Annotated in this window: 54 protein-coding genes, 2 tRNA genes and 1 pseudogene; 23 read left to right on the top strand and 34 right to left on the bottom strand. The window is 56.7% G+C overall.

From position 1 onward, the window contains the following. Positions 1-314: 314 nt before the first annotated feature. The 9 genes and pseudogenes from BOW53_RS02615 (at position 315) to BOW53_RS13795 (ending at position 8,184) form a co-directional block, all read left to right on the top strand. Positions 315-935: a hypothetical protein gene (locus BOW53_RS02615; protein ID WP_078485966.1), complete on the top strand. Its 621-nt coding sequence runs from the start codon at positions 315-317 to the stop codon at positions 933-935. Continuing rightward, the gene (locus BOW53_RS02610) at positions 868-2,394 is read left to right on the top strand and encodes a tape measure protein (RefSeq protein ID WP_172838737.1); all 1,527 of its coding nucleotides are present in this window, start codon (positions 868-870) and stop codon (positions 2,392-2,394) included. The genes BOW53_RS02615 and BOW53_RS02610 overlap by 68 nt, the downstream gene beginning before the upstream one ends. Beyond that, positions 2,391-2,768: a hypothetical protein gene (locus BOW53_RS02605; protein WP_078485964.1), complete on the top strand. Its 378-nt coding sequence runs from the start codon at positions 2,391-2,393 to the stop codon at positions 2,766-2,768. Before BOW53_RS02610 ends, BOW53_RS02605 begins: the two co-directional genes overlap by 4 nt. Next, entirely contained in the window at positions 2,768-4,711 is a 1,944-nt protein-coding gene (locus BOW53_RS02600) for a phage tail protein (RefSeq protein WP_078485963.1), read from the top strand. Before BOW53_RS02605 ends, BOW53_RS02600 begins: the two co-directional genes overlap by 1 nt. A gap of 15 nt (positions 4,712-4,726) precedes the next feature. After that, a complete protein-coding gene (locus tag BOW53_RS02595) occupies positions 4,727-6,154 on the top strand; it encodes a phage head spike fiber domain-containing protein (RefSeq protein WP_078485962.1) in 1,428 nt (475 codons plus the stop codon). After that, positions 6,154-6,564 carry a hypothetical protein gene (locus BOW53_RS02590; protein ID WP_078485961.1) on the top strand — a complete coding sequence of 137 codons (411 nt, stop codon included), beginning with the start codon at positions 6,154-6,156 and terminating at the stop codon, positions 6,562-6,564. The genes BOW53_RS02595 and BOW53_RS02590 overlap by 1 nt, the downstream gene beginning before the upstream one ends. Continuing rightward, a pseudogene (locus tag BOW53_RS02585) lies at positions 6,561-7,362 on the top strand (DNA adenine methylase). Before BOW53_RS02590 ends, BOW53_RS02585 begins: the two are co-directional and overlap by 4 nt. A gap of 18 nt (positions 7,363-7,380) precedes the next feature. Then, positions 7,381-7,935, top strand: coding sequence for a carbon storage regulator (locus tag BOW53_RS02580; protein ID WP_135606968.1), 555 nt, complete (start codon positions 7,381-7,383; stop codon positions 7,933-7,935). Between the two features lie 21 nt (positions 7,936-7,956). Then, entirely contained in the window at positions 7,957-8,184 is a 228-nt protein-coding gene (locus BOW53_RS13795) for a helix-turn-helix domain-containing protein (RefSeq protein ID WP_078485959.1), read from the top strand. Positions 8,185-8,332: 148 nt separating this feature from the next. Here the strand turns inward: BOW53_RS13795 and BOW53_RS02570 are convergent. The 3 genes from BOW53_RS02570 to mutY all read right to left on the bottom strand — a co-directional run bounded on the left by BOW53_RS02570 (position 8,333) and on the right by mutY (position 9,814). Then, positions 8,333-8,408, bottom strand: a tRNA-Phe gene (locus BOW53_RS02570). 67 nt (positions 8,409-8,475) lie between these two features. Further along, positions 8,476-8,745, bottom strand: a complete 270-nt coding sequence (locus BOW53_RS02565; protein ID WP_078485958.1) for an oxidative damage protection protein — start codon at positions 8,743-8,745, stop codon at positions 8,476-8,478. Further along, positions 8,711-9,814: an A/G-specific adenine glycosylase gene (mutY, locus tag BOW53_RS02560; RefSeq protein WP_425442885.1), complete on the bottom strand. Its 1,104-nt coding sequence runs from the start codon at positions 9,812-9,814 to the stop codon at positions 8,711-8,713. Before mutY ends, BOW53_RS02565 begins: the two co-directional genes overlap by 35 nt. 122 nt (positions 9,815-9,936) lie before the next feature. Between mutY and BOW53_RS02555 the strand changes: the two genes are divergently transcribed. Next, positions 9,937-10,854, top strand: a complete 918-nt coding sequence (locus BOW53_RS02555) for a L,D-transpeptidase family protein (RefSeq protein WP_078485956.1) — start codon at positions 9,937-9,939, stop codon at positions 10,852-10,854. A gap of 87 nt (positions 10,855-10,941) precedes the next feature. Here the strand turns inward: BOW53_RS02555 and BOW53_RS02550 are convergent, their stop codons facing one another. From BOW53_RS02550 to BOW53_RS02530, 5 genes are all read right to left on the bottom strand, one after another. After that, positions 10,942-11,217: an Lpp/OprI family alanine-zipper lipoprotein gene (locus BOW53_RS02550; RefSeq protein WP_078485955.1), complete on the bottom strand. Its 276-nt coding sequence runs from the start codon at positions 11,215-11,217 to the stop codon at positions 10,942-10,944. A 151-nt stretch (positions 11,218-11,368) separates the two neighbouring features. Continuing rightward, positions 11,369-13,336, bottom strand: coding sequence for an AsmA family protein (locus tag BOW53_RS02545; RefSeq protein ID WP_078485954.1), 1,968 nt, complete (start codon positions 13,334-13,336; stop codon positions 11,369-11,371). Between the two features lie 102 nt (positions 13,337-13,438). Beyond that, positions 13,439-13,786 (bottom strand): putative signal transducing protein, encoded by a 348-nt coding sequence (locus tag BOW53_RS02540; RefSeq protein ID WP_078485953.1) that lies wholly within the window; start codon positions 13,784-13,786, stop codon positions 13,439-13,441. 112 nt (positions 13,787-13,898) lie between these two features. Continuing rightward, positions 13,899-13,972 (bottom strand) — tRNA-Gly (locus BOW53_RS02535). A 15-nt stretch (positions 13,973-13,987) separates the two neighbouring features. Next, a complete protein-coding gene (locus BOW53_RS02530) occupies positions 13,988-15,862 on the bottom strand; it encodes an AMP-dependent synthetase/ligase (RefSeq protein WP_078485952.1) in 1,875 nt (624 codons plus the stop codon). Between the two features lie 149 nt (positions 15,863-16,011). Here BOW53_RS02530 and thiS point away from each other — a divergent pair, with 149 nt between their 5' ends. The 5 genes from thiS (at position 16,012) to BOW53_RS02505 (ending at position 19,237) form a co-directional block, all read left to right on the top strand. Further along, positions 16,012-16,212: a sulfur carrier protein ThiS gene (thiS, locus tag BOW53_RS02525; RefSeq protein ID WP_078485951.1), complete on the top strand. Its 201-nt coding sequence runs from the start codon at positions 16,012-16,014 to the stop codon at positions 16,210-16,212. A gap of 64 nt (positions 16,213-16,276) precedes the next feature. Next, a complete protein-coding gene (locus BOW53_RS02520; RefSeq protein WP_078485950.1) occupies positions 16,277-17,068 on the top strand; it encodes a thiazole synthase in 792 nt (263 codons plus the stop codon). Between the two features lie 72 nt (positions 17,069-17,140). Beyond that, positions 17,141-17,836, top strand: coding sequence for a tRNA (guanosine(46)-N7)-methyltransferase TrmB (gene trmB, locus BOW53_RS02515; RefSeq protein WP_078485949.1), 696 nt, complete (start codon positions 17,141-17,143; stop codon positions 17,834-17,836). Between the two features lie 13 nt (positions 17,837-17,849). Next, the gene (locus tag BOW53_RS02510) at positions 17,850-18,452 is read left to right on the top strand and encodes an ABC transporter ATP-binding protein (protein WP_078485948.1); all 603 of its coding nucleotides are present in this window, start codon (positions 17,850-17,852) and stop codon (positions 18,450-18,452) included. Beyond that, a complete protein-coding gene (locus BOW53_RS02505; RefSeq protein ID WP_078485947.1) occupies positions 18,443-19,237 on the top strand; it encodes an ABC transporter permease in 795 nt (264 codons plus the stop codon). The genes BOW53_RS02510 and BOW53_RS02505 overlap by 10 nt, the downstream gene beginning before the upstream one ends. Before the next feature lie 19 nt (positions 19,238-19,256). On the opposite strand, the gene BOW53_RS02500 is transcribed toward BOW53_RS02505, so the two are convergent. Both BOW53_RS02500 and BOW53_RS02495 read right to left on the bottom strand, forming a co-directional pair. Further along, a complete protein-coding gene (locus BOW53_RS02500) occupies positions 19,257-19,475 on the bottom strand; it encodes an RND transporter (RefSeq protein WP_078485946.1) in 219 nt (72 codons plus the stop codon). 25 nt (positions 19,476-19,500) lie between these two features. Further along, on the bottom strand, positions 19,501-19,842 hold the full coding sequence (locus BOW53_RS02495) for a macro domain-containing protein (RefSeq protein WP_078485945.1): 342 nt from the start codon (positions 19,840-19,842) through the stop codon (positions 19,501-19,503). A gap of 85 nt (positions 19,843-19,927) precedes the next feature. Here BOW53_RS02495 and BOW53_RS02490 point away from each other — a divergent pair, with 85 nt between their 5' ends. Next, complete coding sequence (locus BOW53_RS02490) at positions 19,928-20,278, top strand: DUF3301 domain-containing protein (RefSeq protein WP_078485944.1); 351 nt, start codon at positions 19,928-19,930, stop codon at positions 20,276-20,278. An 11-nt stretch (positions 20,279-20,289) separates the two neighbouring features. Here BOW53_RS02490 and BOW53_RS02485 read toward each other — a convergent pair whose 3' ends face one another. The 6 genes from BOW53_RS02485 to BOW53_RS02460 all read right to left on the bottom strand — a co-directional run bounded on the left by BOW53_RS02485 (position 20,290) and on the right by BOW53_RS02460 (position 24,953). After that, positions 20,290-20,691 carry a ClpXP protease specificity-enhancing factor gene (locus BOW53_RS02485; protein ID WP_078485943.1) on the bottom strand — a complete coding sequence of 134 codons (402 nt, stop codon included), beginning with the start codon at positions 20,689-20,691 and terminating at the stop codon, positions 20,290-20,292. Between the two features lie 18 nt (positions 20,692-20,709). Continuing rightward, entirely contained in the window at positions 20,710-21,333 is a 624-nt protein-coding gene (locus BOW53_RS02480) for a glutathione S-transferase N-terminal domain-containing protein (protein WP_078485942.1), read from the bottom strand. 163 nt (positions 21,334-21,496) lie between these two features. After that, positions 21,497-22,156 (bottom strand): cytochrome c1, encoded by a 660-nt coding sequence (locus BOW53_RS02475; RefSeq protein ID WP_078485941.1) that lies wholly within the window; start codon positions 22,154-22,156, stop codon positions 21,497-21,499. Further along, positions 22,153-23,394 (bottom strand): cytochrome b, encoded by a 1,242-nt coding sequence (locus BOW53_RS02470; protein ID WP_078485940.1) that lies wholly within the window; start codon positions 23,392-23,394, stop codon positions 22,153-22,155. The genes BOW53_RS02475 and BOW53_RS02470 overlap by 4 nt, the downstream gene beginning before the upstream one ends. Continuing rightward, positions 23,394-23,990 carry a ubiquinol-cytochrome c reductase iron-sulfur subunit gene (petA, locus tag BOW53_RS02465; protein WP_078485939.1) on the bottom strand — a complete coding sequence of 199 codons (597 nt, stop codon included), beginning with the start codon at positions 23,988-23,990 and terminating at the stop codon, positions 23,394-23,396. Before petA ends, BOW53_RS02470 begins: the two co-directional genes overlap by 1 nt. A gap of 210 nt (positions 23,991-24,200) precedes the next feature. After that, on the bottom strand, positions 24,201-24,953 hold the full coding sequence (locus BOW53_RS02460; RefSeq protein ID WP_078485938.1) for a Nif3-like dinuclear metal center hexameric protein: 753 nt from the start codon (positions 24,951-24,953) through the stop codon (positions 24,201-24,203). Between the two features lie 93 nt (positions 24,954-25,046). Here BOW53_RS02460 and BOW53_RS02455 point away from each other — a divergent pair, with 93 nt between their 5' ends. Next, positions 25,047-26,207, top strand: a complete 1,161-nt coding sequence (locus BOW53_RS02455) for a Do family serine endopeptidase (RefSeq protein ID WP_078485937.1) — start codon at positions 25,047-25,049, stop codon at positions 26,205-26,207. A gap of 27 nt (positions 26,208-26,234) precedes the next feature. On the opposite strand, the gene hisD is transcribed toward BOW53_RS02455, so the two are convergent. The 11 genes from hisD to BOW53_RS02400 form a co-directional block, all read right to left on the bottom strand. Then, positions 26,235-27,536: a histidinol dehydrogenase gene (gene hisD, locus BOW53_RS02450; protein WP_078485936.1), complete on the bottom strand. Its 1,302-nt coding sequence runs from the start codon at positions 27,534-27,536 to the stop codon at positions 26,235-26,237. A 61-nt stretch (positions 27,537-27,597) separates the two neighbouring features. Next, a complete protein-coding gene (hisG, locus tag BOW53_RS02445) occupies positions 27,598-28,239 on the bottom strand; it encodes an ATP phosphoribosyltransferase (protein ID WP_078485935.1) in 642 nt (213 codons plus the stop codon). Positions 28,240-28,243: 4 nt separating this feature from the next. Further along, positions 28,244-29,503 carry a UDP-N-acetylglucosamine 1-carboxyvinyltransferase gene (gene murA / locus BOW53_RS02440; protein WP_078485934.1) on the bottom strand — a complete coding sequence of 420 codons (1,260 nt, stop codon included), beginning with the start codon at positions 29,501-29,503 and terminating at the stop codon, positions 28,244-28,246. A 147-nt stretch (positions 29,504-29,650) separates the two neighbouring features. Beyond that, complete coding sequence (locus BOW53_RS02435; RefSeq protein WP_078485933.1) at positions 29,651-29,941, bottom strand: STAS domain-containing protein; 291 nt, start codon at positions 29,939-29,941, stop codon at positions 29,651-29,653. After that, positions 29,942-30,550, bottom strand: a complete 609-nt coding sequence (locus BOW53_RS02430; RefSeq protein WP_135606967.1) for an MlaC/ttg2D family ABC transporter substrate-binding protein — start codon at positions 30,548-30,550, stop codon at positions 29,942-29,944. Next, positions 30,547-31,017 carry an outer membrane lipid asymmetry maintenance protein MlaD gene (gene mlaD, locus BOW53_RS02425; RefSeq protein ID WP_078485932.1) on the bottom strand — a complete coding sequence of 157 codons (471 nt, stop codon included), beginning with the start codon at positions 31,015-31,017 and terminating at the stop codon, positions 30,547-30,549. Before mlaD ends, BOW53_RS02430 begins: the two co-directional genes overlap by 4 nt. Positions 31,018-31,022: 5 nt before the next feature. Beyond that, positions 31,023-31,802, bottom strand: coding sequence for a lipid asymmetry maintenance ABC transporter permease subunit MlaE (gene mlaE / locus BOW53_RS02420; protein WP_078485931.1), 780 nt, complete (start codon positions 31,800-31,802; stop codon positions 31,023-31,025). Continuing rightward, positions 31,796-32,611 (bottom strand): ABC transporter ATP-binding protein, encoded by an 816-nt coding sequence (locus BOW53_RS02415; RefSeq protein WP_078485930.1) that lies wholly within the window; start codon positions 32,609-32,611, stop codon positions 31,796-31,798. The genes mlaE and BOW53_RS02415 overlap by 7 nt, the downstream gene beginning before the upstream one ends. 266 nt (positions 32,612-32,877) lie before the next feature. Next, positions 32,878-33,357, bottom strand: a complete 480-nt coding sequence (locus BOW53_RS02410; protein ID WP_135606966.1) for a DUF72 domain-containing protein — start codon at positions 33,355-33,357, stop codon at positions 32,878-32,880. Positions 33,358-33,368: 11 nt separating this feature from the next. Beyond that, complete coding sequence (locus BOW53_RS02405; RefSeq protein ID WP_245831971.1) at positions 33,369-34,037, bottom strand: sulfite exporter TauE/SafE family protein; 669 nt, start codon at positions 34,035-34,037, stop codon at positions 33,369-33,371. Positions 34,038-34,041: 4 nt separating this feature from the next. Beyond that, positions 34,042-35,607 carry an AmpG family muropeptide MFS transporter gene (locus tag BOW53_RS02400; RefSeq protein WP_078485927.1) on the bottom strand — a complete coding sequence of 522 codons (1,566 nt, stop codon included), beginning with the start codon at positions 35,605-35,607 and terminating at the stop codon, positions 34,042-34,044. A gap of 132 nt (positions 35,608-35,739) precedes the next feature. Between BOW53_RS02400 and pyrE the strand changes: the two genes are divergently transcribed. Together pyrE and BOW53_RS02390 are read left to right on the top strand one after the other, a co-directional pair. After that, a complete protein-coding gene (gene pyrE, locus BOW53_RS02395; RefSeq protein ID WP_078485926.1) occupies positions 35,740-36,381 on the top strand; it encodes an orotate phosphoribosyltransferase in 642 nt (213 codons plus the stop codon). Positions 36,382-36,433: 52 nt separating this feature from the next. Further along, the gene (locus BOW53_RS02390; protein ID WP_078485925.1) at positions 36,434-37,468 is read left to right on the top strand and encodes a DUF4124 domain-containing protein; all 1,035 of its coding nucleotides are present in this window, start codon (positions 36,434-36,436) and stop codon (positions 37,466-37,468) included. Here the strand turns inward: BOW53_RS02390 and slmA are convergent. The 5 genes from slmA to coaBC all read right to left on the bottom strand — a co-directional run bounded on the left by slmA (position 37,454) and on the right by coaBC (position 43,222). Then, positions 37,454-38,041, bottom strand: a complete 588-nt coding sequence (gene slmA, locus BOW53_RS02385; RefSeq protein WP_078485924.1) for a nucleoid occlusion factor SlmA — start codon at positions 38,039-38,041, stop codon at positions 37,454-37,456. The genes BOW53_RS02390 and slmA overlap by 15 nt on opposite strands. 11 nt (positions 38,042-38,052) lie before the next feature. Then, complete coding sequence (gene argB / locus BOW53_RS02380; RefSeq protein ID WP_078485923.1) at positions 38,053-38,949, bottom strand: acetylglutamate kinase; 897 nt, start codon at positions 38,947-38,949, stop codon at positions 38,053-38,055. Positions 38,950-39,028: 79 nt separating this feature from the next. Then, positions 39,029-41,539 (bottom strand): phosphomannomutase/phosphoglucomutase, encoded by a 2,511-nt coding sequence (locus BOW53_RS13030; RefSeq protein WP_172838736.1) that lies wholly within the window; start codon positions 41,537-41,539, stop codon positions 39,029-39,031. A 38-nt stretch (positions 41,540-41,577) separates the two neighbouring features. Then, a complete protein-coding gene (gene dut / locus BOW53_RS02370) occupies positions 41,578-42,036 on the bottom strand; it encodes a dUTP diphosphatase (RefSeq protein WP_078485967.1) in 459 nt (152 codons plus the stop codon). Next, positions 42,005-43,222 carry a bifunctional phosphopantothenoylcysteine decarboxylase/phosphopantothenate--cysteine ligase CoaBC gene (gene coaBC / locus BOW53_RS02365; protein ID WP_078485921.1) on the bottom strand — a complete coding sequence of 406 codons (1,218 nt, stop codon included), beginning with the start codon at positions 43,220-43,222 and terminating at the stop codon, positions 42,005-42,007. Before coaBC ends, dut begins: the two co-directional genes overlap by 32 nt. Before the next feature lie 239 nt (positions 43,223-43,461). Between coaBC and radC the strand changes: the two genes are divergently transcribed. The 4 genes from radC (at position 43,462) to BOW53_RS02345 (ending at position 46,225) form a co-directional block, all read left to right on the top strand. Beyond that, on the top strand, positions 43,462-44,136 hold the full coding sequence (gene radC, locus BOW53_RS02360) for a RadC family protein (protein ID WP_078485920.1): 675 nt from the start codon (positions 43,462-43,464) through the stop codon (positions 44,134-44,136). Positions 44,137-44,270: 134 nt separating this feature from the next. Beyond that, entirely contained in the window at positions 44,271-44,507 is a 237-nt protein-coding gene (gene rpmB, locus BOW53_RS02355; RefSeq protein WP_078485919.1) for a 50S ribosomal protein L28, read from the top strand. A 14-nt stretch (positions 44,508-44,521) separates the two neighbouring features. After that, positions 44,522-44,677: a 50S ribosomal protein L33 gene (gene rpmG / locus BOW53_RS02350; protein WP_078485918.1), complete on the top strand. Its 156-nt coding sequence runs from the start codon at positions 44,522-44,524 to the stop codon at positions 44,675-44,677. Positions 44,678-44,899: 222 nt separating this feature from the next. Then, positions 44,900-46,225, top strand: coding sequence for an EAL and HDOD domain-containing protein (locus BOW53_RS02345; RefSeq protein WP_078485917.1), 1,326 nt, complete (start codon positions 44,900-44,902; stop codon positions 46,223-46,225). 24 nt (positions 46,226-46,249) lie between these two features. Here the strand turns inward: BOW53_RS02345 and BOW53_RS02340 are convergent, their stop codons facing one another. Both BOW53_RS02340 and BOW53_RS02335 read right to left on the bottom strand, forming a co-directional pair. Beyond that, complete coding sequence (locus tag BOW53_RS02340; protein ID WP_078485916.1) at positions 46,250-46,771, bottom strand: zinc ribbon-containing protein; 522 nt, start codon at positions 46,769-46,771, stop codon at positions 46,250-46,252. A gap of 92 nt (positions 46,772-46,863) precedes the next feature. Beyond that, on the bottom strand, positions 46,864-47,673 hold the full coding sequence (locus BOW53_RS02335) for a DUF302 domain-containing protein (protein WP_135606965.1): 810 nt from the start codon (positions 47,671-47,673) through the stop codon (positions 46,864-46,866). Positions 47,674-47,953: the final 280 nt, after the last annotated feature.

Genomic DNA, 47,953 nt, shown 5'->3' with positions numbered 1-47,953 from the left:
CGCCTGGGTGGCCGGTAAGGACTGCTCCGCTTGCCCGCGATCGGACGCGGGGGAGATGCCGCTGGATCCGGAGCGCTGCCGCAGCGAGCAGCCGGAGCTTTGGGTTAACGGCATCAAGCCGTGCCACGAATGCCCGGCCAGATTGGTGCCTGCCCTGCCCTGGCCTGGCTGTTTCGTACCTGGAACTGGGCCGATCGCGGCTAGCTACCCAAACCGGGCGGCAGCCTCGATCAGCCCGCCTGGCTTATGGACGCCCTGGAGCTGATCACTGCAGCCGCAATCAAACAGAATGAACTGCAACGCGAGCAACCCTAATGCCTCTGCAGCTTAACAATGACAACCTGACCGTCGCCCTGGTGCTCAAGGCAAAAAACCTGGTATCCAAAGGAGTGAACGAGGCCAAAGGCGACATCAAAGATCTGGGCAAGACAGCAAAAAAGTCTGCCAAGGATATTGAGGCTGCCTATAAGAACCTCGGCATCCGCAGCCGCCGCGAGATCGATCGAGAGATCCGCAAGATGGAGGCCAGCTATAAACGCCTCCAGCGCTCTGGCAAGCTCTCGGCCGATGAACAGAAGCGTGCGTATAAGGCTCTTAAAGGTCAGATAAAAGCACTGCGTGACGAATCGCGTGGGGCCAGCAAAGAGATCAAGGGCATGGCCGGTGAGGTCAACGCCCTGGGCGGCCTGCTCACCGGCGCTGCCATCGTCGCCGGTGTGCGCAGTATTGTCGATGCCGGCCTGGAGATGGAGCGCATCAAGCAATCCCTAAAGGCCGCCGTGGGCAACGACCGCTTTGCCGAAGAGATGAAATTCGTGAGGGCCGAGGCCGATCGAGGGGCAGAAGACCCGCGACATCTTCAAGGCCGTGACCGAGGCCAGTGCGGTAATGGGCCTCAGCGCTGCGGATACCTCCGGTGCCATCCGCGCCGTTAACCAGATGATCAGCAAAGGCACCGTCTCGGCCGAAGAGCTGCGTGGTCAACTGGGCGAGCGCTTGCCCGGCGCCTTCCAGATCGCAGCCCGCGCCATGAAGGTCTCAACCGAGGACTTGGGCAAGATGCTGGAGCAGGGCGAGCTGATGGCCGACGAGTTCCTCCCCCGCTTCGGCCGCCAGATCCGCCAGGAGCTGGGCGGCCAGGTGGAGAGCGCAACAAAGCGTGCCGCCGCCTCGTTCCAGCGCATGGGCAATGCCTGGTTCGACGTAAAGGTGAACCTCGCCAAATCAGGACTACTGGAAAGCTTGGCCTATGTGGCCGAAGTGGGCTCCGAGTTTCTAAAGAACACAATGGCTGCGTTTGAGGGTTTGGGCTTGGGTATTGCCCATGCCAGCGAAAGCCTCTTCGCCTTTGGTAAGGACCAGGAGCGGCTTGATCGTGTATTTGAGAATCAGCGCCGACGCATCCAGGAGAAATACGGCCTTATCAAGAAAGAAGCTGAAGAGGCAGGCACAGCCGGTGCCGTTGCGGGCGAAAAGACCGCTGCCGGACTTGATAAGGCCACTCAATCAGCCGAAGGACTGGCCACGGAACTTCAGCGCATGGGCGATACAACAGCCAAGGCTCTCGACCCGGCACTGAAAGCACTTGGCGATCTCGACAAAGCCCTGGAGAGCCAGCACCAGAAACAAGCCAAGCTGCGCGAGAAGATCTTCAAAACCGTGGGCGGTGCTGCCGGTGGCTACTTCCGTGATCAGCTGCAGACCATCCGCAAAGAGGCCAAAGAGATGCTGGGCGCCAGCATCGCCGAGGCCGATGTCAGCGCCTATGTGGAACAGCAGCTAAACAAGTTGCGCCAGCAACTCGACCGGGCTGGGGCATGGAGCCAGTCATCCGAACTCGGCGGCATCCAGGCAGGCTCCATCGTCTCAGAGCTGTCGGCTGACTTGGATCAATCAAGCACCGAGGCCGACAAGCTCAAGCAACAGATGACCGAAGTCGCCCAGGCCATCAGCAAGGCGGCAGGTAACCTGCGCGAGATGCTGCCAGATGGTGAGGCTCAGCAAGTCATGGCCCGTTTGGATCTATTGCTCGAGCAGCTCCAGGCTGTCTCCAGCGAAGCTGACATCCAGGCCAATGTGGATACCCTGCAAGCCATGATGGCCGTGAAACGCATCCAGCATGAACTGGCCGGCATCCCCCGCGAGATCGTCACCATACATCGCATCGTCAGAATGGGCTCAGGCCCGGTGCCAGCACCACCCAAAGGCAGCCGCGCCGTGGGCGGCCTGATCCCCGACGACGGCTACTACCTCATGCACAAGGGCGAGCGTGTGGTTAGCAACAGCTACGGCGATTTCAACTTCAACTTCCCCTCCGGATCCATGTCTCAGGCCGAAGCCCGCGCCTTCGTGCGCGGCGTGGTGATCCCCGAACTGCAGGCGGCTGGCCGATGAGCATCGTTCTGGCGTATCCCACCTTGGTGGCACCCACCACCGAGATCACCCTGCCCGACATCGAGCAGCTGCCAAGCAGCCGCCCGGTGTGTAAATTTCAGAGCGTCTTCGAGACCGATGCAGGCGAAACAGTGGTCTATGACCTGGGCGACAATCGCAGCGTTTTCTCTCTCAATCTTTACCCGCTGAGCCAAAGCCAAGCCGATGCGATCAAAGCGTTCTACGAGACCATCGTCAACGGTCAGGCCATCAGCTGGCAACTGCGTGACAGCCTGGGCCGGGAGTACACCGTTCGCTTTGCGCAGGATGTGATCGAGCCGGTGCAGCAGGGTGTCAACGCCTATGCGCTATCCATCACCGTGAGAGTGATCTAATGCGTACATTGAGTGCGTCACTCAGCGCCGAGCTGGCCCGCAACGACGGCCCGCGCTTCCGTCTGCTGTTGCATATCGATGCACCGGACCTGGCCACCCGGCGGCTCTGCACCGACACGCGCACAATTGGCATCCATGACTACACCGGCAAACTGCTCAACGTATCACCGATCTATGAGGGCATCGACCAGGTGGGTGACCTCTCCATCGAGCTGGCCGATACCTGGCACAATCGCAACAGCGCGATGCTGGCCGCAACGGTTTGGCTGGGACTCTGGGCCGTGGGCTCCGATCTGGCCGATGCATCCACCGTATTCAAAGGTGAGATCTCCGACCCCGTCGACAGGTCCGGCGGTCGCATCCGCTTCGATGTCATCAGCCACGCCAACCGTCACGATCGCCGAATTGGCGCACCCCTCTCCGAAGCCGACTACCCAGGGGCCGACCCCGATGTGCTGGGTAAAATCATGCCCGAGTACTACGGCAGCCATACCGACGTGCCCTGCCTGCCGATTGATGCCGGCGCCCTCGACACTCTGGCCCTGGATATAGACGATATCGTCGACACCCTGCCGTTATCGGATGCCGTGCGCTTTCCCTCCTCTGGCACAATACAGATCGGTTACGAACAGATAACTTATGCAGGAATAGCCGACAACAACCTCACCGGCTGTACTCGTGGCGCCAACAGCACCACTGCAGCAGCTCACCAGAAAGGGGCTCAGGTGGGTGAGGTCAAAACCCAATACGACTATCTGGTCGCCAACCACCCGGCAACGGCGTTATCCAACGTCAAGGTCAACGGTGTGCTGCAGGAGGGGACAGATTTCACCCTGCTCACCGACGACAACGGCCAGGCCAAGATCCGCTTCACCACGCTGCCCAAGCTTGAGCGCTCGGTGGATATTGAAATCAGCGACGATATCGAATTCTCAGCATCTCAGGGGCCCCACGCGCACGCACTGTTTAATGCCACCTCAAACACCACGCAGTACACCACCGAGGTGAACCATGTCATTGATGACGGGCAGACTGGCAACTACCTCTGGCAGATCCCCTGGCCGGCAATGCCGGGCGGTGTGGTCGGGGGCAATACGACGCTGTCGATCTCATCCGATGCGTCGTTCGGCGCATGGGAGGTGCGTCACTACACCGGGCCGGGGCAATACCAGGTGGTGGCCAGCGGGTCAATCAGTGATACGGTTACATTCGGTGTCGTGAGTGACGATATCTGGATTGCTAACCTCTCCAACTACCACCGCGACATCACCATCACCGACGCCTACCGCGACATCGAATACAACGTGGACATGGACGACACCACCCCCGGCATCACCACCAACAAGACCAGCGGCGTCTCGGCCAACTCAGCTGCCGACATCGTCATCGGCGGCCTGGTCACCTGCGATATCGACGGCCACCTGGACGACGCCAGCGGCACCATTACCGGCACGGCCGACGCCCTCATCGAGCGGCCCGATCACATCGCCCGCCACCTGCTGCGCCACTACGGCCAGGCCACCGACGCCGAGACCGACGCGTCCGACTTCGACGTATTCACCGGCGACCGCCTCGCCATCCGCATCGCCAGCCAGACCAGCGTCCGCCCGCTGCTGCGGGAGATCGCCCGCCAGAGCAGGGGCATCGCCAACTACAGCGCCGGACGCTGGCGCTTCATCCGCCGACCGGATCCCGATGCAGCGCCTGCCATCACACTCAATGGCAGTGACCTCGTCCGTAACGAAGAGGGTGCCCCAACGGCACAAGAGGGTCGGGCTGGGGTGCGCTCGATCTACAACCGCCACACCTGGCGTGCCGGACTCCAGGCCGGAGGCGGCTGGGCTCACAACGCCACCCAGGACGACACCACCAGCCAGGACCGCTACGGCCTGCGCGACACCACCGTCGACCTGCCGTTCGTGCCCGACGCCGCCCAGGCCTAGGCGCTGATCGACTGGATGGCCACCCGCGATACCGACCCAGAGCGCAAGATCGTCAGCGTAACCGCCAAGCTCACCGCCCACGTTCTCGAGGTTGGCGACCTGGTCCGCCTCGACACCCTCAGAGCCAACATCGACATCAACGCCGAAGTGGTGGCCATCGGCCCGCGCATCCTCTCCGGCCAGGGCGCCGGCCGCCTGCAACTCACCCTGGAGACCATAAGAGACAACAACGCCCCCTTGGTCGACATGCCACTGCAGACCTCCCTGGTCATGCGCAAGGGCACCGGTGTAGCCACCTTCACCAACGCATCCACCACCCGCACCTACATCCAGGACGGCATACTCAAATATGCTGCTGTTAATGAGCCTCGGTTTGAAAAAAATGGCCTGCTGATGGAGGGTCCACGCACCAATTATCTGACATCCTCAAGCGATTTTGTCAATCCAGGATGGTCCAAAGTTGCTGGCGTCAATGTCACGCCATCTGATGCACTCGCCCCTGACGGAACGTTGTCAGCATCAAAAGTTGAAGACCTGAACTCAACCGATTGGTCATACATACAGAGAGTCGGCGCTGTCGTAGATGATACAGCACCCCGCACCGCATCTTTGTTTATAGAGAAGGATGATAACGAGGCCCGCTTCCCTCTTCTGCGCCTTGGATATTATGGTGGGGACATCACTTATGGAGATTTATCAGTCAACACAAAAACCGGGGAGATTTTTTCTAAACATAATACGATAAGAGCTAACATTAGTGATGAGAACCCAAACTATTGGCGGGTAGAATTCACGGTAGTCAACAATGGAACCGGCAACAACGGCTGCTATTTAGGCGTATTCCCCGCCGCCAGCGCAACACTGGGTGGAGCATACAGTACGACCATCAATGGATCGATTCACGCATGGGGTTCACAGGTGGAAGATGGAGACTTCGCCTCATCTTATATCCCAACGGACACAGCCCCTGCTACCCGATCCCAAGACCAGCTATGGATTCCACACACCGACAACATCTCTGAAACCGTAAACGGCCACTTCTCAATACTGGCCGATGTCAATCTATTGGGTTATGACGATGTCGCTCAGGCAGTTTACTGGGTGGAAGGTGAGCAATGGCGAGTCCTCTATGCCTCTGTAGCAGCAAGCGGATCTGGTGATGAGCCAACCATGTTCAAACAAAACGGTTTCCCAATTTCCGGCGAAGAGCGCATACCACTACACGAGGTACACCGGCTGGCCCATGTCTTCGATGGCACACAACAGCAAATGTACCTCGACGGAAGACTACTGATCTCCAATAACAACGTGGCCACCACAGGCACACCAAACAAGATCAGCATAGGTTGCGCCAATATCGGTAACAGAGAGCTGTTCGGACACCTGAAGAATTTTCGAATCTATGGCGAAGCACTGAGTCCCGAACAGATGAAGGTCTCCTGATGAGTGACTACATAACCTACTGCGCCGACACCCAGGCACTCATTACTGAGCTGCAGAGCAAGGCCCCTAAGCTGGTTCATAATGATGAACAGACCGGAGAGATTGCCTTTCTGATGCCCAAGACACCCACGCTCAGAAACGGGGCTGAAACCCTCGCCCTGGTCCGCGACATCGACGGCACCCTGCTCCAACTGGCCGCCCAGCTAGACCACCTGGAAGTGCTCGGCACCTACGAGGAAGTCTTCGCCGATCCGGCCAAAAAGAAGATCTACGACCGCGTCTACGACCAGTCACCCAGAACTGTCCACGGCCTCAAGGGTGAAACATTGACCTATACCCCACCCCAAGGCTTCCCCTACTCTGTACAGAGCAGGGACAGCCTATCACAACAACAAGAGAGGCTCGCATGAACCCGATCATTCCATGGATAGGAGGGAAGCGCCGGCTGGCAGGCGAACTGCTACCGATGTTTCCCGAGCACAGCTGCTACGTCGAGGCATTCGCCGGCGCAGCCGCCCTGTTCTTTAACAAGCAACCATCGGAAGTCGAGGTGCTCAACGACATCAACGGCGATCTGGTCAATCTTTATCGTGTGGTTAAACACTATTTGGAGGTGCTTTATAAGCAGTTCAAATGGGCGTTGACCAGTCGCCAGAATTGGGACTGGCTCCAGGCCACTCCCGTTGAAACCCTCACCGACGTCCAGCGTGCCGCCCGTTTTCTCTACCTGCAGAAGCTCTGCCTTCGGCGGTAAGGTCGAGGGCCAGAGCTTCGGTACCGCCACCACATCCCGCCCCAGGTTCAACATCTACACCCTGGAGCAGGATCTTGCCGACGCCCACTTTCGCTTGGCCAACACCTACATCGAGCACCTCTCCTGGGAGAAAGTCATCCGTAAATACGACCGCCCCCATACCCTCCATTATCTCGACCCGCCGTACTGGCAAACCGAGGGGTATGGGGTTGAATTCGGCTTCGAACACTACGAGCTTATGAGCCGGCTGGCCAGGGAGGTCCAGGGTGCGCTGATCATCAGCATCAACGACCACCCCGACATCCGCTGGGCGTTTGACGGACTTCACATTAAAGAGGTCGGGATCACATATACCGTCGGAGGTGGCTGCGGAAGCGAGGCCAAGGAGTTGATTATCTGGAACGAAAAATGCCAGAATCGGCAGATACCGAGTAGGAATTTATCTCTGTTTTGACAATGCAAGGACTGCATCATGCCCAAAAAGGAATCCAAAAACGAGTTTATAGGCACAAGCTCATTCATCCAGCTTGCAGGCGTAGTCGTCTGCTTTCTCTTCTTCCCCTTCGGCCTGATCAGCGGAATCATCCTCCTGATTATCGGTAGCCGGATGTCCCAAAAAAAACCGTCTGCAGCGAATGCAGGGCAGGTGTCGATAAAAAGGCCAAGCTCTGCCCTCACTGCAACGCCCAATTCGAGAGCTAATATGGCCAAAACCATCAGTGTCGATCAAGGCACCATAATCACCATAGCCAACCTCATCAAAATGACGGTTGAAGAAGTTAAAGACGGTCAAGTCCGCCTAACCTTCGATGCCCCCGAAGGAGTCAGCCACACCACCGATCTCGACGGTTCCATCCAGATTTACATCGACAGCGTCAGCTATACCTTCACTGACGGTTACCGTACCTCACAGCACCAATCTTTGGGTGAAGTATTGGGAGAAATCATCGACAACCTCCAGCTTGCCCCGGATCGCCCTATTTCAGTGGTCTCAAATGCCGCTAAATCACCCCGAGAAGACGCCTAAACCACTAATACGGACTATGAAATGGAAATGGAATCCCTCGGAACTCGGCTCAGGGCCTGCCGAACGGCGAAAAACATCACCCGAAAACAACTGGGTCAGCTATCAGGAACGGACCAGTCGGTAATCCAGAAAATCGAGAATGGAAGAACACAGATGCCCCGCCAAATCGAAGCGATCGCCGCAGCCGTAGACGTCAACCCCGCCTGGCTGCTATTCGGAGAGCCCTGGGCAAACCGAGAAAGACCCTAATTCCCCCTCTCCCTAACAATTCGCGAATCGCAGTTTAAGTGTCGGCGCATCGCAAACCAAGCGTCGCGCTACACGCATCGAGGGCACAATTTTGACACAGCCCACAACGAAAAACGGCCTACGAGTGATCGTAAGCCGTTGAGAAATATGGTGGCCAGGGACAGAATCGAACTGCCGACACGGGGATTTTCAGTCCCCTGCTCTACCGACTGAGCTACCTGGCCTCAGTTGGGAGGGCGTATTAAACCTGTAGCAGCGGCCGGAGTCAAGCCTGTGCGGTAAACCAGCCGTTCATGTCTCCGGGGTAAAGCCTTCAGGAGCATCAGATCCGTCGCCGAAGAAAAATTTCTCCATCTGCTCTTCCAGGAACTGCCGGGACTTCGGGTCCACCGGGGTGAGGCGGTATTCGTTGATCAGCATGGTCTGTTGCTGCATCCACATCTGCCAGGCTTCCTTGCTCACATTGTCATAGATGCGTTGACCCAGCTCACCAGGATAAGGGACACGATCGAGACCCTCGCCCTCCTTATTCAGCTTCACACAATTTACTACCCGGCTCATCAGCCACTCCTTTTAAATACGCTTGGAATTCATCTATCAGGCGAGAGACCGGCGCTGCCAGCCCCCGCGCATCGGGATTGGCTGTGTTATACCAGACACGTCTGTCATCATCCATCACACAATTTGCGCTGTTATTGTGCTTCAGCATGACCGGTGAGATGTCCAGGTGAAAGTGAGAAAAAGTGTGCCTGCGTGCCTCCAGGAGTCCGAGCTGACGACACCCAATGCCGAGACTGGACTCGACCCAGATCGCAGGATCCTGCTCCACCGGACACTCCGGCAACCCCCATAGACCTCCCCAAATACCACTTGGCGGGCGCTGTTCAAGCAGCAGTTCACCGGAGTCGCCGACAATCAGCAGCATCTGTATCTGCCTTACCGGCAGACTCCGACGGGGCTTGGCGTGGGAATAAGCCTCGGGGTTCGACTGATCCAGCGCGATGCAGCATTCACTCAACGGGCACTCCCCACACCGTGGTTTGCGTCGTGTACAGATACCCGCCCCAAGATCCATCATCGCCTGGTTATAGGGACCTACCCGGTGTTTGGGCGTGAGTTCCTCCGCCAGATGCCATAACCGCTTTTGTACCGCCGCACGTCCTGGCCAGCCCTCCACCGCGAAACAGCGACTGAGCACCCGTTTGACGTTTCCGTCCAGTATGGCATAGCGCTGCCCAAGAGAGAGGGAGAGGATGGCACCTGCTGTTGAACGCCCGATACCCGGCAGCGCCACCACCTGGTCATAATCCCGGGGAAAATCACCACCAAAATCAGCGCTGATCACCCCGGCAGCCCGGTGCAGATTACGGGCACGGGCGTAATAGCCCAATCCGGACCAATGGTGCAGCACCTCATCCAGAGGCGCATCAGCAAGGGCCTTGATGTCCTGAAAACGTGCCATGAACCGCTCAAAATAGGGAATGACGGTACTTACCTGGGTCTGCTGAAGCATGATCTCGGATACCCATACCCGGTAGGGCGTAGGTTTCTGCTGCCAGGGCAGGTGTTTGCGACCGTGCCGATCAAACCAACTCAAAACACGATTTGAGAACCCGTGCCTACCCATTATCCAGACAGCCCCCTCCCATTGTGAGACAATGCGGGCACTGTAAACGATTTTCTATTCTCATTGTGATCCATCGGCTGACACCTCTACTCACCCTATTGCTTTGGCTGCCTGCATTCAAGGTTATGGCCCTGAGCTTCCCGTTGCCCGAAAACGGTAATGACCTGGTGGGTGAAACCCGCACCGTAAAGACCGTTTACGAGGACACCTTCTCCGATATCGCCCGGCTTCATGACCTGGGCTATTTGGACCTCACCGATGCCAACCCCGAGGTTGACCCCTGGCTGCCCGGCGAAGGCACCGAGATCATACTGCCCACCCGCTTCATCCTGCCTCCAGAGCCCAGAGAGGGAATCGTCATCAACCTGGCCGAACTGCGGCTCTATTACTACCCCAAAGGCGAAAGCCGGGTCATCACACATCCCCTGGGCATTGGCCGGGAAGGCTGGAGTACCCCCACCGGCACAGGCCGGGTAATTCGCAAGCAGGCCAATCCCACCTGGTATCCCCCGGAATCCATCCGGGCAGAGCATGCCACAGACGGAGACCCTTTGCCGGCCGCTGTTAAGCCCGGGCCGGATAACCCCCTTGGGAAGTACGCCCTTTACCTGAGCCTGACAGGCTACCTGATCCATGGCACCCACAAGCCTTATGGCGTGGGCATGCGCGTCAGTCACGGCTGCATCCGACTCTACCCGGAAGACATCGACCGGCTCTTCAGCCAGGTTCCCGTAGGAACGCCGGTGCGCATCATCAACGAACCTTACAAGGCAGGCTGGAAAGATGGGCAGCTATACGTGGAAGCACACCCGCCCTTGAGCGAGCAACTCAAAGAGAAAGGCATCAACTTCACCCCAATGGTGCAGGCAATCATCAAGGCCCTTGGTGACAGCCCCATGAAACCCGACTGGGCAGGCATGAAAAACGCCGCCCTGAATCAGCGAGGTGTTCCGGTTCCGATCACCGCCATCCAGGCAGAGCCCAACCCATCCCAACAGGATAACATCGCACTCTCGGACGAAGCAGACTCGCCCGGTCGTTAACGCTCAACAACAAGCGCCAAAAGCACAAACTAAAAAGCCCGAAACCTTCCGGCATCGGGCTCTTCAATCTGCTTTGAAAAAACAGACTTACTTGGCCATCGCCTTGCCCATCATGCGATCGCAACGCTCAGCACACTCATCGGCGGAAGCCTGTGCAGCGTTGGCAGCATTCATGGCAGCGGTAGCCTTGTTGTTTGCGTCGTCAGCAGACAGCTGGGCTGCCTTGGCAGCGGACATGGCTGCATTTGCAGCATCCTGGGCTGCAGCGATATCAGCCTTCAGCGCATCAGTAGAGGCGCAACCGGTCACCAGACCCAGGGTCAGGGCCATAGCGGACAGCTTGATCATGGCGTTCTTAGTCATTATTACTTACTCCTGTCTTGGTGTGTTCTTGGCTTGAGGTGCTGTCCGGCATTTCCTGACAGGCCGCTCAATCCCTTAATAGTAGAAAATACCCACGCGCTTCTCAAATAGTAGAGTGTAACAGCGTTCACACTCTTTCCAAACAGCCGGCTCAGCGGAAAATGCCTTTGAGCTTATCCCCGAGCTTTTCCTTGATCTCGGTCTTCTTCTCCTCGACTTTCTTATCCACTTTCGCCTTTTGGGTACCCGTCAACACGGTCCCCCAGTCGATACTGAAATCCGGTGAGGCATATGGCCCGGTCAAGTGAACGGGAACAGGCACCCCCTGGAGATCCTCAAGGCCTTCGCCCCCCTGGCCTTTGGCCGTGCTTACAACCACCGCTTTGACCTTGTAATCCAGGGTTTCAGGTACCAGGCTCACCTTACCCGCACCTGTAACCCTGAGGTAGGGCGACTTGGCCAGCAGATCCTTGTTGGTCAGCACCCCTTTGTTGATGACGGCCGAACCGCTCAGCTCGGAGAAATCGGTCTGGGCTGGCTGATCGCTCTTGGGTGCCGGTTTCCCCTGGAACTTCGCCTTGGTCTCCCGGATGGTCTGCGCAAGATTGAAGCCCTTGACCGCGCCATCCTCAAAGCGAAAATCAAGATTCCCGCCAAGACTCTTCTTGATGGCATTAATGCTATTACCCTGGGTATTGAGCTTGGCGTTGAAACGCCCCTTTCCCGCCAACCTGTCCTCGCCAGTAAGTGCCAAAAGCAGGGGCCCGGCCTGCAGGCCCTGCAACGACTCGCTGACCTGCATCACAGGTTGCTTGCCCTTGACATCCACATTCACGCTACCGTCCAGGGTGCCTTCATAGAACTTCCCGATCTTCTTACCGAGGCTCAACTTACCGTTACTTGCCTTCACCGTTACCTCAATCTGCTCGGCCAACAACTTGTTGATGATCAGTTTACCAACCTTGAGCACGCCGTTTACGTTCAGGCCACGTAACGTCTCCACAGGCAGAAGCTGTTCGTCTCCCGTGGTCTCGGCCGCTGCCTCTTGCTCCTCCTTGACCGGCGGCAGATAGCGGTCAGCGTCGATGGCATCCACGTTAAGATTGAAGCCGATGGCCTCGCCCCTGACGCTGGCGCTACCGGTAACATTGGTATCGTCCAGTACCATTTTCAGATTACGGACCTGGGTGGTATCGCCTTCGGCATTGAGATCAAAACTTGCTCCCATCCGGGTCAGTGCCGTGGCATCCGACATTTCGGGCAGTGCCATCTTCTGGGCATCGAGCCAGGAACGCAGATTGAATTCCGCCAACGCGAGGGATCCACTGAAGACCGGCGTGGCATTCAGATTATTACCCTTCAGGTTACCGCTCAGGTTCAGGTCGCCGGCGCTGAGCTTGAGATCATTTACGGCCAGGGCCCGGCCATCCAACGCCATGCTGACAGCTGCCGCCAGTTCGGCGTGGAGCGCCCCGCCTGCAAGCATCTCGCCCTCGGCATCCACCACCACCTGCAGGCCACTCACATCGAGTTGCCCCTTCTCCTCATCGACAGAGACCGTACCTGCCAGCTTGAGGTTGAATTGATCGATTTGAAAATGCTGACCTGTACTGCGGTCATCCCAGCTCACCCTGGCATTGTTGATGTCGACACCGCCAATAGCCAAGCTGGCCAGACCCTCGCCACCGTCGTGACGCTCCTCGTGCTCCTCGTGCTTCTCTTCTTTTTCGGTGCCCTTGGCAAGGTCGTCCCAGTTGGTGCGCCCATCCTTATCCTTGGCCAGGTTCAGGGTCAAGCCATCCAGGCCTACGGTATCCACCTCCAGCTGTTTGCTCAGCAGGGGCATCAACTTGACCCTGACAGCGGCATGCTTGACCGCCGCAAAGGCCTGGTCACCAAAACCTTCGGCGTTGCTCAACTCCATGCCACCGATCTCAATACCCAACCAGGGGAAAACCGAAAGCTTGAGATCGCCATCTATCCGCAGCGTGCGTCCTGTCTGCTCCTGGACCCGGGACACGATCTCGTCTTTCACCATGGGCAGCACTACAATGGCCACTACTACCAGCAGCACCAGCACACCCAGCAGCGCGCCTAAAATCTTGAACAGCTTACCCATCACAGCCTCCGTGTCAGTCTTTGTTCGTTATTATACGAATTATTTTCTTATTGCGATTTTGAGATCATAAAGCCATAGCTCATAACATGAAAGTATAATTCGTTATGAACTTTTTTGATTACCGCAATTCCAGCAGATGTTGAACTGGGGCTCGACCAGCTCTCCGCATTTGCTGCACAGCCATGAACTGCCGCCACTCACTTCATCCCGCCCCAATGACCTGAACAGGTCGAGCAACTGGCGCCCACGGGCATAATCGTCCACCCACACCACCCACACCACCCACACCACCCACACCACCCACACCACGGGAAACTGTACAGCAGGAAGATCCCCTGCCGCACCGCTGAGATAGTCACCCAGCACGACACTTTCTATATAGTGATCCGCCAGGTAGTCCTTCAATAGCTGAGCCTCGATGCGATCCCTGGCCTCATAGAGTTTTTTCATAACGGGAAGCGGCGTGATTATGCCGCGATACGATTTAATTAATATGAACAAAAGCAGACGCAGGCACCAAGTCCGGCTTTTGCGTAGAGATAACAACAGGCATCGAATGAATTGGAGCGGGTAACGGGAGTCGAACCCGTCTCTCTGGCTTGGGAAGCCAGGGTAATACCGATATACGATACCCGCTTATACTGCCTGATTCTATGCGCCAAAACTGATCAGGTGCAAGCCTAGCGCCGGCTGCCGGCTGCCCGCTGCAGGCCCGCCCTTGTACATGCCATCCACCTCTTTCTCAAAACGCTCCAGCACCTTGGCACGCTTAACCTTCAGTGTTGGCGTCGATAGACCGTTATCCACACTCCAGGGCTCCAGCAACAACGTCACCCGCCTGATCTTGGCATAACCGGGAAAGTCTCTCAGCGCATCATTGATATGACGCATCACGCTGTTGAGTACCTTTTGGTCCATCATGCTCTCCGGACTCATGGGATCGACACCGCAATCCTGCGCTAGGCCCGGCCAAAAATCGCCGGCCAGCACCACCAGGGCGGTCAGGTAGGGACGCCCTTCACCCACTACCATCACCTGCTCGAAAAGCGGGTTCAGGGCAATGGCCATCTCCATGTCGCCGGGAGGTACCTTCTCGCCGTTGGAGAGCACCAGGATATCCTTGAGCCGGCCCGTGATAAAAATGTGCTCATCTTCAAATCGGGCCTGGTCACCGGTATGCAGCCAACCATCAGGATCGATTATCTGCTTGGTGGCGGCATGGTTGTTCCAATAGCCCAACATCACGCCCGGACTTCTGACTTGCAACTCGTCGTTCTCGCCAATCCGGACTTCAACCCCCCTAAGGGGCAGGCCGACACTGACCGGTTCATTGTTGTCCAGCGGGTTGACACTGATAACCGGACTGGTCTCGGTCAGACCATAGCCCTGGATAATAGGGATAGCCAGGCCGATGAATACCTGGGCGATCTCCGGCGTCAGGGGGGCCCCTCCACTGACCGCAACCCTCAGGTTACCACCCAACTTGCTGGTGATTTTGGAGGCAACCAGCTTGTTGAGCAGGGGCCAGAAAAGCAACTTGGGACGCCAGCCGGCTTTGCCCTGCTGTACCAGGAAACGGTGCCAGCCAACGTTGACTGCAGAGTTGAATAACCACCTCGCGATGGCCGAACCCTTGGACATCTTGTCCTTCACCTTGCCATATACCCTCTCAAAGATGCGAGGTACGGAGATCAACACCGTCGGGCGAACCTGTTGCAAATCATCTGCAAGCTGGGCAATGGAGCGGGAATAGGCCACCATGGAACCGGTCATGACCGGAATGTAATAACCTGCAGTGCGTTCCAAGGTATGTGACAGGGGGAGGAAAGAGAGAAACACATCCTCAAGATAGCAGTCCAGCACGGTCAGCGATGCGTGAGCAATGGAGAGCATGTTGTAGTGGCTCAGCATTACCCCTTTCGATCGCCCGGTGGTACCGGATGTGTAGACAATGGAAGCCAGCTCATGGGGGTCACCCTGGCGCTGCCTCAGCCTGCCACCCTTTTCCGGAAGCCACTCCTGCACCATGCGGACCCTGGCGTCCTGCACGCCTGCATTTTGATCCCCGTTTCCGCTTTCGAGAATCAGAACACGTTCCAGCGCACCCTCTTCATGCAGCGCAGGTGCCAACTTGCGCCAGCGCCCTGCATCCTGCACCAGCAACAGACTGACGGCAGCGTCCTCGAGAATATAAGCAATGTTATCAGGCCGGTCATCGGTATAGAGCGGCACCAGTACCAACCCCAGGCCGAGACAGGCCTGGTCGAAGATCACCCACTCCGGGCAATTGCACAATAGCAAGGCCACCCGATCGCCGGGCTGCAACCCCTCCTTGCTCAATGCATCCTGCCAGCGCGCCACCATGGCGCCCATGTCATCCCAGGTATAGGTATTCCAATCATCAAGGCCGCGGTCGAAATAACGATACGCATCCTGCGTACCGGATCGTTTCACACGCTGCACAAACAAACCGTCCAACGTCCCCGCACTTTCAACCGAGATCAGGTCTTCAGTCCACTGATGCAAGCCAGCCTCCTCTCTCCGAGCCTCCGACAAAAACGCTCAACGGGATCATGTATTGGACCGGGGCTTCTTTAATTCTAGTTGTGCTTGTATGTGCCAGTTTAGTGTAGAATCCGCCAAGAATACATCCATTAGCACCCAGTAGGATCAGAATGCAGATATTTGTCAACGGCGAAGAGAAACAGGTCCCTGACGGATGCAGCATGGCTGCACTTATTTCAAGCCTCGATCTCGCCGGCCAACGTATTGCCGTGGAGGTAAACGAGGAACTGGTGCCCCGCAGTACACTCGAAAACCATGCGCTGCAGCCTGGCGATAGAGTAGAGATCGTCAACGCCATAGGAGGCGGGTAAACACCCCCTTGCCCGGCAAAAAGCAAACACTCATCATTACAGAATACCCCGAGAATTGACCACTATGTCCAACGAAAGCAAAGATACCCTGTCTATCGCCGGAAAAGAGTACAACTCCCGACTGCTCGTCGGCACCGGCAAATACAAAGACATGGATGAGACAAAGCGCGCCATTGAAACCAGCGGTGCCGAGGTCATCACCATCGCTGTACGCCGCACCAACATCGGACAGAATGCCGACGAGCCCAATGTTCTGGACATTCTGCCACCAGACCGGCACACCATCCTGCCCAACACCGCCGGCTGCTTAGACAAGCAAACCGCCGTGCGCACATGCAAACTGGCCCGGGAACTGCTCGACGGGCACAACCTGGTTAAGCTCGAAGTCCTGGGGGACGAGAAGACCCTATTCCCGGACGTGATGCAGACCCTTGCCGCAGCCGAAGAGCTGATCAAGGACGGTTTTGACGTGATGGTCTATACCAACGATGATCCCATTATTGCCCGCGAACTGGAAAACATGGGCTGTGTAGCGGTGATGCCCCTTGCCGCGCCCATCGGCTCCGGTCTTGGCATCCGCAACAAGCTCAACATCCAGACCATCGTGGAGAATGCGAATGTGCCGATTCTGGTGGACGCCGGCGTGGGTACCGCATCGGATGCCGCCGTTGCCATGGAACTGGGGTGTGATGGTGTACTCATGAATACCGCCATTGCAGCAGCGCAGAACCCTGTTCTGATGGCCTCAGCCATGAAGAAGGCCATCGAAGCGGGACGTGAGGCCTATCTCGCAGGGCGCATGCCGGCAAAACGGTTCGCCTCGGCCTCCTCCCCGGTGGATGGCCTCTTTTTCTGATCCATAAACGTACCCTGGAGACCTCTCCTCCAGGGATAACATCCAGCGACAACCCTCTATACTTTACAATCCATGAACAACGAGCCGACCAAGCACCACCGCCACATCCGCAGTTTTGTGCTTAGGGAGGGTCGCCTCACTGCAGGCCAGCAAAGGGCATTCGAGACCGTGTGGCCGGAGTACGGTATCGACTTCCTGGGCAATCGGATTGATCTCCCTGCGCTTTTTGGCAACCACAATCCGATCTTCCTGGAGATCGGCTTCGGAAACGGCGAATCCCTGGCCGAAATGGCTGCCGCCAACCCCCAGAACAACTACCTCGGCATCGAGGTCCACCGCCCGGGTGTCGGCCACTTGCTGATCAAGATAGAAGAGCTTGGCCTGACCAACCTAAGGGTGATTCGCCACGATGCGGTGGAGGTGCTCAAGAAAAGCATAGCCGATTCTTCCCTGGACGGCGTCTTCCTGTTCTTCCCCGATCCCTGGCACAAGAAACGCCATCACAAACGGCGCATACTGCAACAGGAGTTCGTGCAACGACTGGCCAGGGTCATAAGACCGGGCGGTTTCTTCCATGCGGCAACGGACTGGGAGCACTATGCCGAGCACATGATGACTGTGCTGAGCCATGAGACTGAATACTTCGAAAACAGTGCAGGGGGTGGAAATTACACCCCCCGCCCGGACTACCGTCCTTTGACCAAATTCGAGCGCAGAGGACAGCGACTCGGACACGGTGTTTGGGACCTGGTCTTCAGACGCAGGTAAAAGGAAAAAGCCGATGGGTGGGCTGGAACTGCATCAATTCAAGAGCCCGGGCTTGAGTGCCATCGACCTCACCCTGTCACCGGGAGAGTGCGTATCCCTCACCGGCCCCTCCGGTTGTGGCAAGACCCGTTTACTGAGGGCAATCGCCGATCTCGATCCCAATGAAGGGACTGCAACGCTCGATGAGATTCCACGAAGCGAGATTCCACCCACAGACTGGCGCAGCCAGGTGGGCTACCTGCCTACCGAGAGCCACTGGTGGGCATCCAGGGTCGGCCATCACTTTCCGGACGGCGAAGAGAAGGCATTCACCACCCTGGGATTTTCAATGGAGTGCCTCGAGTGGGAAGTCACGCGACTCTCCAGCGGCGAACGCCAGCGCCTCGCACTGGTGAGGCTGCTCGCCCACTCGCCACGAATCCTGCTGCTGGACGAACCCACAGCCAACCTGGACCAGGAGAATATCAGCCGAGTGGAATCACTGATCAGTCAATTCATCGAGGAACAAGGGGCTGCCGTGCTCTGGGTTAGCCATGATCCGGCTCAACGCAAGCGGGTCGCCCAACGGCACATGAAAATCGAAAACGGAAAGCTGGAGACCGAAGCGTGGAACTGATCCGCCTCAGTCCATTCGATCTCTTCATAGCCGCCCTGCTGGTTATCGGCCTCTCTCTCATCTCCTGGCGACTTCAGTTGGGAGTTGAGAAACGCCTTCTGTGGGCTTCGCTTCGCACGGTGCTCCAGCTGACCCTGCTGGGCCTAGTCCTCAAGACCCTGTTTGCCCAGGACAACCCCTACCTCATCGGGCTGTTGGCCCTGTTCATGCTCACCGTAGCCGGCTACGAGGTAATGGCACGGCAGCAGAAACGTTTCACGGGGGTATGGGGCATGGGCATCGGCACCCTGTCGATGTTCATTTCCTCCTTCAGCATCACCCTGCTCGCCCTGCACCTGGTCATCGGTGTCGAGCCCTGGTATACCCCCCAGTACCTGATTCCCCTGCTCGGGATGATGCTGGGCAACACCATGTCAGGAATGGCCATCGCCCTCGACAACCTGACCCAGAACGCCGCTCAGCAGCGAGGCGTCATCGAGGCCAGGCTGATCCTGGGAGAGAGCTGGGAAACCGCCATTGGCGAGATCAGGCGCAACGCCCTGCGCTCGGGTCTCATCCCCATCATCAATGCCATGGCCGCCGCTGGCGTGGTCAGCCTTCCCGGCATGATGACAGGCCAGATCCTTGGCGGCAGCCCGCCCCTGGAGGCCGCCAAGTATCAGATCATGATCATGTTGCTGATTACCGCAGGCACCGGACTGGGTGCCATTGTTGCGGTCTGGATAGGTTCCTACCGGCTGTTCGACGAGCGCCAGCGACTACGCCTGGACCGGCTCAAGAACTAGCCATCGAAAGCATGGGGATTCAGCCCTGCTCCTTTAGCCTCATCAACTTCAGTATCAACACAACCACAGGTGCCGAATGGAGAAAAAGATCGAATATATCGATCGGCTTCACAAGGGTTCCTTCAGCCAGCATTCTCAGTTTTTCAACCACATGAGGCTCAGGCACGAAAGGCGCAAGCCCCAGAAACACTGCCGCTATGACAACAAACGGCATCGGCAGCTCATCTAACCACTTCATTACAACGCAACTCCAACTGCTGGAATTATTGACAAGTATCGCAAAGCGATCGATAGAGATCTGCATCCTGACTGCTGAAACAGCAGGCGATGATCTCATCAAAATCTTCTGCATTACGCATTGCATCCAGGGCAATCAGGGCAGCATCCTTCCACTTGGCCGGCAACCTGAATCTGGGAGTAATCCGTGCCTCCCCCGCGGGGCAGCCACCCTGCGGCCTGCAGGCTTCAACCAGTTCCGGACCGGCGGCCCGGTGAATGGCACCGTCCACACCACCACCACCAAGCAGGCTTGAATTGACCGCGTTCACGATGGCCTCCACGGCCAGTTTCGTAATGTCACCCTGAATAATCCTGATTACACCCACGACCTCCTCCTTTTATTTGAATGTGCGATATAGGGTTACCGGGTTAATATAGGCGATCATCCGAGCAACCTGACCACCACCACCCATGCCCACAATCAGCAGTATCCTTCTTATCGCACTGATCATCTGGTTCTGGTTGGACAGCGCCCGGGCCAGGGAGATCGCAACAGGCATCTGTGCGGCGGCTTGCGCCGAGCGAAATCTGCAATTCCTCGATCAAACCGTCGCGCTTCGGCGTCTCGGTCTGCGCTGGACTCAACAGGGTATCAGAATAAGAAGACGCTTTGCTTTCGACTGCAGTGAAGAGGGCGAAGGCCGCCACGTCGGCCATATCACCCTGGTAGGCATCCAGTTGAAAGAGTTCAGCCTCGGACTGCCCAGCAGTGAAGACAGCGCCATATCCCCCAGGCGTCCACCGGATGGTCCGTCAACCTGATCGGGGAATCTCTATTTAACGACCTTGAGGGTAGGCCTCTCCCGCGGCGGCGTGGGCCCTGGATCATCGTCCGGCGAACCGTCCTCCGACTCCAGCATCTCCTCCTCGGGAAACAGCATCCCGCGACCGTTCTCCCGTGCGTAGATACCGAGCACCGCCACAGGCGGGACCATCACATCCATGGGGGAACCGCCGAAACGGGCATTGAACGAGATCATTTCATTGGCGAGCTCGAGACCGCGTACTGCCGTGGGGCTGATGTTGAGTACGATCTTGCCGTCCTCGACATACTGCGTAGGCACTACAACGCCCTCCCTGTCCGCCTCGACCAGCAGATGAGGAGTCAAACCGTTATCCACCAGCCAATCGTAGAGGGCACGAATGAGGTAGGGCCTGTTGGAACTGAGCGCCATGGTGCAAACCCTGAGCGGTTACTCGCGCATCTCCCGCTCTGATTCGGTCAGGCACTCCTTGAAGGAGTCACGCTCGAACATGCGCTCGGCATATTCGTTAACAGCCTTGGCAGAAGCAGGCAACTCAATTCCCATCATCGGCAGACGCCACAGCATGGGAGCTATGGAACAATCCACCAGGGTGAAATCGCCACTCATGAAAAAGGGCTTGGCGGCGAAGATCGAGGCACTCACGATCAGGCTTTCGCGCAGCTCTTTGCGCGCCTTGGCGGCACCTTTCCCACCAGCAAGAACCTCGTCCATCAGAGTGTACCAGTCGCGATCCACCCGATGCATGAAGAGCCGCGAACTTGCCCTGGCAACAGGGTCAACCGGCAGCAGCGGCGGGTGGGGGAAACGCTCATCGAGATATTCCATGATGATCCGCGACTCAAAGAGAGTCAGATCGCGATCGACCAGTGTAGGCAGTGTTCCGTAAGGATTGAGATCCATGATGTCTTCCGAGAGATTCACGGGATCGGTGTCAATAATCTCAACCGTTATGCTTTTTTCAGCCAGCACCAGGCGCACACGATGACTGTAGGGGCTCTTGCCATCAGAGTACAAGGTCATCACAGACCGCTTGTTCGCTACAACTGCCATTTACGACTCTCCAAATTCACAAAAGGGCAATAAATTCATAAGACCCCGAACAGGTTACTGGAAAAGACGCTTACGAATATGCGAGGTTTTCCCGCTAGCCTGTAAAAAAAACAAAGGGGCGCACAGTATACCTTAACTGTGCGCCCCCGTGTTGCTGTTTCGGTCAGTGCTTAGGCACGTCCTTCCAGTACTCCTTCTTCAGGAGATAGGAAAGCACGAAGAAGATGGCAATGAAAATCAGCACGTAGGTACCGATGCGCTTGCGCTCAACCGCGATGGGCTCCCCGACATAGGCCATGAAGGCAGTCAGGTCACGCATATCCGAATCGAACTTCTCAACGGCCTGGTCCTTCTGCAGTTTCCACAGTACATGCGGCATACCCACATCGGGGAAGACCTTGTTGTTCACGCCGAACGGACGGGATTCGTCTGGCTCGAAGCCGCGCAGGTAGGTGTAAACCCAGTCAACGCCACGGGCGCGGGTGATCACGCTCAGGTCGGGCGGTGCGGCACCGAACCATGCTGCCGCATCCTCTGGATCCATGGCAATGTTCATGGTATCACCGATCTTGTCGGTGGTGAACATCAGGTTCTGCTTCACTTCGTCCTCGGTCATATCCAGGTCACGGGCCATGCGGTTGTAACGCTGGTATTTGGCCGAGTGGCAGCTCAGGCAGTAGTTCATGAACAGCTTTGCGCCGCGCTGCAGAGACTCTTTGTCGGTCAGATCGATGTTGGCATCGTCCAGTTGGACATTACCACCGGCAGCCATACCGAGAACGGGCGCTGCAGCCAACAGAAACGCAAGTATCAGCTTTTTCATTTGGTCACCCTCTCAGGAACAGGCTTGGTCTTGTCCATCTTGCTGTAGATCGGCATCAGCAGGAAGAACGCGAAGTAGTAAATCGTACCGATCTGGGCCATCAGCTTGTAGTGGTCTGCGATGGGTTTGACACCCAGGTAGCCAAGAACGATAAAGTCGATTACAAACAGCCAGAGCATGGTCTTGTAGAGCGCACCCTTGTAGCGGATGGACTTGACCGGGCTCCTGTCCAGCCAGGGCAGGAAGAACATGATCAGGATGGATGCGAACATCGCAACCACAGCCGGGAAGGCAGAACCCGCAATCGAGGGGACCGCACGCAGGATCGCGTAGAACGGCGTGAAGTACCAGACCGGAGCGATATGCTCAGGGGTCTTCAGCGGGTTGGCCGGTTCAAAGTTGGGGTGCTCGATGAAAAAGCCACCCATCTCGGGAGCGAAGAAGACGACCACCGAGAACAGGAACAGGAAGCCCGCAACACCCGCGATATCCTTGACGGAGTAGTAAGGGTGGAAGGGGATGCCGTCAGCAGGTGCGCTGTCGCTCCAGCGGTTACCCTTGGGACCCTTCTTGATCTCGATGCCGTCGGGGTTGTTGGAACCCACCTTGTGCAGGGCAACGATGTGCACGAACACCAGCGCCACCAGAATAAAAGGCAGCAGGAAGTGCAGTGCGAAGAAGCGGTTCAGGGTCGCATCGGAAATGACGTAGTCGCCGCGAATCCAGACACCCAGTTCAGGGCCGATCCACGGTACAGCGGAGAACAGGTTCACGATAACCTGGGCACCCCAGTAGGACATCTGGCCCCAGGGCAGCAGGTAGCCCATGAAGGCAGTGGCCATCATAGCCAGGTAAACCAGCACACCAATGATCCAGAGCAGTTCGCGGGGCTTACGGTAGGAGCCGTACATCAGGCCGCGGAACATGTGCAGGTAGACCACGACGAAGAAGGCCGAGGCTCCGGTTGAGTGCATGTAGCGAATCAGCCAACCCCAGTCCACATCACGCATGATGAACTCAACAGAACCGAAGGCCAGTTCCGCATCGGGTTTGTAGCTCATTGCCAGCCAGACACCGGTGAGGATCTGGATAACCAGGACCAGCATGGCCAGGGAACCGAAGAAGTACCAGAAGTTGAAGTTCTTCGGTGCGTAATATTCAGCCAGATGCTCGTTCCAGACCTTGGTCAGGGGGAAACGATCGTCGATCCAGCCAACGAAATTCTTCATGGCATTCATCAGGCTGCACCTCCGTCTTCACTCACCAGAATCAGGGTATCGGAGAGATACTGGTGCGGGGGGATTTCAAGGTTACTGGGAGCCGGCGCGCCAGCATAAACGCGGCCAGCCAGGTCGAACTTGGAACCGTGACAGGGGCAGGAGAAACCACCGCGCCACGCATCACCACCCAGATCGGCAGCGCCGACATCGGGACGGTAGGTGGGAGAGCAACCCAGGTGAGTACAGATACCCACTGCCACCAGATACTTCTCCTTGATGGAGCGGGTGGGATTCTGGCAGTAGCCTGGCTGCTGCGGCAGTTCGGACTTGGGATCCGCAAGGGTTCCCTCCAGCGCCGACAGATCCTTCAGGTTCTCTTCGGTGCGATGCACGATCCACACGGGCTTACCGCGCCACTTCACGCGCAGCATCTGGCCCGACTCGAGCTTGCTGATATCAGCCTCGACCGGCGCACCCGCTGCCTTTGCACGCTCACTGGGAGCCCAGGCCGCCAGAAAAGGATAAACCACGTAGCCGGCGCCGATGGCACCCACTACACTCGTTGCGGCGGTTAACATCCGCCTTTTTTTCAAATCCACGCCATCTGCGCTCATTATTAAAGACTCCCGGAGTAGGCTGGAGAATCCTGATATGTGGGCGAGTCTCAATCCCCGTTATAGAGACACTTCAGAATATACTGAATTTCAACCCCACAAAACTGACCGCGAATTGTCTTACAGGCAGCCCCCTAGGTCAAGATAGGCTTATTTTTTAATGGTTATCAACTGGTTTTATCGCGGCGCCGCAAATTCTTCACCACCGAATCACACCGGGTTGGATATATCGATAAAACTGCACTGCAGCCCGAACCTCTCGGATAGGTGCTCTCCAAGTGCCAGTATCCCGTAGCGTTCGGTGGCGTGATGACCCGCCGAAAAATAGTGGATCCCAAGTTCGCGAGCCAGATGGGCGGTCTGCTCAGACACCTCGCCACTGATAAATGCGTCCATCCCTGCCGCCGCAGCCCGTTCGATGTAACCCTGGGCACCCCCGGTGCACCAACAGACCTTGCTTATATCCTCCCTACCGCCATCGAGATACAGCGGGTTTCTCTGGAGTGATGCATCAATTCGCGCAATCATGTTCTGGGCACTCTCCGGCTCACCCAAACAGGCCGACCAGAGCAGCCCTTCCTCGTCCAGGGGCTCTGGATCTTGAAAACCCAACCGATCAGCCAACTGGCGATTGTTTCCGATTTCAGCATGAGCATCGAGCGGCAGGTGATAAGCCATGAGACTGATCCCGTTCTGCATGAGGGTGCGCACCCGCCTGCCCTTCATACCTGTCAGGGCCGGTGATTCACCCTTCCAGAAATAGCCATGATGCACCAGCAGCAGATCCGCCCCGGCCTCCACTGCAGCATCCAGCAGCGCCTGGCTCGCAGTCACCCCTGTCACCACGCTGCTTATCTCCGGGTTGCCCCCATCCACCTGCAGACCATTCGGGCAATAATCATTGAATGAATCCACCGCCAACAACTGATTACAGTAAGCCTCGAGTTCGCCCAAATTCACCATGGCTGTATAGATCCCCTATCGACTGGCAAAAGGAAATGGTAGTTTATCGTCTTTCATTGGGACAACACCGCCCAAGCCATCGATTTGCTGGACATGCTGAAAACAACAAAACCAATCGGTTTCATTCTGGTCTCTGTCATCGCCGGGCTGGCTGCCGCGTACATTGCCCTGAAGATCATGCAGGAGCCTACCGTCACATTTCGGGAAGCCCCACCCAGCCCTGCACCCGCGAACGCCCAAAGCGGCCCCTTCTCATATGCACAAGCCGTACAGCAGGCGCGGCCCTCGGTGGTCAACGTCTTTACATCCAAGATCACCATCCAGAGAAGAAGCAGCCTGCTGGACGACCCCATTTTCCAGCGTTTCTTCGGGAATCGCTTTCACAGGGAGCCCAAAAAGCGGCTGCAGACCAGCCTCGGTTCCGGCGTCATCATCAACAAAGACGGGTACATACTGACCAATCACCACGTCATCGCATCGGCGGATGAGATCAAAGTGGTTCTATCCAGCGGCAGAACCCTTCAGGCCAAGGTCGTCGGCACCGACCCGGACACCGACCTGGCAGTAGTCAAAACAGAGACGGATGATCTCCCGGAAATCACGGTAGGCAACTCGGAAACATTACAGGTGGGCGACGTAGTGCTTGCCATCGGCAACCCGTTCGGGGTTGGCCAGACGGTAACCATGGGCATCGTCAGCGCCACTGGCAGAAACCAGCTCGGCATCAACACCTTTGAAAACTTCATTCAAACCGATGCGGCCATCAATCCCGGAAATTCAGGCGGCGCGCTGATCAATGCACGTGGTGAACTGGTCGGCATCAACACCGCCATTTTTTCCAAGACCGGCGGCTCCCAGGGCATCGGATTCGCCATTCCCGTAGACCTGGCCAAGGGCATCATGAACGAGATACTGAAACAGGGACGGGTGGTTCGAGGCTGGCTGGGAATTACAGGACAGGACATCACCCCCGAACTCGCCGAATCATTCGACCTGCAGGAACAGAGCGGCGTCCTGGTTTCAAGGGTTATCGAAGGGGGGGCGGCAGACGATGCTGGCATTGAGCTGGGCGATGTCATCACCCGAATAGACAACAGGATTCCCTCGGACTCCCGGGAGTTCCTCAATATCATCTCCGCTCAGAAACCCGGAACGGAGATCCAAATCGAAGGCTGGCGGGGCAAAAAACGCTTCACCACCGAGGCAACCATTTCGGAGCGACCCAGGGTCAGCGAAGGCATCAGGCCCCGTTAGGGGCCTGATCCGGGATGCCAGAGCGCGTTATTTCTCGAAGCGGTATTCGGCAGAACGGGCGTGGGCGGTCAGCCCCTCCCCTCGGGCCAGCACCGATGCGGTGCGCCCCAGGGTTTCGGCACCCTGCTCGGAGACCAAGATCAGGCTCGAGCGTTTCTGGAAATCATAGACACCAAGAGGCGAAGAGAAGCGCACCGTGCGCGAAGTCGGCAGCACGTGATTGGGACCCGCACAGTAGTCGCCCAGGGGCTCTGAAGTGTAACGCCCCATGAAGATGGCGCCGGCGTGCCGGATCCTTGAGGCCATCTGCACCGGGTCTTCCACCGACAGTTCAAGGTGCTCAGGTGCAATGTAGTTGGCCACTTCACAGGCTTCGTCCATATCACGACAGACGATGAGCGCCCCCCTGCCCTTTAGGGCTGTGGCAATAATCGGCTCACGTTCCATGGTCGGCAGCAGTTTCTCGATGCTCGCCTCAACCTGGGCAACAAACTCCGCATCAGGGCAGACCAGAATGGACTGGGCGTCCTCGTCGTGCTCTGCCTGGGAGAAGAGGTCCATGGCCACCCAGTCGGGATTGGTCTTACCGTCGCAGACCACCAGGATCTCCGAGGGACCGGCGACCATATCGATACCCACCTGGCCGAATACCGCACGCTTGGCGGTAGCCACGTAGATGTTGCCAGGGCCGACGATCTTATCCACCGGCGGGACAGACTTGGTACCGTAAGCAAGCGCAGCCACCGCCTGGGCGCCGCCCACAGCAAATACCCTGTCCACACCACAGACGCGTGCTGCCGCCAGGACCAACTCGTTGAGCTCGCCGCCGGGTGTCGGCACCACCATGATCAGTTCGGAAACACCCGCCACCTTGGCAGGCAGCGCATTCATCAGTACAGACGAGGGATAGGCTGCCTTGCCCCCTGGCACGTAGAGTCCCACGCGATCAAGGGGAGTCACCTGCTGACCCAGCATGGTCCCGTCATCCTCGGTATAGGTCCAGGACTCCACTTTCTGCTTCTCGTGGTAGACGCGAACCCGCTCTGCTGCATGCTCCAGGGCATCGCGCTGATCCTGGGGGATGGTGTTCCAGGCCTGCTCGAGGCGGGCAAGGGGTATCTCGAGATCGCCTGCTGTCTCCGCCTGCCAACCATCAAAACGGTTGGTGTACTCGAGCAGGGCCTCGTCACCACGGGAACGAATATTGTCGATGATGTCGTTGACGGTGTTGTTGACCGCACCGTCGGACACCGACTCCCATGCCAGCAATTGTTCCAACTGTGCGTCGAAGCCGTCATCGGTGGTATTCATCAAGCGAATAAGGGACATGTCGTGTCTATCCTCAAAAAAAGGAAATTACCAGTTCAATCAATGCCGGATACTACGGCGATCAGTCCTCGCCCACCGCTTCGCGCAGGGCGTCGAGCAGTGAGGTCACGGTAGCGTGCTTCATCTTCCAGGACGCCTTGTTGACCACCACCCGGGAACTAATGTCGGCAATATGCTCCAGGGGAACCAGTCCATTGGCCTTCAGGGTATTACCACTCTCAACCAGGTCGACAATCAGGTCTGCCAGCCCAACCAGGGGGGCAAGCTCCATGGAGCCGTAGAGCTTGATCAGGTCAACCTGCTGTCCCCGGGCCGCAAAATAGTGCTTGGCGGAATTGACGTACTTGGTCGCGATACGCAGGCGGTTGCCCGAGAGTTCTGCATCCTTGAAACCGGCCACCATCATCTGGCAGCGGGCAATCCGAAGATCGAGGGGCTCGTACAGTCCTTCACCACCATGCTCCATCAGCACATCCTTGCCTGCCACACCCAGGTCGGCAGCGCCCCATTGAACATAAGTGGGTACATCCGTTGCCCGAATCAGCACCAGTTTCACCTGGGAATGGCTGGTATCCAGGATCAGCTTGCGGCTGGTCTCCGGATCGCCCACGGGCTCAATGCCTGCATGAGCCAACAGCGGCAGGGTCTGCTTGAAGATGCGCCCCTTGGAGAGGGCAATGGTAATCGGCGAGTCAAAATTCATCGTACTACTCCGGCACCCGGCGGATCTCGGCACCCAGCCCAGACAGTTTCTCTTCAATATTCTCGTAGCCGCGGTCAATGTGGTAGATACGCTGCACCACCGTCTCCCCATCGGCTACCAGGCCGGCCAATACCAGGCTGGCGGAGGCTCTGAGATCTGTAGCCATCACCGGCGCGCCCTGAAGCCGTCCGACGCCGGAACAGATCGCCGTATTGCCCTCGAGCTTGATGTCCGCACCCATGCGCTGCATCTCCTGCACATGCATGAAACGGTTCTCGAAGACAGTTTCAGTGATGGTACCCACACCCTCCGCCACTGCGTTGAGGGCAGTGAACTGGGCCTGCATGTCGGTGGGAAATGCCGGATAGGGCGCGGTATGCACATTCACCGCCTTGGGGCGCTTGCCCTTCATATCCAGGGTGATCCAGTCCTCACCACACTCGATTTCGGCACCGGCGTCGCGCAGTTTCTGGAGCACGGAATCAACCAGGTCGGGCTTGGTATCGCGCACCTTGATGCTACCACCGGTCATCGCCGCCGCAACCAGATAGGTACCGGTCTCGATGCGGTCTGGCAGCACGTTGTAATGAGTCCCGTAGAGACGCTCTACACCTTCAATAGTAATGGTGTCGGTACCCGCGCCACTGATCTTGCCGCCCATCTCGTTGATACAGTTGGCCAGGTCCACCACTTCAGGCTCCCGCGCAGCATTCTCGATCACCGACTCACCATCCGCCAGGGCGGCTGCCATCATCAGGTTCTCAGTACCGGTCACGGTCACCAGGTCCATCACCAGGCGGGCACCCTTCAGCCGCTCAGCGCTTGCCCTGATATACCCACCCTCCACGTCGATATCCGCACCCATTGCACGCAGGCCATCGATATGAAGATTCACCGGGCGTGAGCCAATGGCACAACCGCCAGGCAGGGAGACCTCCGCGTGACCGAACCGGGCAAGCAGCGGACCGAGCACCAGGATGGAGGCGCGCATGGTCTTTACCAACTCGTAGGGCGCCGAAAAATTCTTGATCGTGCTGGTATCGGTCTCGATATTGAGGCGCTCATCCACCACCAGTTGGACACCCATATTCCCCAGCAACTCCATGGTTGTGGTGATGTCGTGAAGATGCGGGACATTTCCCACCGTCATCTTCCCATCGGCCAACAGGGTGGCGGCGAGAATCGGGAGGGCCGCATTTTTTGCGCCGGCGATTTTGACCTCACCTGACAGAGAGGTGACGCCATTGATAATCAGTTTATCCATTAATTGGCCGTGATTGAGGGTAATTAAACGCCTGTTATCGGTAGTCCAGGGCCTGCCAAAAAGCCCCAGCGCCCGGAGAAACTGCCTATCATAAGAAAAACCGGGCAAAACCGAAAGGCGCAATGAGAAAAGAGGGCTTTGCAGTGCTTATGCGAGCAACCCTTCGACGTTGCTGAGTCTCGCGATGCGCACAAGGGAATCGGGGATATTTCGAAACCTCAGCATCACACCCGCAGCCTCCGCCCTGTCCAGCCACTCCAGCAACAGCGCAAGGCCGGCGCTATCCGAGTGTCGAACATCCGACAGATCAAAAACCAGTTCACTACCCGTCGAGAACAGGGACTCCCCCTCATGCAACAGGTCGCGGACCGTGGTAAAGAGCAGATCTCCCGAAACTCGAAAAACCGCCCCGTCACGGGTAATGGCGGCATCCGTCACTTACTTGTCCCGCTGATTGCGCTTTTCCAGCTTCTTGATCAGGCCGGCAAGCTTATACCGACGGATCTGGGAAGCGAAGCTTGTGCGGTAATTGGAAACCAGGCTGACGCCGTCGATCACGACGTCATACACCAGCCAGGTATCGCCATTCTGGTACAAGCTGTAATTAATGGGGATGGCAGGGGCACCCGGCTCACTGACCTCGGTATTGACCGTTACCTCTTCAGCGCCATCCACCATGCGCGAGGGGAGATACTTGATCTCCTGATCTGAATAGTTGAGCAGGGCGGTGGCATAGGTGCGCACCAGCAGCTCGCGAAATGCCGAGGTAAACTGCACCTGCTCCGCTTCGGTAGCCCGACGCCAGTATTTACCCAGCACCTGCCTGGACATGCGTATGAAGTCGAACTTGGGCAGTACGATCTCGTCCACCAGGCCGTAGATCCGTCCTGGAAATTCCGTCAATTCATCCTTGCGGGATGCCACCTCGGCGAGGATCTTCTCCGAAGTCTCCTTGACCAGATCCGTCGGTGTGTTTGCCTGAACCGCCGGCATACCACCGAACAGAAGAACCAGGCACAACCATCCATATTTAACTATCTTGTTCACTCTACGCCCTCTTCAGCCTTGCTGAACAGAAATTGCCCGATGATCTCTTCCAACACCAGGGCAGACTGGGTCAGGGCCAGTTGATCACCGTGCTTGAGGTACTCCTCACTGCCCCCGGGATCCAGCCCGACATATTGCTCACCCAGCAAACCGGCCGTGAAAATCTTGGCAAAGGTATCGTCGGGTATCGTGACATACTTGGGATCAATGCTCAGGGTAACCACCGCCTCGTACGTTGCCTGATCGAAGCCTATCGCCGACACCCTGCCGACCCTGACACCTGCCATCGTCACCGGTGCTTTCTCTTTTAGACTCCCGATGTTGTCAAAACGTGCCGTAACCAGGTAACCCTCACCATTGGTTGAGGCACTCAGATTGCCGACCTGCATGGCAAGAAAAAAAAGCGCCACCAATCCGGCAGCCATGAAGACACCAACCAGTAGCTCAACCGACCTGTTCTGTACCATTTGACTCAGTCTCCGAACATAAGTGCCGTTAATACGAAATCGAGTCCCAATACCGCCAGTGATGAATGCACCACCGTGCGTGTTGTTGCCCGACTCACGCCTTCAGATGTCGGTGTTGCATCGTAGCCCTGAAACAGGGCAATCCAAGTACACACCACACCGAACACCAGGCTCTTGATGACACCATTATATACATCTTCATGCAGATCGATCTTCGCCTGCATCTGTGACCAGAAAGCGCCCTCGTCCACCCCAAGGAGGCCGACCCCCACAAAGAAGCCCCCCAAAACACCGAGCGCACTGAAAAGCGCTGCCAGCAGGGGCATGGATATAAATCCCGCCAGGAACCGCGGCGTCAGTACCCGTTTAACCGGATTGACTGCCATCATTTCAAGCCCGGAAAGCTGCTCCGTCGCCTTCATCAGGCCGATCTCTGCGGTCAATGCCGAACCGACCCGGCCGGCAAAGAGCAAGGCTGCCACCACCGGGCCCAACTCACGCACCAGCGAGGCGGCCACCATCACACCGAGGGTCTGCTCTGCACCGAACTGGGAGAGTATGTAAAAACCCTGCAGTGCGAGCACCATGCCCACGAATGTGCCGGACACGCCGACAATCAGCATGGAGTGCACACCAACCGAATAGATCTGGCGAATCAGCAGGCCAGGCCTGACTGACAGCGCACCAAGCCCCCCCAGTATATGCCATAGAAGGAGATGCCCCCTGCCCAGGCGCTCAATAATACCGATACCGGCACGACCCAGCCGTACAACCTGCTCTAGCATCGCTTCTCCATCAGGTCCTGTTCCAGGTGATCCGCAGGATAGTGGAAATGCACCGGCCCATCCGCCAGTCCATGCATGAACTGCCGGGTCCATTCCTCCCCGGAATCCATCATCACTTTCGGCTCACCATGCTCCATCACCTGGCCGTGGGCGATCACGTAGATTTCATCAGCAATGGCAGCCGTCTCATGCACATCATGGGATACAACGATACTGGTCAGCCGGCTGGCGTCATTAAGGGAGCGGATCAACTGTACCAGCACCCCCATGGAGATCGGATCCTGCCCGGTAAAAGGTTCGTCGTACATGATCATCATGGGATCAAGCGCCACCGCACGGGCCAGCGCCACCCGCCTCGCCATCCCGCCTGAGAGTTCGCTGGGCATCAGGTGCCGCGCGCCACGCAGACCCACCGCCTCGAGCTTGAGAAGAACGATCTTGCGGATCATCGCCTCTGGCAGCTTGGTGTGCTCTCTCAGTGGATAGGCGACATTGTCATAGACGTTGATATCGGTCAGCAGCGCGCCGCTCTGGAAGAGCATACCCATACGCATGCGTAAACGATAAAGGTCCCGCGTACCAAGCTTGTGAACATCCTGCCCATCCACGTGAATGGTTCCGGCTTGTGGGCGCAGTTGGCCGCCAATCAATTTCAGCAGGGTGGTCTTGCCCGTACCGCTGGGCCCCATGATCGCGGTCACTTTGCCACGCTGGATATCAATATCGACGCCATCGAAGATTGCGCGATCTCCCCTGAAAAACTTCAGGCCGCGAATTTTAATTAATGGCTCATCGCTAGTTTCAGGCATGGCGAGCGTTTTCTTTAGTCCTTTAAACCGTCATGGGGGAGCGGCTGCTCCGGGGAGCAAAATGCGCATCAATTCTCCCTGCAAAGCAGGCGCCAATCAAGTAATTCCCAACAATTGGTTTAGGGTGACGATATTCCGAATGGGCTCCACGTTCAGTAATGTTCCCGTAACAAACACACCACCCCTGCATCCCGCATTCTGCCCCGTATTCAGAGTCTCCAGCAATGCCCTTAGTCCCCGCAAATCCTCGCAGACTGAACGGTCAATCAACAGCAGATCGGGCCAGCCTCAGGCTCAGTGCCGTGACAACTGAATGCCTGTACACCTTCCCGCTCCCGGGCCAGGGATACAGGCAGATAGCACGCAATCCCCTTCAAGCCCAAGCGCTCGATGTGTAGCCGTTCATCCTCTTTCTGCCGAGAGCACACTACACCGGCCAACGCATCGCCCATCATCGACCCCAACCGTTGCAGGTGATCCTCCAGATCGCTTCCAACCTGCCCAGAGGAAGGAAGTTCGAGAAAGAAACCGAACGCCTCGTGAACATCATTGCACCAAGCCTCGATCTCTTCATCACCGGCATCGACCCAGCGCTCCGGGGGCACCAGGACAGCACGAAACTCGTTGGCATAATAGGTGAGCCGCCACTCCCCCGGCATATCATCCGGATAGAATGCCTTAACCCACCCTTCATGCTCCCAATCCCTGATGCCGACCACCATCTCCCCCACCCCTTTTTTACTCATTTCAACCACCGTCAGACAGCCTGCCAAAGCGTATAGAGGCCAAACAGGCTCACCATTACCCCGGCTAGTTTCCGCGCCATATTTGACTGGGAAAGCCGGGCCGCCGCACCTGCCAACATGCCCATCACCAGAAGGTTCGGCAAGGTACCCAGGGCAAAGGCCAGCATCAATGCCGCACCGTTCAATGTCCCGCCGGAGGAGACCGCATTGATCAGCATGCTGTAGACAAGGCCGCAGGGTATCCAGCCCCAGGCCGCCCCCACCAGAAATGCCTGGACAGGGGTACGCACCGGCAACAGCCTGCGGCCCAGCGGTTCGATCCGTTTCCACAGCAGGCCGCCAAGACGCTCCACGCGATTCAACACCATCCACCAGCCAGACAGATAGAGACCAAGCAGAATCATGAACAGGCCTGCCAACCCCATGAGCACGCGCTGGGCGTAATACACCGGCATCAACTGCGCCAGCAACACACCCACGCCCCCCATGATGGCACCTGCTACCACGTAACTCCCCACCCGCCCCAGGTTGTAGGCCAGCTGAAAGGGCAGCATGAATGCAAGACTGTCCCGTTTATTCTCCGGCAGACCAAAGGTCATGGCCCCCACGATGCCGCCGCACATGCCTACGCAGTGGACACCACCGAGCAGCCCCACAACAAAAGCACTGATATATGGCAATAGACTATCCACTTGATTCAACAGCCCTCATACCACTACTTCTCGCCCTGTAGACCAGGTAGATCACCGGCAACCCGAGCAGCGTGGTAATAACAAAGAATGTATCGTATCCCACCGCATCGACGATCGAACCCGAGTACCCACCCAACAGTTTGGGAAAAAGCGTCATCAAAGAGCTGAACATCGCATACTGAAAAGCGGTAAATGATATATGCGTCAACCCGGATAAATAGGCCACAAAGGCAGCACTTGCCAGCCCGGCACTGAGATTGTCGGCGGTTATCACCAAAATCAACAAATAGAGGTCTGCCCCTGCCTGAGATAGCAACAGAAACAGCAGATTCGTTCCGGCTGAGAGTAGTGCACCCAGCATAAGGATACGCATTACACCGTAACGCAGGGCCAGCGCACCACCCAGAAAACCACCGACGATGGTCATAATCAGGCCAAACGTTTTGGTAATGTCGGCGATTTGATCCTTACTGAATCCGAGATCCTGGTAAAAAACATTGGAGATCACCCCGAGCACGATATCCGAAATCCGGTAAACCCCGATCAGCACCAAGATCAACAGCGCCGCTTTTCCGTATCGGCGAAAAAAGTTCGTCAGGGGGGCCACGTAGGTTTCGCGCAGCATATCCCTGTTACCTATACCCAGGCGAACCGCCAAACGCGCAACATAATAGGCCCCTGCCAACGCCAACAGAAGGCGCAACGACTCAACCAGGAAACCGGTCAGCAGGCTGTTTATCATTACGAGCCCGGACAGCGCTCGCTTAATCTCCTCTCCCTGCTCTCCCAGATGGACAAACAGTCCAACGAAAACCGTCACCGCCATAAGAAACAGCACCAGGAAGCGCAAATAGTGATCCAGACTATTGAAGTAGCGACTGGGCTCCGGCTCTCCCGCCGGCTCACGGATAACAAGCGTGGTCAACACACCCACACCCATGGCCGCAGCCATGCATAGGTAGGCCCACTGCCAAGCCTGGTAATCGTATCCCCCGTCAGCACCGAAATAGGATGCCAATTTCAGTGCACCAGCGCCCGCAACCAACATACCGATACGGTAACCGGCGATATAGCTGGATGACATCAGCGTCTGCAAGCGTTGATCCGCCGACTCGATACGATAGGCATCGATAACGATGTCTTGCGTTGCACCGGAAAAACCCAACAACACAGCACCGAGGGCCATGGCCGTCAAATTGGACGAAGGATCCGTGAACGCCATCCAGGTAATCGCTGCAATCACCATCAACTGGGCAGCAAGCAGCCAAGCTCGCCTGCGCCCTATCAAAGCGCTGAGTACAGGCAAAGGCATTTTGTCGATTATCGGCGCCCATATAAATTTAAACGAATAGCCGAGAGCCGCCCAACTGAAATAGGTCACTGTAGTGCGGCTCACCTCAGCATCACGGAGCCAGAGTGATAGCGTCGAAAAGATCAACAGCAGCGGCAACCCTGCTGAAAAGCCAAGGAACAGCATGGTCACCACTCTGGGATGGCCATACGCCTTTAGCGTTCCCCCCCAGCTCAGATTATTGCCATCTTCTTCCCTGCTCACCATCGAGCTTGAACCCCGAAGATCAAAATATAAAGTGTGGGATTGTACCTGCCAGGAGCACAATTCTCTACTTCCCCCTTGCATAGAGCATCAGGGCCACGGAAAATGCCTCTCAACACAATCCTGGAGTTGCACATGCAAGACTATCAACGCGAGTTTCTCGATTTCGCCCTCGATGTAGGCGTTCTGCGGTTTGGCGAGTTCACCCTTAAGTCCGGGCGCGTCAGCCCCTATTTCTTCAACGCCGGACTGTTCAACACCGGTGCCTCCCTGGCCCGCCTCGGTCGTTTTTACGCCCAGGCCATCGTCGACTCCGGCATTGAATTCGATGTGCTCTACGGCCCAGCCTACAAGGGCATACCCCTGGCCGCGGTGACTGCCGCCGCCCTTTATGATCAGCACAATATTGATGTTCCCTACGCCTTCAACCGGAAAGAGGCCAAAACCCACGGTGAAGGCGGCAACATCGTCGGCCACCCCCTGGAAGAGCGTATCCTGATCATTGACGACGTGATCACAGCAGGAACGGCCATTCGTGAATCCATGGATATCATTGAGGCCCAGAGCGCCTCTCCCGCAGGCGTGGTCATTGCCCTGGACCGGCAGGAGCGGGGTAAAGGGGAACGCTCGGCCATACAGGAGGTCGAAATGGATTATGGGATCCCTGTTGCCGCCATTGCGCGACTGGAGAACCTGGTCTCCTACCTGGAAATCAAGAGCGATGCAGGCGATGCACTGCAGAAAATCCAGGATTACAGAAAAGGGTATGGCGTTTGACAAAAAACGCTCATACTAGGACATATGGATTAGCCACTGACCTGATAAAGCCATGCACCTACGTCGACACACTGCTACCCTGCTGATCGCCCTTTTGCTGTTCGGAGTTGCCGGCATGAGTAATGCCGCCAAGCTCTACAAGTGGGTTGACGAAGAGGGCAATGTGTACTTTTCGGACAAAAAACCACCCGAACACGCCAAAGCTGCCCACAGCGAGCTTGATAAGCAGGGCATGGAAGTCAAACGGGTAGAAGCCGCAAAAACCCCGGAAGAGATGGAGAAGGAGCGTGAACTAAAGCGCCTGAGGGCCGAGCAGGAGCGTCTGATCAAGGAGCAGGAAGCGAAGGACAGGGTACTGCTGCGAACCTTCCGCACCGAAGACGACATACTGATGGCCAGGAACGGCAAGCTGGCAGCCATCGATGTAATCATACAGGTCGCCCGCAGCAACATCCGCCGCATGAAAATCAAGCTTGGCGAGATGCAGAACAATGCGGCCAACCTCGAGCGCCAGGGTAAACCGTTTCCGAAAAACCTGCTGAAAAATATCGAGGGTACCCGCAACCAGCTCAAGGACGGCTATCGGTCAATCATCAAGGAAGAGCAGAAAAAGGAACAGATCTGGGAAAAGTACGCCCAGGATGTTGCCCGCTTCAGGTCACTGAAAAAACTCCACGGAGAAACCGATGAGACACTGGCGGATCGGGACAGGGCATCCACCCTGCTCGAGACAGTGGTGATCTGCGACAACGATACCAACTGCGCACATGCCTGGCTGCTTGCTGAAAAGTACATCCGCAGCAACGCCACCACCCGCATCCAGATGCTTGGGGACAGCATCATCATGGCTGGCACTCCGACCAAGGACAGCGACATATCGCTCACGGTTTCACGTATTCAAAAGCCCGGCGACAGCACCTCGGAACTGTTCATGGACCTGCAATGCAAGAATTCACCCAAGGGCAGGGAGCTTTGCCAATCCCAGCAGGTCGCCAATATTCGCAGCGGATTCCGTGAATCACTGCAAACTGTGACCGGAAAGGTGCAGCTACCGGAACAGGAAAGCGACGCTTCAGGCCAGGAATAAAACCCTGTCCAGCATCTCCCACTGACCCTCCCAGTCATCCAGAGGAGAGACCCGGAAACGGGTGCGCAGGAACTGGTGCATGCGCCCCTCTACCAGGGCCAGCATCAAACCCGCCCCAGTCTCCGCATCCCCACCCGAATCACTTTCATCACGCATACGAGCTTCACGCAGAATCTGGCGAAACTGGGTCTCCAGCCGGGAGAAGAACTGCTCTACACGCACATGCAGCCGCTCTGTCTCTCCCACAAGCGCATCGCCGAGAAGCACGCGGGTTATTCCGGGATTTCGGGCTGAAAAAGCAAGAAGCAGGTAGAGCACTTTGGCGCATCGGCTGCGGGTGTTCTTATCCTCTTCCAGGATCTGGTTGATACGGGCAAAAACGATCTCTTCCGCAAACCCGATCAATCCTTCGAACATCTTTGCCTTGCTGGCAAAATGGCGGTACAGGGCCGCCTCGGAGATTCCGCAGGCCTGGGCAAGGCTAGCCGTGGTTATACGAACACCGGGGTTCTTCTCCAACTCCGATGCCAGCGCTTCGAGAATCAGCTGTTTTCTTGGTGTTTTAGCGCTCATACCAGGGCAGCTCAACGCCGGCGAATGAGGGTACCGATTCCCTCATCGGTGAACAGCTCAAGCAATACGGCATGCTTGACTCGCCCGTCCACGATCACAGACGAATTCACTCCGCCCTTAACCGCCTCCAGCGAACAACGGATTTTTGGCAACATACCACCATAGATCGTGCCATCCGCAATCAACTCATCGACCCGCTCCGTACTGAGGCCGGTTAAAAGATTGTCATCCTTATCCAGCAGTCCTTTCGTATTGGTCAGCAACACCAGCTTTTCAGCCTGCAATACCTCGGCCACCTTTCCTGCAACAAGGTCTGCATTGATATTGTAGGAGTGCCCGTCATGACCTACACCAATAGGCGCAATGACCGGGATAAAGTTGCCCTTGATGAGCATGTTGACCACCGAAGTATCGATACTCTCGACCTCTCCCACATGACCTATGTCGATAATCTCGGGCACGTCGAGTTCAGGGGTTTTCTGGTGCACCACCATCTTTCTGGCATGAATCAGGTCACCATCCTTGCCGGTCAGTCCAACCGCAGATCCGCCATGCCGGTTGATCAGGTTCACGATCTCCTTGTTGACCAGGCCACCAAGCACCATCTCCACCACATCCATGGTTTCGCGATCAGTCACCCGCATACCCTGAATGAATTCGCTCTCCTTACCCAACCGGTCGAGCAGATTGCCGATCTGGGGACCACCACCGTGAACCACCACCGGATTGATGCCGACGGTTTTCATCAAAACCACATCCCGGGCGAAGCCGTTCTTCAATGCCTCGTCGACCATGGCGTTTCCACCATACTTGATGACCACAGTCTTGCCCCGGAACCGCTGGATATAGGGGAGGGCTTCAGTCAGCACATGGGCGACATTATGTGCCGCATCAGGGGTTAAACTCATAATTTGCTCTTAATTTAGTCTTATCTATTTATTCGCAGACAGCTAGGTCATCAAGACATCATGGGGCCTGCGACTCGGCTCAGAACGGCAAGGATAGCGAGGGGTCCAGTGCCAGCATGCGCTCCCGAAACATCCCCTGAATCCTCTCAAGGACATCCGGATTGTCGCCTTCGAATCGAAACACCATGACGGGCGTTGTATTTGAGGCCCGGGCGAGTCCCCATCCGTCCCGGAATTCGGCCCGCACGCCATCCATCGTAACCAGTTTCGCGTCGGGGAAGGGACGCTCCTTTGCAAGCCCCACCAGCAACTCCATACATTTTTCCCGGGGCAACTCCAAATGCAACTCGGGCGTGGAAACGCTCTCCGGCAGTTCAGAAAAGACCTCTGCTGAAGATAACGGCTCTGTAGAAAGAATCTCCAGCAAACGGGCGCAGGAGTATAACGCATCATCGAAGCCGTACCAGCGTTCCCGGAAGAAAATGTGTCCACTCATCTCGCCGGCCAGCAAGGCCCCTGTCTCTTTCATTTTCGCCTTGATCAGGGAGTGGCCTGTTTTCGACATGATCGGCCTGCCACCGTACGCCAACACCTCGGTGGCCAAATGACGCGTGGATTTCACATCAAAGATGACATCCGAGCCGGGCTGTCTCGCCAGCACGTCTTTTGCCAACAGCATCAGCAACCGATCGGGCCAGATGACTTTCCCATTGCTATCGACTACGCCCAGGCGATCACCATCGCCATCAAAAGCAAGACCGATATCCGCATTGCGCTCCTGAACCATACCCACCAGGGCTTGCAGATTCTCGGGCTGGCTAGGGTCGGGACGATGGTTTGGAAAGCTGCCGTCCACCTCGCTGAACAACTCAACCACTTCGCAGCCCAGTGCACGAAGCAGTTCCGGCGCCACAACACCCGCAACACCATTACCTGAATCCACAACCACCTTGAGCGGACGGGCCAACTGCACATCCTCGGTTACCCTGGCGATGTAATCCCGAATGATTTCCTGATCCTGGTCCATGCCGCTGCCCTGAAGCAGGTTTCCACTCTCCACGCGCTCACGCAGCGCCTGTATGGATTCGCCTTCCAGGGTTTCTCCGCCGATCACGATCTTGAGGCCGCTGTATTCCGGTGGGTTATGACTGCCGGTAATCATCACGCCGGTATTGCTACCGAGAAAATGAGTGGCAAAATAGAGCAGCGGGGTCGGTACCATGCCTACGCGAACCACATCGCGCCCGCTATCCATCAAACCCCGACACAACGCCTCGGACAACGTGGGCCCTGAATCCCTGCCGTCCCAGCCGACGATTACCTCCTGCTCCCCTCGGTCGTATGCCTCGCTGCCGATTGCCCTTCCAAGCTCGAAGGCCACATTGGTAGTGAGCGTATCGCCCACTACGCCACGAATGTCGAAAGTAAGAAATATACCCCTGGGCAGACTTCCCCCCGCCACAGGTGCCGTTTCAACCATCGCGGAGTCAGTGACCAGGCTGCTGTCGATTTCCAGTTCATAACCCACCACATCAGTGGGCGGCTTCTTGGCTGTTGCAGCTGTCTTTGAAGCAGCCGCCACGGTCGCAGAAACAGGCTTCGCCCGGGCGAGTAGTTTGAAAACGGACTGAAACTCAGCCAGTTTTGGATTCGGCAGACGCCCCGCGCGCGCCTCTCCCATGGTATTGAGCAAGCCTGTAATTGTCGCCTCATCTGATTTCAATGCCCGGCTCAACTTGGCAGAAAGAAAGTACAGAATCATGCCAACAAGCAGCGCAACCACCAACAACACAGCCATAAACAACAGGGTCGGACCTGATGCCGGGGGCATATTCCAGTAGGCTACACGCCAAATGGTGCCGGCGACGGCCACACTCCCATCGGCACTCTCCTTCTCGGTATCACCCGTCTGCTGGAGAACCAGCGAGTTTTCACCACTCCCCTGCAATACCGACAACATGCCATCCAGCGAGTCGATGTCATCGAAAACCCGCCCGATGACATGGAACGAAAACGCAAGGTGTGCGACACCCGCAAGTGGCGCATCCCCCGACTCACGGATAGGCACTGCGAAGGCAATGCTCTGTTTTTTACTACCGTATTGATGGACTTCGGCAGACGACACCACTCCGCTTTTCTCAACCGCCTTTACCTGTGCAAGTGCCGCAAAGCTGAGAAGAAGCGATGAACCTCCGTCTTTCTCGTCAGCCTCCAGTGGTAAAAAATGTACTTCAACAAGCGAGGGCATCAATGCCCGAAGATCCGCACCCTCCTGTCGCAAAGCACCCTGATCTTCTCTGCGAATCAAGCTTACGAAGCGCTCATTCTGTATGAAACTGGAGGCAACTGAAGTACGCTGCACCACCGCGTCAGCAAGCCGACCTGCCAACATCTCTGCAGCTGGACGCAAACCCTGTTCCTCGACACTGCTTTCAGCCTGGCTCTGCAGAAAGGCGATTGCACCAGCAGCCAAAACCAACACCACCAGGACAGCAATCAGTGATTGCATGACCAACCCGGAGACTGTCACGGCTCCGGGTACTGCCGCGGATTTAGCCTTGTCTGCAGATTTGGATATTTTTATTTTCATGCTCCCTGTCCCTGCCCTCGTGTCCATGACGTCGTCAATCAGTGCCTGCCAGAATGGCCAAAACCACCCTCACCCCTGCGACTCTCCTCGAACTCATCCACAATTTCAAACGCCGCTTTGAGGACCGGAATAATAACCAATTGGGCGATTCGCTCACCCACCTCAACCCTGAATGATGTTTTCCCCCGATTCCAGCAGGAGACGAACAACTGCCCCTGGTAATCGGAATCGATCAGACCGACCAGGTTCCCCAGAACAATACCGTGCTTATGACCAAGCCCCGACCTGGGCAGGATCACCGCCGCCAGATAGGGGTCTTCGATATGGATAGCCATACCTGTCGGAATAAGCTGGGTATCACCGGGCTGAAGCTCCAGGGGCTGATTCAACATTGCCCGAAGATCCATGCCGGCAGCCCCCTCGGTGGCATAATCCGGCAGCGGAAACTCATTACCCAACCGGTTATCAAGTATTTTCAGTTCTATTTGTTTTTCCATAGTTCTCTGCAATAAGTGCAACCAGTTGACGCCCGAGCTCCTGCTTTCCGGTCATCGCCAGTTCCTGGCTGCCCCCTTCCCATAAGACTGTCAATGCATTCTGGTCCCGACCGAAGCCGCCTTCCTCGCCGCCGACATGGTTGGCAGCAATCATATCTAACCCCTTCTTGATGCGCTTGGCGTCGGCATAGGCCACCACATCCTGGGTTTCAGCTGCGAAACCCACGGTATACGGCGGCTCAGGCCGTGCCGCGATACCCGCCAGGATATCCGGATTGCGAATCAGCTCGACGGACAGGGCCTCCTGCGCTTTTTTGATCTTCTGACCAGCAGCGGCCACAGGCCGATAGTCCGCAACCGCTGCGCAGGCGACAAAGATATCGCAATTCCCTACCCTGGCTGATACCTCAGCCTCCATCTCCAATGCCGTTTCGACATCAACCCGCTCAACACCGGCAGGTGTATCCAGGGACACAGGCCCACTCACCAGCACCACATCGGCCCCAGCCGAGATGAAAGCCCTCGCCAGGGCGTAGCCCATTTTCCCCGAGCTTCTATTGCCGATATAGCGGACCGGATCCAGGGGTTCCTGGGTCGGTCCGGCCGTCATCAGTACACGCACACCACTGAGCGGACCTTTGGATAATGCATGAACAGTCTGACGAAGAAGCTCCTGGGGCTCCAGCATGCGCCCCGGACCGGAATCCCCACAGGCCTGATCCCCTTCTGCCGGCCCCCAGAGATGCATACCCCGAGCCGCTAGAAGCCGTGCATTGTCCCGGGTTGCCGGGTTCAGCCACATCGCCTGGTTCATCGCGGGGGCCAGGGCAATGGGTGACCTGGCAGCAAGGCAAAGGGTGGCAAGAAGATCATCCGCCATACCGCTGCTGATGCGCGCCATGAAGTCTGCAGTGGCAGGGGCCATCAGAATCAGATCAGCCCACCGTGCAAGCTCGATGTGCCCCATTGCCGCTTCATGTGCCTCATCGAACAGCGAATCCCGAACCGGATGGCCCGACAGGGCCTGCAGCGTCATCGATGTGATGAAACGACCGGCAGCTTCAGTCATCACAACACGTACATCCGCCCCTACCTTGGTCAGCAACCTGACCAGCTCAGCAGACTTGTACGCAGCGATACCTCCAGTAATTCCGAGCAGTATGCGCTTGCCTACCAGTTCAGACATATTCCCGCTTTTGGTAATTAGTAATAGTTATTGCTTGACCTGTGAAGGGTAACTGAATACGCGTGTGTCGGGAAGCAATTACCCACCCAACGCAAAAAGTTAGCAGTCATTCACTATCGCCACATGCACTTATAACAAAGGAGTTTAGTAAATTAAAAAACCGCCAGGAATGACATCTTCCCTAGTCTTGTTTCTAAGGCTGTAATAATATAGGAACTTTATTCGCATGGACACATGGAATGACCATTACCGACTGGCCCCTGGAAGAGAGACCCAGGGAAAAACTCATCGCCCGGGGCGCAGCGGCACTCTCTAATGCCGAACTGCTGGCCATCTTCCTGCGCACAGGAATGAAAGGGAAAAGTGCCGTCGATCTGGCCAGGAGCCTGCTCACTGAGTACCACGGCCTGCACGCCCTGCTTGGCGCCGATTGCGACCGCTTCTGCAGAAGCCCCGGCCTCGGTGCAGCAAAATACGCACAACTGCAGGCCGCACTGGAAATGAGCAGACGCTACCTCCGGGAGGAACTGGAGCAGGGAGATGCACTGACAAATCCAGCCCAAACACGCCGCTACCTGGAAGCACGCCTGAGAGGTTATCCTCATGAAGTCTTTGCCTGCCTGTTCCTGGACAACCGCCACAAGATCATCGAGTACGAAGAGCTGTTCCGGGGAACCATCGACGGTGCCAGCGTCCATCCAAGGGAGGTCGTCAAACGTGCACTGACCCATAACGCAGCCGCCCTGATCATGGCCCACAATCACCCCTCCGGTGTCGCGGAACCGAGCCGCAGCGACGAACAGATAACCCGACAGCTCAAAAGCGCTCTCGAACTGGTGGGCATTCGGGTTATCGACCACATCATCGTCGGTGCGGGCCATTCAAGTTCCCTGGCAGAGATGGGCCTCCTCTGATACGTCGAAAAAACTTGCCACCACCCTTAATTTCTGATATAAATCCGCCTCTTTTACGCCCATTGAGGGCCGTAAACAGTTTTCCCGGGGCACCCTGAGGGGTGTTTCAAACAGAAATTTCTGAGGATTTGACAATGTCCAAAGTATGCCAGGTTACGGGCAAACGTCCGGTGGCTGGGAACAACGTATCCCACGCCCACAACAAGACAAGGCGCCGTTTTCTGCCCAACCTCCACAACCATCGCTTTTGGGTGGAGAGCGAGAACCGCTGGGTTCGCCTGCGTGTCTCCTCCAATGGCATGCGCATTATTGACAAGAAGGGTATCGACGCGGTTCTGGCCGAGATGCGTGCCCGCGGTGAAAAGGTCTAACTGGAGCAAGAGCCATGCGTGACAAAATCAAACTCGTATCCAGCGCCGGTACCGGCCACTTCTACACCACGACCAAGAACAAGCGTAATATGCCGGGCAAAATGGAGATCAAGAAATTTGATCCCAAGGTCCGCAAGCACGTGATGTACAAGGAATCGAAGATCAAATAAGATCCCGCATTCCCGAAAAAACCCGCCCACCGTGGCGGGTTTTTTTATGCCCAGGATGGGCGGACAGGAAATTGCTCCTGCATTTCCTGCACTTCCGCCATCCATGGCGGTCGTATGCCGCGAGTGCAGGGATGCCGGGAGCGACGAAATAAATAAATCGTATCCACGCCGACTACAATAGGGGATTAAAACAGAAACCAAATCACCGGTACGGCAGGAAATATGGAAAATTTCTTCATCGGCCGACAGGCGATCTTCGACCGTGGTATGAAGGTCTTCGCCTACGAGCTGCTCTACAGGGACAACCAGGGACGATCCGTCGAATCACTGGACGGGGACCAGGCCTCCTCACTGGTCATTCTCAACAGCTTCGCCGAAATCGGCCTGGAACGGATGGTGGGCAGCGCCAGGGCCTTCATCAACCTCACGCGCAACTTCTTCGTCGAAGAGCCACCCATACCTTTTGATAAATCCCGAATCCTACTCGAGATACTCGAAGACATCCCTGTCGATGACTCCTTGATTGCCTGCTGCCAAACACTTTCCGAACAGGGCTTCACCCTGGCCCTGGACGACTTCGCTTTCGAGGAGAAGTGGGATCCGTTGTTACCCATCGTCGACATCATCAAGGTAGAGGTCCCCCAGGTCGACCTTGCCACCCTTGAACAGCGGGTCCACGCCCTCCGCGACCACCAGCTGGAATTCCTGGCCGAGAAACAAGCGAGTCTTCGACCTCTAGCGTGCTGCGCACACGACGGGCAAGCAGTGCGGCCTCACGGCTACCGGGGACTAACCGCCTCGGCTTTCAGCCTTCCATGGCGGTCAGCGATGGAAACCGTTTCCGAATATCGCCAGCTGCACGATATGGGATTTGACTATTTTCAAGGCTACTTCTTCGAAAAGCCGACCCTGGTGTCGGGGAAGCGCCTGGGAGAAAACCGGCAGGTCGCCCTCTCCCTGCTGTCGAAAATGAATGACCCCATGGCCACCACCAAGGAGATCGAGCAGGTCATTACCCAGGATCCAGGCTTCAGCTACAAGATCCTGCGCTACCTCAACTCCGCAGCCATGGGCATGCCCAAAAAAGTAGACTCCATCAAGCAGGCGGTGATCTATCTCGGCCTGCGCCAGATCCAGTCCTGGGCCAACCTGATCGTCCTATCCGGCATTGACGCAGGCCCAAAAGAGCTGCTCAACCTGGCCCTTACAAGGGCACACATGTGTTCGCATCTACTTGGCCGCGCTGATCAACAGCACCTGGAAGGGACAGCTTTCACCGCGGGCCTGCTCTCGACCCTGGACATGCTCATGGGCCAGGAACTGCCACAGATCATCACCGCCCTGCCGCTGTCCAATGAAATCAGGCACGCATTGCTGAGCCACGAAGGCCCCATCGGCAAGGCCGTTGCCTGCACTCTCGCCTACGAGCACCAAGCGTGGCCAAAAGTGAGTTTTCCGGGACTGGATTCCCAGCAGATCAGCGAATGCTACCTGGAGGCCACAGAGGCAGCCATAAAGGAGTTTACCGCGCTGATCGAACAGGACTAACCCAGGCAAGCCACGAAAAAGGCTCTAGTCTTCCTGTCGCCTGTATTCCGTTGCATGGCACTTTGGACAGGGCGGAATGTGGCCTGCCTTGTGGAAGTGGAGCTCCTTGCCACACTGGGTACATACCAGCGTGCCAGGGCCCGTGATTTCACCCGTATGATAACGCGATGCCTCCTTGGCCTGCTCCGCAAACCGGTCCAATTCCAGCTTGGTTCTGTCCGCCACCTTGGCGAACATCTCCATCATGCGCCCCTCGATCAGCTGCATATCGAAACGAAACCAGTTGCGAAAATCCTCACCGGTTTCAGACAGAAAGTGCGCCGCGTCCTTCATGTCCCTTTCCAGGCAGCCAGCGATCTTTTCCGCCTCCTCGCGAGCCAACTCATCCAGCTCAACCGCCTTCTCCCGAGCCGTATCCAGGCTCTTTTTCAAAACCGGCAGGGTGGTCTTCTCGGCTGCCTCCAGCATCTCATCCACCCGTTCCAGCATACTCTCATAGGCATCGACCATACGGTCTACAGGATCTCGATTTTCTTTGGGAGCCATAATTCCACCCTCGCATCTACACTCGCACCCGGCACCAACCTCTCATTACTAAGTTTGAACCATAGCGCCAGGATAGCAAGGTACGCCGGATCTCAGCCCCCACCTCCAATCAATGAGCTTTTCCAAACCGGGTTTTCCCATTGTTTACCAGCAACCAGCGTCAGCGTTTTGTGAATTGCATCGGGCGCTGCCATCAACTTGGAAAAGCCGTGGTCCCCTGTCATCCTCAAATCCGGAAAATCCACGGCAATGCGAAAACGCGGCGCCAGGGCCATTACCCGACCTCCCTGCACAACCACTTCGTAAGGCAGATGCGCCGTTTGTTTCATGGCTTGAAAATCCACCACATCCATCACGGTGGAATCACTGCCCATACCACTGCCGATACCAACACCGAATACGGCCAATTGAGACCCTGGCAAATCAATGCCGTAGACATAATTGCTGTCACCGATCCCTTCCTTCAGCGAATTTACAACCACATCCACCGCACGCTGAAAAGAGTCATACTCGGCAAGAACCAGGAAGTCATCAAAATACTCCATGCCGAAACTATAATGGTATCTGGAAAGCTTGCCGGAAGATAAACCCCGTGCTCCAAAAGTTTCAACACGCCCCAGGGTTGATTCCAAAGCAGAGTTTACTGGCTCAATATCTGCTTTCACGCGATAAGCCGCGCTGAAATAGCGTGGATTCGTATAGGCCACCTGAACCGTGCCATCACCACTCTCCGTTATCGAAATCCGCTGCCCTGCCAGGAAGATGGCATTGGCTTCGGATTCCGCCACTCTCCTCAGGTAATCATTGGTGGCAACGACAACATGAGCACCCGCATAGGGTGCGTATTCACCTACGATCTCAAAATCGCCTTTCGATAAAGCGATCTTGACCTTCTCCACCACCGTTGAAACGTCTTCTCTTGATTCACTGGCCAGTACGAAGGGTTTCAGTAGCTGCCCGGAAATACCCACCGACTGATAAGAGAGGCAAAAAAGAAAACAAAAAGACCTGTAACGAATCTAAAGCCGGAAAACCACACGTCCACAGGCACCCCCAATGCAAAACAGAATAACGGTGAAATTCTATTAGGGCCTGTTCACGTAAAAGTCAGTAAAATGCCACTCTATGGAACTAACGAAAGAGCAGTACAAAATCATTGAGCCGTTGTTCCCCAAACCAAGG

The sequence above is a fragment of the Solemya velesiana gill symbiont genome (genome assembly GCF_002020805.1).
Classification (GTDB): Bacteria; Pseudomonadota; Gammaproteobacteria; order Chromatiales; family Chromatiaceae; genus Sedimenticola_A.
Note: the sequence above shows the minus strand (reverse complement) of the source record. Positions and strands in the feature narration are given on the sequence as shown.

Excerpts from the sequence above, each read along its gene's own strand:
- BOW53_RS02615 (WP_078485966.1), top strand. The coding sequence starts at position 315 with ATGCCTCTGCAGCTTAACAATGACAACCTGACCGTCGCCCTGGTGCTC.
- BOW53_RS02605 (WP_078485964.1), top strand. The coding sequence starts at position 2,391 with ATGAGCATCGTTCTGGCGTATCCCACCTTGGTGGCACCCACCACCGAG.
- BOW53_RS02600 (WP_078485963.1), top strand. The coding sequence starts at position 2,768 with ATGCGTACATTGAGTGCGTCACTCAGCGCCGAGCTGGCCCGCAACGAC.
- BOW53_RS02595 (WP_078485962.1), top strand. The coding sequence starts at position 4,727 with ATGGCCACCCGCGATACCGACCCAGAGCGCAAGATCGTCAGCGTAACC.
- BOW53_RS02590 (WP_078485961.1), top strand. The coding sequence starts at position 6,154 with ATGAGTGACTACATAACCTACTGCGCCGACACCCAGGCACTCATTACT.
- BOW53_RS02580 (WP_135606968.1), top strand. The coding sequence starts at position 7,381 with ATGCCCAAAAAGGAATCCAAAAACGAGTTTATAGGCACAAGCTCATTC.
- BOW53_RS13795 (WP_078485959.1), top strand. The coding sequence starts at position 7,957 with ATGGAAATGGAATCCCTCGGAACTCGGCTCAGGGCCTGCCGAACGGCG.
- BOW53_RS02565 (WP_078485958.1), bottom strand. The coding sequence starts at position 8,745 with ATGAGCCGGGTAGTAAATTGTGTGAAGCTGAATAAGGAGGGCGAGGGT.
- BOW53_RS02555 (WP_078485956.1), top strand. The coding sequence starts at position 9,937 with ATGGCCCTGAGCTTCCCGTTGCCCGAAAACGGTAATGACCTGGTGGGT.
- BOW53_RS02550 (WP_078485955.1), bottom strand. The coding sequence starts at position 11,217 with ATGACTAAGAACGCCATGATCAAGCTGTCCGCTATGGCCCTGACCCTG.
- BOW53_RS02545 (WP_078485954.1), bottom strand. The coding sequence starts at position 13,336 with ATGGGTAAGCTGTTCAAGATTTTAGGCGCGCTGCTGGGTGTGCTGGTG.
- BOW53_RS02540 (WP_078485953.1), bottom strand. The coding sequence starts at position 13,786 with ATGAAAAAACTCTATGAGGCCAGGGATCGCATCGAGGCTCAGCTATTG.
- thiS (WP_078485951.1), top strand. The coding sequence starts at position 16,012 with ATGCAGATATTTGTCAACGGCGAAGAGAAACAGGTCCCTGACGGATGC.
- BOW53_RS02520 (WP_078485950.1), top strand. The coding sequence starts at position 16,277 with ATGTCCAACGAAAGCAAAGATACCCTGTCTATCGCCGGAAAAGAGTAC.
- trmB (WP_078485949.1), top strand. The coding sequence starts at position 17,141 with ATGAACAACGAGCCGACCAAGCACCACCGCCACATCCGCAGTTTTGTG.
- BOW53_RS02510 (WP_078485948.1), top strand. The coding sequence starts at position 17,850 with ATGGGTGGGCTGGAACTGCATCAATTCAAGAGCCCGGGCTTGAGTGCC.
- BOW53_RS02500 (WP_078485946.1), bottom strand. The coding sequence starts at position 19,475 with ATGAAGTGGTTAGATGAGCTGCCGATGCCGTTTGTTGTCATAGCGGCA.
- BOW53_RS02490 (WP_078485944.1), top strand. The coding sequence starts at position 19,928 with ATGCCCACAATCAGCAGTATCCTTCTTATCGCACTGATCATCTGGTTC.
- BOW53_RS02485 (WP_078485943.1), bottom strand. The coding sequence starts at position 20,691 with ATGGCGCTCAGTTCCAACAGGCCCTACCTCATTCGTGCCCTCTACGAT.
- BOW53_RS02480 (WP_078485942.1), bottom strand. The coding sequence starts at position 21,333 with ATGGCAGTTGTAGCGAACAAGCGGTCTGTGATGACCTTGTACTCTGAT.
- BOW53_RS02475 (WP_078485941.1), bottom strand. The coding sequence starts at position 22,156 with ATGAAAAAGCTGATACTTGCGTTTCTGTTGGCTGCAGCGCCCGTTCTC.
- BOW53_RS02470 (WP_078485940.1), bottom strand. The coding sequence starts at position 23,394 with ATGAATGCCATGAAGAATTTCGTTGGCTGGATCGACGATCGTTTCCCC.
- petA (WP_078485939.1), bottom strand. The coding sequence starts at position 23,990 with ATGAGCGCAGATGGCGTGGATTTGAAAAAAAGGCGGATGTTAACCGCC.
- BOW53_RS02460 (WP_078485938.1), bottom strand. The coding sequence starts at position 24,953 with ATGGTGAATTTGGGCGAACTCGAGGCTTACTGTAATCAGTTGTTGGCG.
- BOW53_RS02455 (WP_078485937.1), top strand. The coding sequence starts at position 25,047 with ATGCTGAAAACAACAAAACCAATCGGTTTCATTCTGGTCTCTGTCATC.
- hisD (WP_078485936.1), bottom strand. The coding sequence starts at position 27,536 with ATGTCCCTTATTCGCTTGATGAATACCACCGATGACGGCTTCGACGCA.
- hisG (WP_078485935.1), bottom strand. The coding sequence starts at position 28,239 with ATGAATTTTGACTCGCCGATTACCATTGCCCTCTCCAAGGGGCGCATC.
- murA (WP_078485934.1), bottom strand. The coding sequence starts at position 29,503 with ATGGATAAACTGATTATCAATGGCGTCACCTCTCTGTCAGGTGAGGTC.
- mlaD (WP_078485932.1), bottom strand. The coding sequence starts at position 31,017 with ATGGTACAGAACAGGTCGGTTGAGCTACTGGTTGGTGTCTTCATGGCT.
- mlaE (WP_078485931.1), bottom strand. The coding sequence starts at position 31,802 with ATGCTAGAGCAGGTTGTACGGCTGGGTCGTGCCGGTATCGGTATTATT.
- BOW53_RS02415 (WP_078485930.1), bottom strand. The coding sequence starts at position 32,611 with ATGCCTGAAACTAGCGATGAGCCATTAATTAAAATTCGCGGCCTGAAG.
- BOW53_RS02410 (WP_135606966.1), bottom strand. The coding sequence starts at position 33,357 with ATGAGTAAAAAAGGGGTGGGGGAGATGGTGGTCGGCATCAGGGATTGG.
- BOW53_RS02400 (WP_078485927.1), bottom strand. The coding sequence starts at position 35,607 with ATGGTGAGCAGGGAAGAAGATGGCAATAATCTGAGCTGGGGGGGAACG.
- pyrE (WP_078485926.1), top strand. The coding sequence starts at position 35,740 with ATGCAAGACTATCAACGCGAGTTTCTCGATTTCGCCCTCGATGTAGGC.
- BOW53_RS02390 (WP_078485925.1), top strand. The coding sequence starts at position 36,434 with ATGCACCTACGTCGACACACTGCTACCCTGCTGATCGCCCTTTTGCTG.
- slmA (WP_078485924.1), bottom strand. The coding sequence starts at position 38,041 with ATGAGCGCTAAAACACCAAGAAAACAGCTGATTCTCGAAGCGCTGGCA.
- argB (WP_078485923.1), bottom strand. The coding sequence starts at position 38,949 with ATGAGTTTAACCCCTGATGCGGCACATAATGTCGCCCATGTGCTGACT.
- BOW53_RS13030 (WP_172838736.1), bottom strand. The coding sequence starts at position 41,539 with ATGAAAATAAAAATATCCAAATCTGCAGACAAGGCTAAATCCGCGGCA.
- dut (WP_078485967.1), bottom strand. The coding sequence starts at position 42,036 with ATGGAAAAACAAATAGAACTGAAAATACTTGATAACCGGTTGGGTAAT.
- coaBC (WP_078485921.1), bottom strand. The coding sequence starts at position 43,222 with ATGTCTGAACTGGTAGGCAAGCGCATACTGCTCGGAATTACTGGAGGT.
- radC (WP_078485920.1), top strand. The coding sequence starts at position 43,462 with ATGACCATTACCGACTGGCCCCTGGAAGAGAGACCCAGGGAAAAACTC.
- rpmB (WP_078485919.1), top strand. The coding sequence starts at position 44,271 with ATGTCCAAAGTATGCCAGGTTACGGGCAAACGTCCGGTGGCTGGGAAC.
- rpmG (WP_078485918.1), top strand. The coding sequence starts at position 44,522 with ATGCGTGACAAAATCAAACTCGTATCCAGCGCCGGTACCGGCCACTTC.
- BOW53_RS02345 (WP_078485917.1), top strand. The coding sequence starts at position 44,900 with ATGGAAAATTTCTTCATCGGCCGACAGGCGATCTTCGACCGTGGTATG.
- BOW53_RS02340 (WP_078485916.1), bottom strand. The coding sequence starts at position 46,771 with ATGGCTCCCAAAGAAAATCGAGATCCTGTAGACCGTATGGTCGATGCC.